This is a genomic window from Bradyrhizobium sp. P5_C12 (genome assembly GCF_054049735.1).
Map to the genome: position 1 here is coordinate 1 of NZ_JBFULU010000055.1, position 43,199 is coordinate 43,199.

Here is a 43,199-nt window from a genome sequence, read left to right on the forward strand (position 1 = left end):
CCCTCACCCGGATTGCTGCGCAATCCGACCTCTCCCCGTAAGAACGGGGAGAGGTGAAAAAAAGCTAAGCCGCCTTGGCGAGTTGCGCCTTGGTCTCGGCAAAGGCCCAGTCGATCCACTGGGTCAGGAGCTCGACGTCTCTCGCCTCGACGGTGGCGCCGCACCAGATGCGCAGGCCGGCCGGCGCATCGCGGTAGTACGCGAAGTCGTAGCCGGCGCCTTCCTTCTCGACCAGCGCGACCAGCTTCTTGGAGAACTCGGCTTGCGCATCCTCGGAGAGGGAGGTGATCGCGGGATCGGTGAACTTCAGGCACACCGACGTGTTGGAGCGGATCGAGGCGTCCTTGGCCAGGAAGTCGATCCACGGCGTCTTCGCCTTCCAGTCGGCGAGCGCCTTGGTGTTGGCGTCGGCGCGCGCGATCAGCGCCTTGAGGCCGCCGATCGACTTGGCCCAGTTCAGCGCGTCGAGATAATCCTCGACGCAGAGCATCGACGGCGTGTTGATGGTCTCGCCGACGAAGATGCCCTCGTTGATCTTGCCGCCCTTGGTCATGCGGAAGATTTTTGGCAGCGGCCAGGCCGGCTTGTAGGTTTCGAGCCGTTCGACGGCGCGCGGCGACAGGATCAGCATGCCGTGCGCGGCTTCGCCGCCCAGCGCCTTCTGCCAGGAGAAGGTGACGACGTCGAGCTTGGCCCAGTCGAGGGGTTGCGCGAACGCTGCCGAGGTGGCGTCGCAGATGGTCAGGCCTTCGCGGGTCGCGCTGATCCAGTCGGCGTTCGGCACGCGCACGCCGGAGGTGGTGCCGTTCCAGGTGAAGACGACGTCGCTCTTGGGATCGACCTTGGAGAGATCGGGGATCTCGCCGTAAGCCGCGTTGAGCTTGGTGACGTCCTTGAGCTTCAATTCCTTGACGATGTCGCTGACCCAGCCCTCGCCGAAGGATTCCCAGGCGAGCGTGGTGACGGGCCGTGCGCCGAGCAGCGACCACAGCGCCATCTCGACCGCGCCGGTATCGGAGGCCGGAACGATGCCGATGCGGTAATCGGAGGGCACTTCAAGCACTTCGCGCGTCAGATCGATCGCGAGCTTGAGCTTGGTCTTGCCGACCTTCGCGCGATGCGAGCGGCCGAGGGCTGCGTCCTTGAGATTTTGGGCGTTCCAGCCGGGGCGCTTGGCGCAGGGGCCGGAGGAGAAATGCGGCACGGTCGGCCGCGAAGCGGGCTTCGCTACAGTCATAGTCTACCCTTCCAGATAGTAAGCCTCCCGTTGGGGGGAGGTGTCCCGCCGCGGCTGATACGGGAAACGGGAAGAGTCGTCAAGAAAGTTCAGGAGCCTCACGGGGGAGTGATGGTTCGTCCGGGGCGATATCAGGGGATTCAACCACGGCGAGCGCGTTCAGCAAGTCCGTGGCATCGCTGATCAATTGCGCCGCACGGCGGCGGCTGCCGACCTTCAAAATGCACTTGTCGTTGGCCTGCACAACGTAGTCGTTGCCGACCTTGATCATCGAATAGCTTGTCATCGAAATCCCCGAACCGACCGAGCCCGGTTTCAGACGCAGGCGTAGCACCGTTCGTTCCCGGCTCCACGTGAACGACGGCTGGGTAGTTTACCGGCTCTTAAGATGAACGAATGCGCGATCCGAATTTGCTGACCGCGCAACGGTCGCGCCGGGCTGCCTCAAAAGCGGACAGTCATGCCGACGTGACTCGCTGCGAATCCAAGCCGCTTGTAGAAGCGCTGCGCATCGACGCGGCTCGCATGCGTCAGCAGTTCGACCAGATTGCAGCCGCGCGCTTTCGCTTCCGCGACCGCCCATTGCACCAATTGTTCGCCGATGCCGCGGCTGCGACAATCGGAAGCAACGCGGACGTCCTCGAGCAGACCGCGGGAGCCGCCTTGCGAGCTGATGCCCGGCAGGATCGCCAGTTGCAGGCAACCCACCACCCTGCCCTCGCTCTCGGCGACCACGAGCTGGAGATTGGAATCGCGCTCGATCCGCTCGAACGCTTCGCCATAGGAGGCAGGCAGCGGTTCCTCCACCCGTTCGCGCGCGCGCCCGAGATGATCGTCGGCGAGCATTGCGACGATCGCGGCGACGTCGTCACGGCGCGCGCGACGGATCGAGACGGATTGGTCGTTCATGCTGGAAACTCCGGACTCAACGCGCAGGCGGCAGGCCGAGAAAGGCCTCGGCCTCGCCGATCCAGCGGCGGACGGCGGCAAAGCGGGCGAGATCGAAGCCGCCTTCATGTGCGACACGCGTATAGGCGAGCAGCGAGACGTCGGCGAGCGACATCACGTCGCCGGCGAGGAAGCGGCTTTGCGCAAGATGCTGCTCCATGCGGTCGAGCGCCGCATAGCCGCGCTTGACCTTCTCCGGATCGAGCTCGGAGGCGTCCTTGCCGAGATAGACCAGCTGGAAGCGGCACACGGCGATATAGGGCTCGTGGCTGTACTGCTCCCAGAACAGCCATTCGTCCATCTTGGCCGCAGCAAAAGCGTCGCGTGGGATCAGCGCGCTGTCGCGGGCGAGGTAGCGGATGATGGCATTGGACTGCGCCAGCGTGCGGCCGTCATCGAGCTCGACGGTCGGGACCTGGCCGGCGCCGTTCATCTTCAGGAATTGCGGGGTGCGCGTCTCGCCCTTGCGGGTGTCGATCTCGATCCAATGGTAGGGCAGCGCGAGCTTGTCGCAAACCCACTTCACCTTGAGACAATTGCCGGAATTGCTGTCGCCGTAGATCTGCATCGCTGCCGCCCCGCTTCGGGCGACAGAGCATCAGGATGACGCAATCCTGTCAACCGGCGGTTCGCGCGTCAGAACTTGTAGCCGAGGCCGGCGCGGACGGTGTTGATGTTGGTGTCGACCGCGGAGGTGAAGCGGATATATTCCCACTCGGCGCGCATGAAGAGACCGCCGGCCAGGTTGACGTCAACGCCGAGACCCGCGGTATAGCCGTAGATCATGTGATTGTGCACGGTATCCGTCGCGCTCAACGGCTGCAGGGTCGTGAATGGCCCGGTGATCGTGGTGCTGACCGCATCCTCGACGAGAACGTTGCGCGAGATGTCGGCCTTGCCGAGCGCGAAACCGCCAAACATGTAAGGCAGGAAGCAGCCCCAGGCATAGGCCGCACGGCCGCGGAAAGTCGCCATATCCGAGATTGAGATTTTCGCCGACGACGTCACCCTGACGTCGTGGAAGAAGCCGTCGGTCAGCGCGCTGCCGCTGACAAGCTCCTTGGACGCCTGTGACGCGCCACCGAATGAGCCGTGGAGATAGCTCACCTCGAGGCCGAGGACGACGTCCTCCCACTGGCTGTTATATCCGAAGAAGGCACCGTATCCGCTCGACCGGGTTGACTGTCCGCCGAGGCCGAGATTCCAGTTCGCAACATCCATTTGCTGGATGACGTTGTGGTCGAGCAGCGTGGACAGCATCGTCGTGTTGCTGCCGCTGAAATGTTCGTCGGAGGCGCCGTAGCCGCCCTGGCCGCCGACATAGAAGCCTTGCCAATTGACGTTGGACCGGCTCAGCCCGTCGGTGAAGCTGCCGCGCAGGATGGGCAGGTCCGGCAGATCGGCCGCGTGCGCGGCAGATACCGTCCCCAACATCGCCGCCGCCAACATCAGCCTACGCATTGCAACGCTCCATCGAACTCGAACTCTCTGTCGTGATCATGGCTCGTTAACCTTAACCAATGGTTGCGCCGGACGCTTTCGTCGCCATCGCGCCATGAAAAATACGCAAAGCAAAACGGCGCGGGATGATCCCGCGCCGTTAAGAGAGTTTAAGAAATGAGACCGGCGATCAGCCCTTGGTGACCAGCGGCGGCGGCGCGTAGACCGGCGGGCTGTTGAGATCCCAGCGCACGCCGAGCTTGATGTCGTGCGAGGTGAGCTCCTTGATCTTGATCGAGGTCGGACCCGAGGCACTGTTGTCGAACAGGCGGAAGTTGCCGGGCGCCGCGTCCCCGAGGTTCATGTAGCTGTAGGCCAGTTCGACGGTGAACCCGGGATTGACCTTGTAGGCGAGACCGGCGTGGGCGGCCCAGGCGAAGTTCCACTTTCCGTTGTCGGCGAAGTAGGCGACGCTGTTGTTGAGCGCCGGGCTGTAGGACACGCCGTCGTCGCGGAAGCCGCTGATCTTGTTGTACGAGCCGCCGACACCAGCGCCGATGAACGGCGTGATGCACCACCAGGTGCCGAGATCGACATAGGCGTTTGCCATGACGACCCACTCGGACTTGCTGCCGGTGTAATTGTTGACGCCGACGAAGCCGGGTCCAACGACGTTGTCGCTGCCGTGCAGATTGGCCTTGCCCCGGTACTGGCCGATCACGTCCGCACGAAACCAGTTGTTGAAGCGATAGCCGACACCGAGGTCGAACAGCGGGGACGAGTCGAAGCCCAGTCCCTCCGTCGTCTTCGTAAACCCGGGCGCTACGGCGCCCTCGATGCTCTTGGCGCGCTGGTTGGTCATTCCGATGTCGCCGCGGAGATACCAGCCGCCGAAATCGGCGGGCGGAGCCGGCGGCGCGTACATGGGGGGCGGCGCCGCGATCGGCATGTCGGCGGCGAACGCCATCGACGAGATCAGGGTTGCCGCACCCGCGGCAAGGAGAGACTTAACGCTACGCATTGGCTTCGTCCTTTTGGCCGGTGAGGCAAATACACAGGCCTCACGTTCTGGAAACTCACGGCCCGGACGATGCCAGCAAATGTTTAAGCGCCACTTAACCCTAATTTTTAAGGTTGATTTTTTCTGACTGTACACGCGCATGCGGCGCGAGCGTTGCAAAATTGCGGCACCCGCGCGGCTGCAATCGCTAACAATCCATGAACGTGCGGTGCGGGGAGAGAGAATGCGTTAACGGGTGTGCCGCGGCAGCTTGGGCAGGAACACGGCGAGCAGGCCGATCGCCGGCAGGTAGGCGCAGACCTGGTAGACGAACTCGATCGAGGTGTGGTCGGCGAGCTTGCCGAGCACGGCGGCGCCCAGGCCCCCGATGCCGAAGGCGACACCGAAGAACACGCCGGAGATCATGCCGAAGCGGTGCGGCACCAGTTCCTGCGCGAACACGATGATCGACGAGGTCGTCGAGGAGATGATCAGGCCGATGATCACCGACAGCACCGCGCTGCCGGCGAGCCCGGCATAGGGCAGCGCCAGCGTGAACGGCAGCGCGCCCAGGATCGAGATCCAGATCACGATCTTGCGGCCGAAGCGATCGCCCAGCGGTCCGCCGAGAAACGCGCCGACCGCGTTCGCCGCGAGGAAGATGAAGAGATACATCTGGGCGGCCTGGGTCGACACGCCGAAGCGGTCGATCAGGTAGAAGATGTAGTAGCTCGACAGGCTCGACACGTAGAGCTGTTTCGAGAACAGCAGCGCCACCAGCACGGCAAGCGCAACCGCGACGCGGCGCGAGCTCGGCCCGCCCGGCTGGGTGTGGACCGGCGCAACTTTCCTGGCCGTGATCTGCGGCGCATACCAGCGGCCGATGCGCCAGAGGATGACAATCGCGAGGAACGCGATCGAGGAGAACCAGGCGATGCTGCCCTGCCCGAACGGCACCACGATCAGCGCGGCGAGCACCGGCCCCATCGAGGTGCCGAAGCTGCCCCCGAGCTGGAACACCGACTGCGCAAAACCGTAGCGGCCGCCGGAGGCGAGCCGCGCGATGCGCGCGGATTCGGGATGAAACACCGCGGAGCCGAGGCCGACCAATGCGGCCGCGACGAGGATGACGAGATATTGGTGCGCGGCGCTGAGCAGCAGCAGGCCGAAGAAGGTCGAGGCCATGCCGATCGCCAGCGAGAAGGGCTGCGCCTTCTTGTCGGTGTAGTGCCCGACCACCGGCTGGAGCAGCGAGGCCGTGAACTGGAAGGCCAGCGTGATCATGCCGATCTGCGCGAAGTCGAGCGCGTAGGTGTCCTTCAGGATCGGATACACCGAGGCGATCAGCGACTGCATGGTGTCGTTGAGGAAGTGCGAGAAGCTGATGCCGGCGAGCACGACATAGGCCGGCCCGGCGGCGGCCTTGGCGGCGGCAGGCGCGACGTCGCTCACCACGACGGGCTCGGTCAGCGTTTCCGCAGGTACGACGACAGGCTTGTTCAATGGAGCATCCCGGCGCGGCGAACCGCCGCATCGGCTAGTTACGACGCAAGCGGCGCTGGAACCACCGCCAATCGTCGATGGCTGGGATGCGCGGGTGTCCCCCGCTCTCTCGCTCCCTCTCCCCGTCCTTCACGGGGAGAGGGTGGGGTGAGGGGCTGTCTCCGCACGTCCGCTCCGAAAGAGACGAGAGATTGCGTGCGCCTCGCTTGCGCGCCGGATGGACATTCAGTTGTGGCGACAGCGTGCCACGCCCCTCACCCGGATCGCATCGCGATGCGATCCGACCTCTCCCCGCGGAAGAGCGGGGAGAGGTTGAGCAAGATCAAGCCGCCGCCTGGCCCAGCGCGGAGACGATGGTGTCGACGACGTCCTCGACCAGGACGCGATCCTCGCCCTCGCCCATGACGCGGATCACGGGCTCGGTGCCGGACGAGCGGATCAAGAGCCGGCCGTGGCCGTTGAGACGCTGCTCGCCGTCGGAGATCGCCGACTTGACGTCGGAATCATCGAGCGGCTTGCCACCCTTGTGGCGGACGTTCTTCAGGATCTGCGGCAGCGGATCGAAGCGGTGGCAAACCTCCGACACCGGCCGGCGCGACTTCTGCACCACGGCCAGCACCTGCAAGGCGGCAACGAAACCGTCGCCGGTGGTGGCGTAGTCGGACAGGATGATGTGGCCGGATTGCTCGCCGCCGAGATTGTAGCCGCCGCTCAGCATCTGCTCGAGCACGTAGCGGTCGCCGACCGGCGTGCGCACGAGGTCGAGCCCCTGCGCTTTCAGGAAACGCTCGAGCCCGAGATTGGACATCACGGTCGCCACGATACCCGGCCGCGACAGCCGTCCGTCTTCCTTCCAGCTCTGCGCGATCACCGCGAGCAACTGGTCGCCGTCGACCAGATGGCCGCGCTCGTCGACCAGGATGACGCGATCGGCGTCGCCGTCGAGCGCAATGCCGATGTCGGCGCGCATCTCGCGCACCTTCTTGGCCAGCGCTTCCGGCGAGGTCGAGCCGCATTCCTTGTTGATGTTGAAGCCGTCCGGGTCCACGCCGATCGGCACCACGTCGGCGCCGAGCTCCCACAGCGCCTCCGGCACCACCTTGTAGGCGGCGCCGTTGGCGCAATCGACCACGACGCGCAGGCCGTCGAGCGACAGATCGCGCGGCAGCGTGCGCTTGGCGAATTCGATGTAGCGGTCGTGCACGCCGTCGATGCGGCGGGCGCGCCCCAGGCTCGCGCTCTGCGCCAGCCGCTTGTCCAGCGATTCGTCGAGCAGCAGCTCGATCTGCTTCTCGACGTCGTCGGACAGCTTGAAGCCCTGCGGGCCGAACAGCTTGATGCCGTTGTCCTCGAACAGATTGTGCGAGGCCGAGATCATCACGCCGAGATCGGCGCGCATCGACTTGGTCAGCATCGCGACCGCCGGCGTCGGCATCGGGCCGACCAGCAGCACGTCCATGCCGACGGAGGTGAAGCCCGCGACCATGGCATATTCGATCATGTAGCCGGACAGCCGGGTGTCCTTGCCGATCACGACCCGGTGGCGGTGGTCACCGCGCTGAAACGCAAGGCCTGCGGCCTGGCCGACCTTGAGCGCGAGCTCCGGCGTGATTAGTCCGTTGGCACGGCCCCGGATCCCGTCAGTCCCGAAATATTTGCGGCTCATATCGTCCCCCACGCAACAACCAGGAATCCCCTCTGCAACCACTGGGTGCCCGAACGGGCCCCGCATCCCTGATTTGCTGAGGTCTTATAAGGCCATTGGGGCTAACTTGGCTTCAAAAAATATGATGAATCGTTACGGAACCGGAGCCGACATGGCCCCGGTAACGTATTGTTAACACTATATTTCATGCCGGCCAAGCGGGACGACTCGGAACCCGCCTGCTAGTCGGTGCGCTTGACGTGGCCGTCCTGGCGGCTCGGCGCCGGCTGGGTGACATTGACGGGATCCGAGCCCGGGAAGGTCTCTTCCAGCCCCTCTTCCAGCGCTTCTTCGAGCTTGCGCTTCTCCTTGATCTCCTCCGGCGTCGGCTTGCTGTGCGGCCTGGTCATGACGCCCTCTCCACAAACGATTTCGCAAACGATTTGGCTGTGCATCCAACCATGCTAGATGACCCCTAAATCTTCCGATGCAAGCCGGGGCGCGGGGAACGGTCATGAAGTATATCACCTGTATCGACGATCTTCGTGCGCTGCATCAGCGCCGCGTGCCGAAGGCCTTTTTCGACTATTGCGACCGCGGCTCCTATGCCGAGGAAACGCTGCGCGCCAACCGCGACGACATGCAGGCGATCAAGTTTCGCCAGCGCATCCTGGTCGACGTCTCCAGCCGCGACACCTCGACCACGATTCTCGGCGAGCCCTCGACCATGCCGCTGGTGCTCGCGCCGGTGGGACTGCTGGGCATGCAGCATGGCGACGGCGAGATCCACGCCTGCCGCGCCGCGCAAGCCGCCGGCATCCCGTTCACGCAGTCGACGATGTCGATCTGCTCGATCGAGGACATCGCCGCCAATGTCGAGAAGCCGTTCTGGTTTCAGCTCTACGTCATGAAGGACCGCGGCTTCATCAAGGCGCTGATCGAGCGCGCGATCGCGGCAAAATGCTCGGCGCTGGTGCTGACCGTCGACCTCCAGGTGATCGGGCAGCGCCACCAGGACATCAAGAACGGCATGACGGTGCCGCCGGAATGGTCGCTGTCGAAGCTGATCGATTTCGCCACCAAGCCGGCCTGGGTGTCGGGCGTGCTGCAGGGCAAGCGCCGCACCTTCGGCAATCTCGCCGGGCACCTCAAGGTCAGCGACGACATCACGTCGCTGTCGACCTGGATCAACTCGCAGTTCGACACCTCGCTGAACTGGAAGGACGTCGACTGGGTCCGCAGCATCTGGCCGGGCAAGCTGATCATCAAGGGCATCCTCGACGTCGAGGACGCCGAGCTCGCCGCCAAGACCGGCGCGCAGGCGATCGTGGTCTCCAACCATGGCGGCCGGCAGCTCGACGGCGCGCCGTCCACGATCGAGGTGCTGCCCGAGATCGTCGACACCATTGGCTCGCAGATGGAGATCATGTTCGACGGCGGCATCCGCTCCGGCCAGGACGTGATGCGCGCGCTCGCGCTCGGCGCGAAGTCCTGCATGATCGGCCGCGCCTACGCCTATGGCCTGGGTGCCGGCGGCCAGGCCGGCGTCGCCAAGGCGATCGACATCATCCAGAAGGAGCTGCTCACGACCATGGGCCTGTGCGGCGTCAACAAGATCGCCGAGATCGACGATCACATCATTGCGGTGTGAGCTGTTGAGGCGCGGAGAACGCGCCTCAATCACCATCGTCGTCCCGGACAAGCGCAGTGCCGTAGGGTGGGCAAAGCGAAGCGTGCCCACCAACTTCGTGAAATGCAGGGAAGTGATGGGCACGGCGCGTTGCGCCTTTGCCCACCCTACAAGTTTTAGTTCGTCGTTCCGGGATGGTCCAAAGGACCAGACCTCAGGTGCGCAGTTGCGCACCGGGGAACCTCGAGATTCCGGGTTCGCGCTTCGCGCGCCCCAGAACGACACTTCGTGTCACATCGGCGGCGTAATCCCGTCCCTGCCGACATTGACGCGGTTGGCTTCGAGCGAGCCGTCGTCCATCTTCGCCGCGCCGAAGATGATCAGCTTGGCGCCCGGCTTGATCTCCGACCTGTCGCTGGCGACGAAGGTGACGATCGGCGTGTCCGGCGGCACCACCACTTTCTTCTCGCCGTCCTTGTACTTGACCAGAATGTTCTGGCCGTCGGTGCCCTTCACCGTCTGCGCCACGGTCGCGTTGGTCATGGTCGAGTTGGCGCGGGCATCCCAGGGCCGGAAGCCTTCGGCCGCGCCGCGCTGGTTCTCGGGGAAGATGTGCACCGCGATCGCCTTCTGAGTGCCGTCGGGCTCGGGCATGCCGGTGACGCCGATGTAAGAGCCGTCCTTGATCTCCGACAGCGAGGTTTTGACCACGGCGAAGACGGCGACGTTGTCGGTCATGCGCACCTTCACGTCGCTGCCCTCGCGCGTCTTGATGCCGAGCATGTTGCCGTCGACGCTTTCGATGGTGCCGCGGATGCGGACCGTCGGCGCCTGCTGCGCCGAGGCGGAGACGATCGAGACGACGGCAAACGCCGCCACGAGCACGCGTGGAATCCAGGTCAATTTCGACATGTTTGGATCCTCCGTCACATCGGCGGCGTCAGGCCGTCGAGGCCGACACTGACGCGGTTGGTTTCGAACGAGCCGTCCGGCAGCTGCTTCATGAAGGCGACGACTTTTGCGCCGGCCTTCAGCTCGGATTTGTCGCCGGGCACGAAGGTCACGACCGGCGTGTTGTCGGCGACGAACACCTTCTTCTCACCGTCCTTGTACTTCACCAGCAGCGTATGGCCGTCATTGCCGACCACGCTCTCCGACACCGTGGCGTTGGTCATGGTGGAGTTCGGCTTGAGGTCATAGGGCCGCGAGCCCTCGCCGGTGCCGCGCATGCTCTCCGGAAACACGTGCACCTCGACCGCGTTCTGGCCGCCGTCCGGACCCGGCACCGTGGTGGCGCCGACGAAGGAGCCGACCTTGATATCGGCGAGTGAAATCTTGGTAACGCCCGACACGTTCACGTCAGGGGCGATGTGAAGCTTGACGTCCTCGCCGCTGCGCGACTTGACCTGCAGGGTGTCGCCATTGACGCTCTCGATCGTGCCGCGTACGCGCGTCGGCACCGGCGCCTTCTGCGCGACGGCTGAGAGGGTGGAAGCGGCCACCATCGCGACGGCGATCAGCGGACGCGTAAAAGTTGCACGTTGAACAGGCATGACGGTCTCCGGATTGTCCCCACGGGGATAGAACTCCGGAGGTGGGGTGCTATTCGCCGTTATTCTTTCAAGTCTTTGTGAGATCGACCTCGACCAGCGCACGCAGCTCCGCCGTGACTTCGGGCCTTTGGCCGAACCACAGCTCGAAGCCGCGTACCGCCTGATGCAAGAGCATGCCGAGCCCGTCGGCGGTCTTCAGGCCGCGCGCCTTCGCAGCCGCCAGCAGCGGCGTGACAAGGGGGACATAGACGAGATCGGCGACGACGGAAGCTTCGGGCAGGCGCGCCACGTCAACATCGAGCGAGGGCTGGCCGTGCATCCCGAGCGACGTCGTGTTCACGAGAAGTTTTGTCCGCGGCAGGACGTCGTTGATCCCGTCCCACGTAACAGGCCGCACCTTCGGCCCGAACTCTCCTGCGAGCACCTCTGCCCTTGCCATGGTACGGTTGGCGAGATGGACGCGGCCGATTCCGCGTTCGAGCAGGCCGAACACGACCGCGCGCGACGACCCGCCCGCCCCCAGCACCAGCGCCTCGTCGGCGCTGTCCCAGCCCGGCGCGCTGGCATCGAGATTGTTGATGAAACCCTCGACGTCGGTGTTGGTCGAGCGCAGTTCACCATCGGCAAACCACAGCGTGTTGGCTGCACCCACGGCCGTTGCGCGCGCATCGGGCGTCGACAGCGCCAGCACGCCCTCCTTGTGCGGGATGGTGACGTTGGCGCCGACGAAGCCGCGCAGCGACAGCCGCAGCACGAAGTCGCGCAGATCGTCGGGCGGCACCGCCTCGATGACATAGCCGCCCTCGATGCCGAGCGTGCGCAGCCAGTAATGATGGATCAACGGCGAGCGCGAATGCGCCGCCGGCCATCCGATCAGACAGGCTGCGGGAGCCTTGGTCACGGTCATCCTTCCCTAAAGGAGTGTTGGAGGCGATCCATTTCGCGTCCGACCGGCTCTGTCAAGCGCGCGAGCGCCGCATCGCCGCGGCCACGACCGCCGCCAGCGCCAGCGCCGCCCCGGCGGCAAACCAGATCGCGGCGAGGTTGATCCAGGCATCTTGCTGAGGAGGCACCCCCACCCCAGCCCTCCCCCGCAAGCGGGAGAAGGGGCGCACCTCACCTGGTGGCGACAACGAAGCTTAATTCCATCGCGCCGCTAGCTTGCCGCGGCGTCATCGGCCGCGGGCGGCGCCGTCCCTGTCGCGCCCTTGATGTCGGCGACCGCGCGCGCGATGGTCTCGCGATAACGCGCGCGCGACCGCGTGACGCCATGGGTCAATAGCGCGCGGCGGACCGCGGGCGATGCCCCCGTGATGAACAGCCTGATGCCCTGGCGATGTGCCTTTGCGGCGACGCGTCCCAGCACGTTCGCCGCCGTCGAGTCCAGGAACGGGACCGCGGCAAAATCCACCACGAAAGCCTTGCGCTTGTCGGCGATTTCGTCGAGCACGCCTCCGATTGCGGAGGCGGCACCGAAGAAAAACGCGCCCGTGATGCGATAGACCAGCACGTCGCGATCGACCGCGAGGCCGGGATCGTAGGGCACGCGCTCGCCATTCCCGTCATCGGGGCGATCGGCCGCCACCAGCGGCGACCGCTCCTCGATGCCGGTCATCTCCGCCATGCGATGGATGAACAGCACCGCGCCGAGCGCGAAGCCGACCAAAATGCCTTCGGTCAGATCGCGGAAGATCGTGAGCAGGAAGGTGGCGAGCAGCACGACGGCATCACCCCAGGAGGAGCGCAACAGCGTCGCGAATTCCTGCTTCTCCGCCATGGTCCAGGCGACCACGACGAGCACGGCGGCGAGCGCGGCCAGCGGGATGTAGCTTGCCAGCGGCGCCGCGATCAGCATGAACAGCAGCAGGAAGACCGAATGCAGCATGCCGGCGAGCGGCCCGCGGGCGCCGGCGCGGATGTTGGTGGCGGTGCGCGCGATCAGGCCGGTGACGCAGATGCCGCCGAACAGCGCCGAGCCGACATTGGCCGCGCCTTGCGCCACCAGCTCGCAATTGGAGCGGTGGCGGCGTCCGGTCATGCCGTCGGCCACCACCGCCGACAGCAGCGATTCGATCGCGGCCAGCAGCGCGAACGCGATCGCGTCGGGCAGCACCGCTTTCGCCTTCTCCAGCGAAAACGCGGGCAGTGCCGGCGACGGCAATTCGCGCGGGATACCGCCGAAGCGCGATCCGATGGTTTCGACCGGCAGCGACAACACCGCACACACGATCGCCGCGAATACGACCGCGATCAGGATGCCGGGCCAGGACGGCCGCCAGATCCGCAAGGCAGCGATGATGGCAATGCTGACGATTGCGACCGCGACCGCGGACGGATTGATCGTGTGCAGGCCTCCGGCCAGCGCGACGAGCTTTGGCACGAATTCGCTGGGCTCCTTCGCGACAAGCGTGATCCCGCCGAGATCGCGGAGCTGGCTTGCGAAGATGATCACGGCGATGCCGGCGGTGAAGCCGACCGTCACCGGATAGGGGATGAACTTGATGTAGGTGCCGACGCGCAGGAAGCCGGCGGCGATCAGGAACAGCCCCGCCATCAGGGTGGCGAGGATGACGCCGTCGACGCCGTGACGCTCAGTGGTCGCCGCAACCAGCACAATGAAGGCGCCGGCTGGTCCGCCGATCTGGAACCGGCTGCCGCCGAGCAGCGAGGCGATGAAGCCGCCGACCACCGCTGTGTAGAGGCCGCGGTCCGGTGTCACGCCCGAGGCGATCGCGATCGCCATCGACAGCGGCAGCGCGACGATCGCAACGGTGAGGCCCGCGAACACATCGGCGCGGAAATCCGCCAGCCCATAGCCCTCGCGCCACACGGTGACGAGCTTTGGCAGATAGAGTTCGGTAAAGGTCGGTCGACGAAGCTCGTGCAGCTTGCCTGCGGGTTCGCCTGTGATGCTCATGTCAGCAAAGTGCTCCGCTGCCCCACAACGCTCCGATGCATCGTGCGGCCGCGGTCCCGGGCGCGACGGTGCGTTAGCTCAGCCCGCTTGCGAGCATGATCCTCGCGCGATCACGCTCCGATCCGACGCGGCGGCCCGGGCTCCCTCAGGCGAACGCCACGTCCTCCGCTGTCGCTGCGTGCCTGCTCGCCGATCAGCTCGACGCCGGCCCGATCAAAGGCTTCGACCACCTTCATCAAGGTCTCGACCACGCCGCGAACGTTGCCGGTGCTCGCCTCCATCCGCTGGATGGTCGGCAGAGATACGCCGGCAAGTTCGGCCAGGGTTTTCTGGTCAATGCCGAGCAGCGCGCGGGCCGCCCGCATCTGGAACGACGTGATCACCTTGGCCTCACGTATCAGAGCTTATAAATGATATCTGGCGCATGTACAATGATGTAAAATACATCATTGAGAGGCCAATGCAAGGGGCTGCCCGTCAGTCTCCTCCGTCATTGCGAGGAGCTCTTGCGACGAAGCAATCCAGACCGTCTCCGCAGAGACAGTCTGGATTGCTTCGCTACGCTCGCAATGACGGAGAGGAGGAGACTGCGTGAGTCCGGCTTTCGCCGTGCTCGCGGAGACGGCCCCTCACCCCACCCTCTCCCCGTAAGAACGGGGAGAGGGAGTGAGAGAGCGGTGCCTCCCTTACCGCGCGAACTACATCACGCCGCGTGCTGATGGGCGGCGATGATCTGGTCGGCGGCGCGCCCGGTCACTTCGGCCATGTGGTCGAACTGACGGGTGAAGCTGCCGCTGCCGGCCGTGGCCGAGCGCAGCTCGACGATGAGTTCGCCGATCTCCGCTTCCGGCATCATGGCGCGGACGCAGTCCCAGCCAGTCCAGCCGTCACGGGTGTCGAAGCCGAGGATCTGCCCGCGCCGCGCCGACAGGATCGCGTTGATCTTGGCGGTGGCATCGGTCGGGCAGACGATCTCGACCACATGGATCGGCTCCAGCAGCACCGGCTGGCATTGCGGCAGGCCTTCGTTGAGCCCGACCCGCGCCGCCGTGCGGAAGGCGAGGTCGGACGAGTCGACACTGTGATAGGAGCCGTCGGTCAGCGTCACCTGCAGATCGGTGACGGGGAAACCGAGCGGACCGCGCGTCAATCCGTCGACGACGCCCTCCTCCACCGCGCCGATGTAGTTGCGCGGCACCGCGCCGCCCACCACCTTCTCGGCGAACTTGAAGCCGTCGCCGCGCGGCAGCGGCCTGATGTCGAGCACGACATCGCCGAACTGGCCGTGACCGCCGGACTGCTTCTTGTGGCGGCCGCGCTGGGTGATCGGCTTGCGGATGGTCTCCTGATAGCCGATCGCGGGCGGATGCGACGTGACCTTGACGCCGAAGCGGTCGCGCAGCCGCTCGCTGGCCACGCGCAGATGCATCTCGCCCTGTCCCCACAACACGGTGTCGTGGGTCCGCGCGTTCTGCACCATCATCAGCGATGGATCTTCCTCGTGCAGGCGCGCCAGCGCCTGGCCGAGCTTGACGTCGTCCTTGCGGTCGGGGGCCGCGATCGAGATCGCGAGCACCGGCGGCGTCGGTTCCGGGGCGGCGAGTGCGGCCGGCTGGGTCTTGCCGCTCGAGACGGTGTCGCCGGTCCTGATCGGGTCGAGCTTGCCGAGCGCCACGGTGTCGCCAGCGTCCGCCGCGGCACGCTTGGTGTCGTAGGCGCCGTTGACGGCGAGGATGCCGGAGACGCGACTGGTTCCGCCGGAGGATGACTGCAGCGTCGCACCGTCATCGAGATGACCGGCAAGCAGCCGCGTCAGCGACAGCTTGCCGCCGTGCTGCGAATGCAGCGTCTTGAAGACGAAGCCGAGCGCGTCCTTGCCGTCCGGCACACCGAGGCGTTTTGCGGTCTCGGCAATGCCGGGAGCCTCGTGACGCAGCGCCTTCATCAGACGCAGCACGCCGTTCTCGCGCGCGGCCGCGCCCAGCAGCACGGGGCAGATCTGGCCTTCGCGCAATTCGCGGGCGAGGTCGTCGAACACGGCATCGCGCGGCGGCTGGATGTCTTCGAGCAACTGCTCCATCAGCGCGTCGTCGTGGTCGGCGAGCTTCTCCAGCATCGAGAAGCGGGCCTCCTTCTCGCGATCGAGATTGCCGCCTTCGAGCGCGACCACCTCGGAGGCCTTGTGCTCGCGATAGATGAAGGCGCGCTCCAGCGCGAGATCGACGAAGCCTTCGATCAGCTCGCCGTTCCAGATCGGGATCTGGCGCAGCACCAGCGGCACGCGCGAGGCCGGCTGAAGCGTAGCGAGCGTCTCGCGGATGCGCTTGCTGGCGCGATCGATCTTGTTGAGGAACAGGAAACGCGGGATCTTCAGTTCCTCCAGCTCGCGCAGGATGATCTGAAGCTGCGGCAGCTTCCTCTCGTCCGCCTCGCAAACCACCACCGCGGCATCGACCGCGGGCAACGCGGCGCGCATGTCGTGGGCGAATTCGACGGAACCGGGACAATCGAGGAAGGTGTAGCTGTCGCCCATGAAACTCGTGGTGGCGGCAGTGAGCCCGACGGTCATCTTGTGATGGCGGGCTTCTGGCGTGGCGTCGCCGATGGAGGTTCCGGCGTCGACGCTGCCGGCGCGCGGGATTGCGCCCGTTCGCGCCATGATTGCTTCAAGAAGTGTGGTTTTACCGCTTTGGAAAGGGCCCACCAGTGCAATGCACCGTGGACCTCGGGGACTTCTGACGTCTTGTCCCATTCGCCGCCTCCTTCATCTGGAGCTCGGCCCATGATTGGGTCGGCAGCGATGGATGCTCTGCCGGTCCTCCTCGTTTGGCAAGCGCGAAACGTCGCTGCGCTGCGACGTTGCCGTGATCGCGCCGATCAAGCGGCGCGATCCTCACGCACGAAATTGTTAACGGCCCGGACGGAGTTCCAGGCTCTCCAGGCCCGCGGCGACATTGAGGCCGACCTGGCCCTGCACGCTGAGCGGCTGGAGCGCGATCGAATTGTTGGAGCCGCCGACCAGCACGTTGCCGCCAAGGCCGACACCGATCGACGCACTGCCCTGCGCGCCGGCATAGGTGCCCGAGAGATCGCCGGGGCCGAGCCGGTCGACCGGCGCGAACACGCCCCAGGCCAGCGTCGTCTCCTGGGTGATGCCGATGTCGAGACCGACTTTGCGGATGGTCGCAACATAGCGATCCTCCGGCAAGCCATCGGCGCGCAGCACGCAGCCGAGATTGGTCACCGATCCCACGATGAAGCCAACGCTGGCACCGCCGCGGCATTCGAGCACGCCGACCCGGACCATCCGCTGCTGCTGAGCGCTGCCGCCCACGACGGAGGCAACCAGGCTGGCGGCGGCGAGCCCGACGACGATGAACGAACGGCGCATGAAATATCTCCGGCTATGTGTGATGCGAGCAGAGAGAGCACCCCACCCGTGTTGCGCGATGGTCTATGCCACAAGAGCCATGGTGGTGCCAGATCGCGTGCGACGATAAGCGTGCAAACAAAAAAAGGCCCGCCTCTGGCGGGCCTTTTCGCAGTCCGTCGCGACAGCCTTAGCGCAGATTGCCGCAGAAGCGCTGGATGCGCTTGCAGGCGTCTTCGAGATCCGAGGTCTTGGTCGCATAGGAGATGCGGAAGGCCGGGCCGAGGCCGAAGGCCGAACCCTGCACCACGGCGACGCCTTCGCTTTCCAGCAGCTCGGTGACGAACTCCTCGTCATTGCTGATCACCTTGCCCGACGGCGCGGTCTTGCCGATCGTGCCGGCGCAGGACGGGTAGACGTAGAACGCACCCTCCGGACGCGGGCACTCGATGCCCTTGGCCTGGTTGAGCATGGAGACGACGAGGTCGCGGCGCTCCTTGAACACCTTGTTGTTGGCGGGGATGAAGTCCTGCGGACCGTTCAGCGCCTCAACCGCCGCCCACTGCGCGATCGAGCTCGGGTTCGAGGTCGACTGCGACTGGATCGTCGCCATCGCCTTGATGAGCTGCGCCGGGCCGCCGGCATAGCCGATGCGCCAGCCGGTCATGCAATAGGCCTTGGAGACGCCGTTCACGGTCAGCGTGCGGTCATAGAGTTTCGGCTCGACCTGCGCGACGGTGGTGAACTGGAAGTCGTCATAGACGAGGTGCTCGTACATGTCGTCGGTCATGACCCAGACATGCGGATGCCTGACCAGCACGTCGGTGAGCGCCTTCAGTTCGCTCCTGGTGTAGGCCGCACCGGTCGGGTTCGACGGCGAGCACAGGATCACCCATTTGGTCTTCGGCGTGATCGCGCGCTCGAGCGCCTCGGCCTGGAGCTTGAAGCCGGCCGCGGCGGTGCAGACCACCGGCACCGGCTCGCCGCCGGCGAGCGCCACCATCTCGGGATAGCTGACCCAATAGGGCGCCGGGATGATCACCTCGTCGCCCGGATTGATGGTCGCCATCAGCGCGTTGTAGAGCACCTGCTTGCCGCCGGTGCCGACGATGATCTGGTTCGGCTTGTAGACGACGCCGTTCTCGCGCTGAAACTTCCCGATGATCGCTTCCTTCAGCTCGGGAATACCGTCGACCGCGGTGTACTTGGTCTTGCCGGCTTCGATGGCGTGGATCGCCGCCAGCTTGATGTTGGCGGGCGTGTCGAAGTCCGGCTCGCCGGCACCCAGGCCAATGACGTTGCGGCCCGCCGCTTTCAGCGCGCGTGCTTTATCCGTGACCGCGATGGTCGCGGACGGCTTCACACGGTCGAGCGCAGCAGCAAGGAAGGACATCATCATCTCCTGGCGAGCGTCGTGAACCCTTGAGGCCTTCACGACTCTGATTGTGGGAATGAGGCACCCTAAAACGTGCGCCGCTGCATCGCAAGAAACTTCGGCCCGATCCCGAAAAAGTTTACGAATCCGGGCGTTTCGAGGCGCGATTCCGCGCAATATTCCGCAACTTTGCCGGCGGAAGCGCTCATATCCGGCAAGGCCTGTCCTCGGAGCAATTTTGCGTGTTGGCCGTCCTGAAATCAGACCGTCGTCATGCCCGGGCATAGCCGTCCGAAGGACGGCGTCGCTTTCGCTCGCCTATGTCCTGGGCATCCACGTTCTTTGGGCCGCGTGGCGAGGCGTGGATGGCCGGGACAAGCCCGGCCATGACGATGTGGAAACATGGTGCCCTGAACCGATCGTCCCTCTCGCGGAGCAACGCGCTGGCACGTTGACGCAAGCGTGATCTGATTTGCATCGTCGTGTGGAAATGATCTTCCGCGGCGCTGCAGTGCGGTAGGGTTTTCGAGTTTTTCTATGGCGCGGGCCTTGCGGCGGATTCGCAACGGCATCATTGTTTAGCCGCGTTGCGGGGCAACAAGCTCCGCCCTTCCCGTTCTCGGAATCGATCCTCAGGAATGTACAAGCTCTATTCGATGCAGCGCTCGGGCAACAGCTACAAGGTCCGCCTTGCGCTTGCGCTCTTGAACCTACCCTACCAGGCGATCGAGGTCGACATTCTGCGCGGCGAGAGTCGCACGCCGGACTTCCTGGCGAAGAACCCATCCGGCCAGGTGCCGCTGCTCGAGGTCGGCGAGGACCGCCACCTCGCGGAGTCCAACGCCATCCTCTGGTATGTCGCCGTCGGCACGCCGCTGGCGCCGGAGAACCGCATCGACCGCGCCGAGGCGCTGCAATGGATGTTCTTCGAGCAGCACGCGCTCGAGCCGAACATCGGCGCGGCCTATTTCTGGCTGTCGCTGGTCAGGGGCGGCCGCGACCTCCAGGTCCATGCGCTGGAGGACTGGATGGAGCGCGGCTATGGCGCGCTCCAGGTGATGGAAAATCACCTCAAGACCAACGCGTATTTTGCCGCGCGCCAGCTCACGGTCGCCGACATCGCGCTCTACGGCTACACCCACCTCGCCGACCGCTGCGACTTCGACCTCTCGACCTTCCCGGCGATCCGGGACTGGCTGAAGCGCGTCGAAGCGGCGCCCGGATACGTGGCGATGGATTGGCGGCCGGCCGACGTCGACGACCCCGCCAGCATCGCCGCGGGCGCCTGACCGGCAACGCTGCCCTGGTGAATAGCGGGCATAGCACCGGGCTTTGCCGCAATCCCGCCATTTTCGTTGCTGCAGCCGCCGCAATATTGCCGGTTGAAACTGGGAAATTGTGGAACGTCGCGGGTGATTCGCTCGCACGTTGAAGGATTTAGACCATGATTCGGGCGTCCGGCACGGCAGGCTTTCACGGCCGACCCGCCACCGTCGCGTCTTCCCGGTTGACCAGCGCGGTGGCGGCATCGCTCGCCGTCGCGGCGCTGTCGCTGTGCCTGATCGTCACCCTCACGGTGCTGTCGACCAAGGCGACCATGGCGATGGGCCTGCCGGTCTGATCCCCGTTTCATCCTCGACCAGCCTTCAAGGCGCCGCGTGGCTCGCGCCGACCGGCATCGCGACAGGACGTCGATGAAATCACCTGTGGTAGTCGTTGCAATCACCCTGACTGCGGCCATCCTGGTCGCGGCATCGCTGTTGATTTTCACCGGCATGCGCAAGAGCTCGGGGACGTCGACGCTGAACGCGCCTGCGCTGCAGCAACGCCTCAGGCACGCGCATTTGGTCTAAAATCATCCGAAAGCTTTGCGCGCCTGCGCAAGCTCCCCTTAAGCCCACCACACGAAATCGCATTGCGCTGGCGCAACCATGGGTCAGTCTGAGGGCCTTACTCGTTCGGGAGGAGCGAGACAGGCCCATGCGGTTGGGATGGCGTGCGATCTCCGGTCCGGCGCTGACGGCAGCGATTGCGCTGCTGGCGGTCATGCTCGGCCACCACGTATCCGTCCCCTCGCCCGCGCCGCTCTTCGTCTGCATCGTGGCCGTTGCAGGCTCGCTGTCGGGCTTCGCCTCCGCCATGGCCAGCGCGGCCGTCGCGATGATCGGCGCGGCGCTGTACGTCCTCAGCCATCGCATCGGGCCCGGCTACGCCGCGGCCGATCTGGTCCCGCTCGGGCTCCTGGCGATCACGGCCGCCGCCACCGCCGCCATCACCGGACTGATGCGCGAGCGCCTGCTCGCCGCGTTCGCCTCCGAGCGCCGCAATCATGCCACCGCCGCGCGGCTGTCGGCCGCGCTCGACCAGGTCGATATCGGCATCGTGCTGCTCGATGCCGAGACCCGCGCCGAATTCATCAACCGCGCGTTCCGCGATTACTTTGCGCTGCCGGACGAAGTCGCCGACGGCAAGCCGCCCTTCATCGCGCTGATGTATCACGGCCGCGACACCGGCGCGTTCGAGCTGCCCGAGGACGAGCTCGGCGCCTTCATCGCACAGCGCATGGAGATGGTCAGAACCGGCGATGCCACGCCGATCAACATCAACTTGCGCAATGGCGAGGTGCTGCGCTTCGTCTGCGCGGCGCTGCCCGACGGCGGACGCATGCTGAGCTATACGCCGGTCACCGATCTCGTGCGCCACACCGATGCGCCCTCGCGCGCCGACTACTACCGCTCGCTGCGCGATCCCACCGGCCGCAGGCTGATCCGGTATCTGCGCGTCGCGGAGTAGTGTCGCGGCACCGTGCGCTTACAATCCGAACCAACGCTCGCGGCAGCAGCCCCTCACCCCACCCTCTCAGCGCGAGCGAAGCTCGTCGCGTCCCCGTAAGAACGGGGCGAGGGAGTGACAGAGCGGTGCATCCCTCACATAAAAGGCCCGACTAAAACTTCTGCCGTTACTGCGAGCCCTAACCTCTCCCCGGTCTTCTGCGGGGAGAGGCATAGACCGCCTTCGGCGGTCGTCCCGAAGAACGCCGAAGTGAAACTTCGGCTATGTCGCGCCAGCGATCCGGGTGAGGGGCATGGCACTCCGTTGCCACAGCTGAATGTCCATCCGAGTCGTAAGACAATTGATCGGCACGCCCCTCATCACGTATGAAGCTCTCTTCATCGATCGCGGAATTTTCACATGTCACTCACCATTCGCACCGTCACCCGACAGGACTACGATCAATGGCTGCCGCTGTGGGACGGCTACAATGCGTTCTACGGCCGCTCGGGCCCGACCGCGCTCGCGCCCGAGATCACGCGCATGACGTGGCAGCGCTTCTTCGATGCCTACGAGCCGGTGCACGCGCTGGTCGCCGAGAGCGACGGCCGCCTGCTCGGGCTGACGCACTATTTGTTCCACCGCAGCACCACCGCGATCGAGCCGTCCTGCTATTTGCAGGACCTGTTCACGCTTCAAGCAGCGCGCGGCAAGGGCGTCGCCTCTGCGCTGATCCACGGCGTCTACGAGCGGGCGAAGCTCGCGGGATCGCCGCGGGTCTACTGGCAGACGCATGAAACCAACGTCACGGCGCAGAGCCTGTATGACAAGGTCGCGGAACGCTCCGGCTTCATCGTCTATCGCAAGATCTTCTGATCCCCGCGGACGCGGAGCCTGTGGATAACTCGGCCTGTCACCCGCGCGTAACACTCCGGGATTAAGTTGCAGCTGCGTCTGATCAGGCCCCCCGTCACCGATCAAGCGCCCCAAAGCGGTCCCCGTCAGTCGCCGCGTCTGACTGGGGCCGCATTTTTTTGCCCGCTTGTCGGCATGGCAGCAACGCGGGCGGCGCCTTGCTGCTGCGGCGCAGCGCGGTCACAATGCGCGGCTGCTTTTTGTTTGACAGGGTCTCCCATGGAAATTCGTAATCTCGGCGCCTCCGGCCTTCGCGTCTCTGCGGTCGGGCTCGGCTGCAACAATTTCGGCCAGCGCACGGATCTGGAGACGTCGCGCAAGGTCATCCATCGCGCGCTCGATCTCGGCATCACGCTGTTCGACACCGCCGACATCTACGCGGGCATGGGCGGCTCGGAGACGGTGCTCGGCACCGTGCTCGGCGACCGCCGCAAGGACATCGTGCTCGCCACCAAATATTCCAAGCCGATGGCGACCGACGGCACCAAGCAGGGCGCCTCGCGCCGCTACATCATGAACGCGGTCGAGGCCAGCCTGACGCGGCTCAAGACCGACTACATCGATCTCTACCAGCAGCATGATTACGACCCGCTGACGCCGATGGAAGAGACGCTGCGCGCGCTCGACGATCTCGTCCGCCAGGGCAAGGTGCGCTATATCGGCAATTCCAACTTCCCGGCCTGGCGCATCGCCGAGGCCGAGTTCACCGCGCGCGCGATGAATGTCAGCCGCTTCGTCTCGGCCCAGGACGAATACAGCCTCGTGGTGCGCGACATCGAGAAGGACCTGCTGCCGGCAGCAACGGAATACAAGCTCGGCCTGCTGCCGTTCTTTCCGCTCGCAAGCGGCCTGCTCACCGGCAAGTACCAGCGCGGCGCCACAGCGCCGGCCGACACGCGCTTTGCCAAGGCGCCGGCGCTGCGCGACCGCTACGTCACGCCGCGCAACGAGGACATGGTCGAGAAGCTCCAGGCCTTTGCCAAGGCGCGCGGCCATTCGATGCTGGAGCTCGCCTTCTCCTGGCTCGCCGCGCGCCCGCAGGTCTCGAGCGTGATCGCAGGCGCCACCCGCGTCGAGCAGGTCGAGGAGAACGTCAAGGCGATCAACTGGCAGCTCAGCGCGGATGATCTCGCCGAGATCGACAAGATCACCAAGGGCTAGAGCATGATCCGGAAAAGTGTGCAGCGGTTTTCCGAAAAGATCATGCTCAAACAATAACCGGCGCGGCGCTATTTCGCGCCGCGTCCCACCGTCTGCATCACCTCAAAGCCCTCGAACTGGGGATGGCCGAGATAGAGCGGCTTGTTGTCGCCGGCGCGCTGATGCGCGGCACGGAAAGCCTCCGACTTGGTCCACGCCTCGAACGCGGCATGGTTCGCCCACACCGTGTGCGAAGCATACAGCGTGTGGTCCTCGAGCTCGGGGCCCCTGAGCAGATGGAATTCGACGAAGCCCGGCACCTTGTCCAGATGCGTGTCGCGCGACAACCAGACCTGCTCGAAGGCAGCTTCAGAGCCCTTGGCGACGCGAAAGCGGTTCATGGCGATGTACATGGGCATGGTCTCCTGAAGTGAGGGAGGCACCGCCCTCTCACTCCCTGGCCCCGTTCTTACGGGGAGAGGGTGGGGTGAGGGGCCGCCTCCGCGAGTTCGGTTTGAATTGTAGTCGATGCGCGTGGTGCGCGCACGGTCGTTGTGCGAGTCGGATGGACCGCCATTTGAGCAACAGAGTGCCCTGCCCCTCACCCGGATCGCACCGGACGATGCTTCGCATCGCCGGGGCAATCCGACCTCTCCCCGCAAAGAGCGGGGAGAGGTTAAGACGCGCCGCACATACTTGGCGATCATTCGATTGGTTCTGCCCCTGTGAGGGACGCACCGCCCTCTCGCTCCCTCGCCCCGTTCTTACGGGGAGAGGGTGGGGTGAGGGGCCGCCTCCGCGAGTTCGGTCTGAATTACGGTGAGAACACCTTCGATATTCCCAAGGACGTCGTTGTTCCAGAAACGAAGCACCTTGTAACCCTTTTCCCCCAGGCGTTCATCACGAATAGCATCTGCAACGGATTCATTGTGCTGCCCGCCGTCGACTTCAATGACGATCCGCTTCTCGCGACACACGAAATCGCAGATGTAGCCGATGATCGGTTCCTGCCTGACGAACTTGTTGCCATCGATGCGTCGATTGCGGATTCGATTCCAGAGCACCGTCTCTGCATCTGTTTGATCCACGCGCAGTCGTCGTGCACGTCGGATGGACTTCTCATCGTGGCCACGCATTGCCTTGCCCCTCACCCGGATCGCTGCGCGATCCGACCTCTCCCCGCAGAAGGGCGGGGAGAGGTTAAGTGCATCTCGATAGGTCTTCCAACTAAACCCCGCTGTAAGGGACGCACCGCTCTCTCACTCCCTCGCCCCGTTCTTACGGGGAGAGGGTGGGGTGAGGGGCTGCCTCCGCGTACTCGGTTGAATTTTAGCTGGAAGGCGTCCGATCGCAATCGTCTTGCGAGTCGGAGGGATTTTGGTTGTGGCAACAGAGTGCCCTGCCCCTCACCCGGATCGCACCGGACGATGCTTCGCATCGCCGGGGCAATCCGACCTCTCCCCGCAAAGAGCGGGGAGAGGTTAAGTCACCAGCCCCTTCATCGGTCTCGCGCTCGCGCTGTCCGGGAACACCGTCTCCGCCAGCACGCGATCGGACAGGCCGAACTGTCCCTGCAGCACGCCCTTGATCACGGAGCGCAAGTCCGTGGTCGGCTTGAGGTCGCGCCCCTCGTAGAGATTGGCGAGCTTGAGGCCGGGCCAGTCGGCGATGACGCGGCCGCCCTTCACCGCGCCGCCGGCGAGCAGCGCGATCGTTCCGGTGCCGTGATCGGTGCCGTCGGTGCCGTTGATGCGCGCGGTGCGGCCGAACTCGGTGGCGACGACGACCACGGTGTCGCGCCAGCGCTCACTGAGCCCGCTCTCGAATTCGGCCAGCGCGCCGTCGAGCCCGCCGAGCAGGAACGCCAGACGCCCCACAGGCCCGCCTTCATTGGCATGCGTATCCCAGCCGTCGAAGGCGAGTGCCGCGATGCGCGGGCCGTCGTCGGCCGCCATCAGTTTTGCCGCGCCGCGCGCCACCTGCCGCATCTGCGCGACCTGGTTGCCACCCTTCGGCTTCATGTCGTCGCCGCTCGCGACCTTGTCGAGTTGAAGGCCCTGCGACAGGGCTGACGCCAGCACGGGGTCGCGGTGACGATAGAGATCGACCAGCCGCATCGCCGTGTCGTCGTCGGCCTGCGGCAGCGCGACCGGCGCCCAGCCGACGGTCGGCGCATTGCCGCGCAGCACCAGCGGCGTGGTGGGACCGACCGCGAGACCTGAGGACACCCGCTCGCCGCGCGGCAGCGCTTCGAGCGCGCGATTGAGCCAGCCCGACTGGACGCGGCCGGGGCCGGCATATCCGCTCTCGAGCACGTCCTGGCCGTCGAAATGCGAACGGTCGCGATAGGGCGTCGCAACCGCGTGGATCACCGCCGCGTGCCTGTCGCGGTACATGCGTGCGAATTCCGGCATCGCCGGATGCAGCGCGAAAAACGAGTCGAGCATGATCGCGGGATGCGCGCCATCCGCCGTGAGCGCGATCGATCCATGCAGGCCGGCATAGTCGGGATCGCCGACCGGCGCGACGGTCGAGAGCCCGTCGAGTGCGCCGCGCAGGATCACCACGATCAGCCGGGGATCGCGTCCGTCGGCCGCGCGCGCGAATTTCGGCAGATAGGCCCAGGCCGCGAAGGAGGCGCCGCCGAGCAGCAGGCCGCGGCGCGAGGTGAGGAGCCGGTTCTCGACGCAGTCGATCATCATCATCTCCTCTGCATTTCCGGCGACATCAACAGCAGCGCCAGCGCCTGCTGGCGCGACTCCGCGCGCTCGATGGTCCGCCGCGTCTCGACCGAGGCCGCATCCGCTGCCGCGAATTCCAGCAGGTCGAGCGGATCGATGTTGGGCCCAAGCCGCGCACCCATTTGTGCGGCGATATCGAGCCGGAGCTTGATGCCTTCCGGCGCAGCCCACGCCGCGTTGGTGTCGGGAAAACCGTTGGGGCCTGCGGGGGTCCACAGCGGCTGGCCGAGCAGGTTCAGATTGTTGAGATAGCCGCCCGGATCCTCCGGCACGCGCGCGAGCAGACGGCCGCTCGCGACCAGGAAATCGTATGGGCTGCGCATCTTGGTCAGCGGCGCCTTCCAGGCTTCGTCGGAATCGACCAGCGCGGTTGCCAGCGCCTTGAGATCGCCGTCGGTCTTGACGAAGACGTCGCGCAATCGCGCCACCAGGACCTGCGGCGGATCGTCGGCGACGAAATGACGGACGAATTTAGTGGCGATGAAATTCGCGGTCGACGGATGGCGGGCGATGTCGGCGAGCGCGGCCTCGCCCTGCGCAAGGCCGGTCGCCTCATAGCTCTTGCCGAGCAGGACTTGCGGCCCCGGCTGGTGCGCATTGGCGTTGAACACGAACGAGCCGGGCGCACCGAGCTGGCCCTGCCGGCCGGCAAAGGTCCAGCCGGTGATGATGCGCGCCAGCGAGGTGACGTCGTCCTGGGTGTAGCCGCCGCCGACACCGAGCGTATGCAGCTCCATGATCTCGCGCGAGAGATTCTCGTTCAGCCCGCGCTTGCGATTCTGCCCCGCGCGTGACTCCGGCCCGAGCGATTGCTGGTTATCGAGAAAGAACAGCATCGCCGGGTGCTGCTCGGCGGACCTGAGCATGTCGGCGAAACGCCCGAGCACATGCGGGCGGATCGCCTCGCGCTCGAACGCACCGGCCCAGATCCGCGCCAGTTCGCCCTTGCTCGCGGAGATGCAGAAATGGTTGGACCAGAACGTCACCAGCCGCTCGGTGAAACCGCACTCGACCAGTGTCGCGCGCTGCAGGCGCGCCAGCGCCTCCGCGCGAAACGTCTTCTGGATCACGTTGAGCGGCTGCGGTGCGGGCTTTGCGGCGGGCGGTGCGGCGGCACTGGGCTGCATGCTGTCGGGCTTGATGCTGTCGTTCCTGGCGGCATTGTCCGCCGGTTTTGCTTCCGTCATCTGGCCGGCGATCTCGGTCGCCACGGTGTTCAGCGAGAGATTGCGGCGCAGCCCGGGCTTCTGATCGGCCGGCGCCGGCGGCGCCTCGGTCGTCGCGCCGGCTTTCGCCGCCGCCTCGCGCGCCTGCTTGACCTGGTCCTGATAGGCGAACACGGCCTGGCCCAGCTGCGGCGTCGATTGCAGGCCCGGGGCCTCCAGCAGCACGCCGTTGGGGCGGGCGAGCTCCGCCTTGACGAAACCGCGCGGGTCGGACGCCGCGTTGATGAGATCGCCGGACGCCCCGCCGCGGGCACCGAAGCCGAAGCGGTTGAGCGCAACGAGGGCGGCTTGCGAATCGCGGGCCATCAATTTGTCCTGAGCGCTTTGCGAGCGTGCGCGCGGCGCGTAATATACCGCAGCGGGAGATGAACCCGACATGAAAATGACGGCCAAGCTTTTGCGCAAATCATGACAATTCCGAAAGAATCCTCAACGCAGGAACCGGCACCGCGCCGCCTCGCCTGCTCCCGCTGCGGCACCGAGTTTGGCTGCGACCTCTCGGGCACCTGCTGGTGCGCGGAGGAGACCGCGCGCCTGCCGATGCCGGTCAAGGGCGAGGATTGCCTGTGCCGGTCATGTTTGCGGGAGGCGGCGGCGAGCGCGGCGAAGTAGTCCGCGACTGTGCGCGTGAGACGCGAGTACGCGCCCACCTCCGCTGTCGTCCTGGCGAAAGCCAGGACCCATTACCCCAGGGAGATGTTTGGCGACGACTCGTCGTTCGGTACTGCGACCGACCGCACGCGATAGATCACGCGGTATGGGTCCTGGCTTTCGCCAGGACGACCTCGGGGAGAGAGTGAGCGCGGCAGCTACACCGCATGCCCCGGCGGCTTCCGCGCGATCGGATATTTCCTGCCCGATGTCGTCACGAGCATCATCATGTCAGTCTCGACGCCGTTGCCGAGCAGCGGCGTGACATTTCAGGGACAGCCCATCGGCCGGCCCCCTGCTACTGAGCTACCTGAGATTTCATCGGTTAGGGGTTTCCATGGCACGAATTTGCTTCTCACGAGTCGCGCTCTTCGCGGCCATCGGAGGAATGGCGTCCGTCTCCGCGGCGGCGGCAGCTGACGTGCAGGCCCCGGTCTACAAGGCCTTGCCGGCGGTCGCGCCGTTCAGCTGGACGGGATTTTACGTTGGCGGAACCGCTGGCGCGAGCTGGACCAACGCCGATACGAGTCTCAGCGCTGTCAACGGAGCGATTCCGCTCTACTTCCCCGCCGACATTCCCGGACTGAACGCCATCGGTTCGCCGGGCCTATCGGGAACCAGTGCGATCGTCGGCGGCAAGGCCGGTTACAATCGGCAATGGGGCAGTTTCGTCGCCGGTGTCGAAGGCGACATTTCGTGGCGCCACTTCGACAAGATGGTCGCGACGGCCGGCAGTCCGTTCCTGACCTTCCCCCTTGGCACCGCGGCGTTCACAACAACCGTCTCGACCAACTGGCTCGCGACCATTCGCCCCCGCATCGGTTATGCGGTCGACAAGGCACTGTTCTACGCCACCGGCGGTGTCGCCATCGGCGACGTCAAATATTCGAACACCTATGTGGGCTTCTCGCCGCTCGGATTCGGCTTGGAATTCGAGACGGCCGCGGCCAGCCAGACCCGGGTCGGCTGGACTGTCGGCGCCGGCATCGACTATGCGATCACGCCACATTGGGTGGTGAGCGGGGAATATCTGCACGTGGACCTCGGTTCGGTCTCCACCTCCGGCTTGGTCACAACCGGCAACACGCCCACTGCGACGTTCAACGTCTCGACCAAGCTGCGCAGCGACATCGGCCGCTTCGGCATCGCCTACAAGTTCTGACGCAAGTCGGGCTCGCGCCTTCGGCCGAGCCCGCCCTCCGATCTGCTACACCGCGTGCCCCGGCGAGGTCCGCGCCATGCCGTCGAACGCATCGAGCAGCTTGTCGCGCCACGCATAGATCGGGTCGTCCGCCTCCAGCAGCTTGAACGGGCTGACCACGCGCGCCCATTGGAAGCCGCCGAACACGATGTAGTCGGCGTAGTTCGGCGCATCGCCGCCGAGATAGGCCTGCTTCTTCAAGGTCTGCCGCATCACCTCGAGCGACTTGCGGAACGCGATCACGCCGGCATCGCGGCTCGCCATGATCTCCTCCAGCGTCTTGCCGCCAAATCGCGCCTCGCGCGATTGCCGGAAATAAGCGGCATCGACGTCAGCCAGATTCGTCGGAATGTCGGCGACGATCAGCGGAAAGATGCCGCCGACGATGGCGATGTCGCCCCAGGCGTTGATCATGCGCGCCATGGCCCGGCCGCCCTCACCGCCGAACAGCGACGGGCTATCGGGAAAATTGTCTTCGAGATAATTCGCGATTGCCCAGGAATCGACCACCGGCCTGTCGTGATGCAACAGCACCGGGACCTTCTCGGAGCCGTGCGGCGCGATCGCGCTTTTCTCGGTGAAGCGCCAGGGAAGCGATTCCGCCGACAACCCCTTGTGCGCCAGCGCGAGGCGCGTGCGCCAGCAATACGGGCTGAACGGGCGCGAGGTGTCGGTGCCGACGAGTTCGTAGAGTTTGAGTGACATGACTGGCGGGCTCCACATGCTCCGTCATTGCGAGGAGCTCTTGCGACGAAGCAATCCAGACTGCCGCCGCAGGGACATTCTGGATTGCTTCGCTTGCGCTCGCAATGACGATGTGGAGAGAGGTGCCGCGCTGCTTCTTCTCCCTCTCCCCGTTCTTACGGGGAGAGGGTTGGGGTGAGGGGCTGTCTCCGCAATCACGGTAAGAGACGGACTCGCGGAGACTCCCCCTCACCCGGAATTTGCTGCGCAAATTCCGGCCTCTCCCCGCAAGCGGGGAGAGGCGAAGAAGTCACCGCCCGTGCGTTCGCAACAACCGCTCGCCATCCTCCGTCACCGCGATGACCAGCCCGACACCCGCAAGCGTCTCGCGCGCGACGTAGCCGCGGTCGGCGGCGTCTTCCCAGATGGTGAGGCGCGGGCACGAGGTCTTCCAGGTCGCGACCACCTCGGCATAGGCGCGCGGCTCGCGCGCGACCCATTCGACGAAGTCCAGCACCAGCGGATCGGCGGTCTCGCTCATTGCAAACCTCCCTTGTCGAAGGCCGCCAGCACCGGGGTCCGAACCAGGAGCCAGCCGCCATAGGCGATGTAGTAACAGGCGATGGTGTTGATCAGGCGCAGCGACCAGACCACGAATTGCTGGTCGGTCATGGCTTCGAGGATGCGCCGCGCCAGCGTGGTGCCGAGCATCGAGGCGAGAATCGCGACGCCGGCGAGCACGGGATCGAGGCTCGCGGCCTGGTCGATGATGCCGCCGAAATAGATCAGCTTGGTGAAATGGCTGACGAGCTGGCACATCGCCTTGGTCGCCACCTTCTCGCGCCGGCCGAACTCGCCGCCGAGGAAGAAGGTGTCGAGCAGCGGACCCGACACGCCGGTCATCAGCATCAAGCCCATGCAGATCGTGCCATAGACCGTACCCTGCCAGAGACGGTCGGGATCCGGCTTGATGTTTGACGGCAGCAGCCGCGCCATGAACGGGGTGATGCCGAGCAGCAGCAGCGCCATCGGCTTGTCCGGCACGTAGCGGGTGAGCGACCATGCGGCGAGCGCAATGGTCGCGCCGACCATGTAGTTCGCGACCGGCCGCCAGCGGATATGCGCCCGCCACAGGAACGCGCGCCAGCCGTTCGAGGCCATCTGCGTGATCGCATGCAGCACCATCGCGGTCGGCAGCGGCATCAGGGCGAGCAGCACGCCGATCAGGATCAGTCCGCCCGCCATGCCGAACAGCCCCGACAGGAACGCGGTAGCCACCATCAGCAATCCAAGGGCAGCGATCATGATGGGCGTCACGGGGGGTCTCCTGTAGCGAGTGAGGGACGCAAACTGTGCGCTCTCCCTCGCCCCGCTTGCGGGGAGAGGGTGGGGTGAGGGGGAGTCTCCGCGAGGGGAGGTAGCAGTTGGACTCGCGGAGGCTCCCCCTCACCCGGAATCCAAGCTGCGCTTGGCTTCCGGCCTCTCCCCGCACGCGGGGAGAGGCGAAGGGCCGCGGCGCCTCTTACAAATCAACGTGAACTGCGCTGATATTTCTGCCCCGCTTGCCCCGCTCGCGCAAACTGAGTTATCTTGCCCTGGCATCAGCTTTTCTGAGGGTCGAGGCATTTGCGGCGGCTGCTGTTTCTCAACGGCATCAAGGCATTCGAGGCGGCGGCGCGGACCGGCAGCTTTGCCGCGGCCGGCGTCGAGCTGAACGTGTCGGCGGCCGCCGTCAGCCGCATGGTGCATCTGTTGGAAGAGCGGCTCGGCGTCGCGCTGTTCGAGCGCAAGGCCAACAAGCTCGTGCTGACGCCAGCAGGCCGCGCCTATCAGAGCGGGCTGACGCCGATCTTCGATGCGCTGGCGAGCCTCACCGCGCAGGTGACGGCGCCCTCCGGCGTCCGCGTGCTCACCATCGGCGTCGGCCACACCTTCGCGATGCGCTGGCTGATCCCGCGGCTGTCGGAGTTTCGCAACGAGGAGCCCGACATCGAGGTGCGCTTCACCACCGGCGGCGCGTCGGTGCCGTTCGGCGAGGACTGGAGCTGCGGCATCAAGCTCGGCACCGGCGACTGGCCCGGGCTGGTGGCCGAGCCGCTATTTGCCGGCGACCTCACGCCGGTCTGCGTGCCCAGGCTCGCCGCGACCCTGAAGCGGCCGGCCGATCTGAAGGGCCCGAGCCTGATCCGCGTCGCGCATTCGCCGGAGGATTGGCCGATCTGGCTCAAGGCCGCCGGCCTCACCAGGATCAATGCGCGCGGCCCCGAGTTCCAGTTCTACGGCCAGGCCCTCCAGGCCGCCGCCGACGGGCTCGGCATCGCCATGGGCATCCGGCCCTATATCGACGACGATCTCGCTGCCGGACGCCTGGTGGCGCCGTTCGACCTCTCGGTGCCCAAGGGCATGCGCTGGTACCTGCTCTATCGCAGCTTCCAGACCGAGCAGCGCGACTTTGCCGCGTTCCGCCGCTGGATCATGCGCGCGGCGGCCGGGCCCGCGGCCCGGCCGGTCAGGCGGATCGGCCGTACTGCGGCGCGGAACTGACGCCCTCAACGCGTCCCTGGGGCAAAAAAGCCCGCGGCTTGTGAACGGCTTCACATACGCAAGGCCGGAAACATGGTCCCCTGACCCTCCAACAACACAGTTTCAAGACACTTGAACGAGACATTTGGGGACTACAATGACGACCATTTACGACGGCTTTGACATCGAATCCTTCGAAGCTGGCCAGGGGCTGTGGCACGCCCGGATCCGGCGCGCCGATTTCAGCCCGGTTGCCATCGACGGCGTGCTGTTTCCGGCCATGGAGGTCGGCTTCGCCTGGCCCGATCCCGACGCCGCGATTGCCGATGCCAAGCACCACATCGATCGCTTCCGCCGGCGCGCCGACGACAGCGACGGCGAGTAGGCCAGCGGAATTTCAATCGACCAGAGAGACAGCGCGGCGCAAGAGGGGGTACCGTTCATGTCAATCATCGAAATCGACACAGCGCGCCCGCGGATCTACGCCCGCGACGTGCAATCGAAATGTCCGGAATGCGACGGCGATCTCACGGTGCTCCGTGTGATCGGCGGCCGCGCCGGATGCGAGTACTGGACCATGCGCTGCACCGATTGCGGCGGGATCCATCTCGACATCCTCGAGCCGTATCAGGCGGCCGAGGGCGACGAGGGACCGCAGCCGGCGGCGTGACGGCGCTCCGAAACCCGGGCCGCTAAAATCGGACTTGCACAGCTGGCCTGCCGGGGAGGAGAGGTTCTCTGATCTCCCGAGGCAAGGGCCCGGCTGCGACCGAGCCGGAAGTCCAACAACCGCGGATTTTTTGCACTACCTTTGATTGAATTAGGCTACGCGATGTGGCAGCCTGTTCCGGGGGGTGCCAGGCTGATGACGACGATCGGCAAATGTCTCGCATTCGGCTTGCTCGCGTGGTTCGGCGCGATGCTGCTGCTCGTGCTCATTCGCGTGCTGCGCGATGACATCGCATCAAGCGGCATGCTCGTCAGCGACCCCTCCAGAGATGACAGCGTCGATCCCGAACGGGTGGCCGCGGCCGCCATCGTTCCCGCCGTGCTGGCCGCCTATACGATCCACGCGCTCAACACCGGGATCGTCACGACGCCAACCGGATCGATGTCGATGCCCGATTTGCCGGAAAACCTCGTGACGCTGCTGACCGGCGGCAACGGACTCTACCTGGCCGGGAAGATCGCGCGAAGGAGTATACGAAACTAGTTTTTTTTAAGAGGGGGATTTCATGACTGCACAATGGATTTCGTGGTGGGGCTTTGTCGTCATTTCGATCATTCTGCTGGGATTTGCCGCGCTGGTCCTCTGGAAGCTGTTCAGCGATTCCGAGGCGCTGACGGGACTCCTGTCCGAGCCGCAAGCACCTAACGAGACATCGCCGCCGAAGGCGAGCCTCTCGCGCTTCCAGTTCCTGATCTTCACGTTCGTCATTGCCGGACTCTATCTGTTGCTGTGCATCGAGGCCGGAACGCTGATCGAAATTCCCGGCAATGTGCTGGCATTGCTCGGCATCAGCGGCGGCACCTATGTCGTGTCCAAAACCGTGAGCTCGTCGGAGCGCAAGCAGGAGCAGACCGCGGCTCCCGCCGCAAGCAAACCGGCACGGGGCCGCAGGTCCACGACCACGCCGCCCGGCGCGAATGGTTGAGGCCGGAGGCGAGCCATGTGGAAATTCTCGCGTCTGTGCTGGCTCACCTGCCTCGGACTGACCCTGTGTCAGCCGGTCCGGGCCGAGGTTTGCGAAACGCCTCCGGCAGAGCCGGTGAACGATCCCGACAATTGCCGTCCGCTCTGGGAAAAGATCGGCCTGCCGACCGGTGGCGACGATCTCGACGCCACCCCCGTCTGTCACACCCGCTACGTGCTCCTGCACAACAACGAGGACAAGACGCCGTTCTGGGTGATCGAGGCGCTGAACAAGAAGCAGGTCAGCGGCAAGTTCAAGCGTCCGGAGAGCAAGAAGTTCAAGCCGGAGGAAGGCGTCTGCGATTCGGCGCAGGCCAAGGACGCCGACTATACCGGCAGCAAGCTCGATCGCGGGCACCAGGCCGCCTCCGCCGACTTCAACTCCAACCCCGACTGGATGGACGAGAGCTTCATTTTGTCGAATGCCGTTCCACAGCAGGGCCTCGGGTTCAACCGCGGCATCTGGAAGGAATTCGAACAACTGGTTCGCACCCTCACGAAGGATCGCGGCGAGCTCTACGTCATCACCGGGCCGGTCTATGCCGACGACGAAGATGCTCTTCCCGAGGTGACGAAGAAGAACAATGCCTGCAAGATCGAGATCAAGTTCGAGGCGCCAAAGAGACCGGCGATCTGCGGCTCGAAGAAGAAGTGCGACGCCGGTGTCGGGGTTCCGATCGCGCTGTTCAAGATCCTCTACGATCCCATCAACAAGCGTGCCAACGCCTATGTCATGCCGAACATCGATCACCGGAAGTTCGAGGACAAGGACGCGCTCGAATACCTCAAGGGCTTCCGAACCACGGTGAAGGTGGTCGAACGTCTCACCGGATTTCAGTTCCTGACCGATATCCCGGGACGGAAGGCCCAGATCGAGGAATGCGTCGCGACGATGCTGCATTGAAATCGCTCGCTCCGCCTTGCTGACAACTGTTGCCAGGCGGAGCGTGCCCCCTTTCCCGCGGGGCGGACTCGTCCCATATTCGGGGCATGGCGAAGAAACCTGCACCCTCCGAAAAATCCGGCAAATCCCCCAAATCCAAGGCGCCGAACTCGAAAGCACACCGCCCCGACGTGCAGCCGATCGGGCCGGCGCTGGCCGAATTGCTCAATCCCGCGATCAATCGCGGCGATGCCGGGCTTGGATCGGGCACCGGCCTGCAGCCGCCGCCGGACAATTCGCGCGACCGCCGCTCCGGCGGCGAGGCCGCCGCGCATCGCGCGCGCGCCTCGACGCCGAAAGAGTTTTTGCAGGATGCGCGGCCGATCGCAGGGGGCGCGACCCGTGGCTCGCCCCCCTCCCCGGGGGGAGGGAGCGGAGAGGCTGGTGCGTTTGAAGAGGCGCCGCAGGCCAATTACGGAACTGCCGCCACCATACCGACGCTCGATCCGGAACTGGCGCGTCAGCTTGGCCTCCCAACCGAGGAGGACGACGCGGAAGCGCTGGCGCGTCCGCCGCGCAACAAGATGGAGGCGCTCGGCGTCAAGGCCACCGCCGAGGCGCTGGAGAACCTGATCCGCGACGGCCGGCCGGAGTTCAAGGGCGATGGCGGCGAGACCAAGATCTGGACCCCGCACCGGCCGCCCCGCCCGGAGAAATCCGAAGGCGGCGTGCCCTTTGTCATCAAGTCCGAATACGAACCGAAGGGCGACCAGCCAACCGCGATCAAGGAATTGGTCGAGGGCATCAACCGCAACGACCGCACCCAGGTGCTGCTCGGCGTCACCGGCTCGGGCAAGACCTACACCATGGCCAAGGTGATCGAGGCGACGCAGCGCCCGGCCATCATCCTGGCACCGAACAAGACGCTGGCGGCCCAGCTCTATGGCGAGTTCAGGAATTTTTTCCCGGACAACGCGGTCGAGTATTTCGTCAGCTATTACGACTACTACCAGCCCGAAGCCTATGTGCCGCGCACCGACACGTACATCGAAAAGGATTCCTCGATCAACGAGCAGATCGACCGCATGCGGCACTCGGCGACGCGGGCACTGCTCGAGCGCGACGACGTCATCATCGTCGCCTCGGTGTCCTGCATCTACGGTATCGGCTCGGTCGAGACCTATACGGCGATGACGTTTGCGCTGAAGAAGGGCGAGCGCATCGACCAGCGCCAGCTCATCGCCGATCTCGTCGCCCTGCAATACAAGCGCACCCAGGCCGATTTCACCCGCGGCACCTTCCGGGTGCGCGGCGACGTCATCGACATCTTCCCGGCGCACTATGAAGACCGGGCCTGGCGCGTGAACCTGTTCGGCGACACCGTGGACAATATCGAGGAGTTCGATCCGCTCACCGGCCACAAGCAGGACGAGCTCGAATTCATCAAGATCTACGCCAATTCGCACTATGTGACGCCGCGCCCGACGCTGGTGCAGGCGATCAAGTCGATCAAGTCCGAACTGAAGCAGCGGCTCGACCAGCTCCACGACCAGGGCCGCCTGCTGGAAGCGCAGCGGCTGGAGCAGCGCACCACCTTCGACCTCGAGATGATGGAGGCGACCGGAAGCTGCGCCGGCATCGAGAACTATTCGCGCTATCTCACCGGGCGCCGCCCCGGCGAGCCGCCGCCGACGCTGTTCGAATACGTCCCCGACAACGCGCTGGTGTTCGCCGACGAAAGCCATGTCACCGTGCCGCAGATCGGCGGCATGTTCCGCGGCGACTTCCGCCGCAAGGCGACCTTGGCCGAATACGGCTTCCGCCTGCCCTCCTGCATGGACAACCGCCCGCTCCGCTTCGAGGAATGGGACATGATGCGCCCGCAATCGGTCGCGGTGTCGGCGACGCCGAGCGGCTGGGAGCTGAACGAGAGCGGCGGCGTGTTCGTCGAGCAGGTGATCCGCCCGACGGGACTCATTGATCCGCCCGTCAACATCCGACCTGCCCGCACCCAGGTCGACGATCTCGTCGGCGAGGTCCGCGCCACGGCCCAAGCCGGTTATCGCAGCCTGATCACTGTGCTCACAAAACGCATGGCCGAGGACCTCACCGAATATCTGCATGAGCAGGGCATCCGCGTCCGCTACATGCACAGCGATATCGACACCATCGAGCGCATCGAGATCATCCGCGATCTGCGCTTAGGGGCGTTCGACGCGCTGGTCGGCATCAACCTGTTGCGCGAGGGCCTCGACATTCCCGAATGCGCGCTGGTCGCGATCCTCGACGCCGACAAGGAAGGTTTTTTGCGCAGCGAGACCTCGCTGATTCAGACCATCGGCCGCGCCGCGCGCAACGTCGACGGCAAGGTGATCCTCTATGCCGACCAGATGACGGGCTCGATGGAGCGCGCCATCGCGGAAACCAACCGGCGCCGCGAAAAACAGGTCGAGTACAACACCGCCAACGGCATCACGCCGGAGAGCGTGAAGAAGCAGATCGGCGACATCCTCAACTCCGTCTACGAGCGCGACCACGTGCTGGTCGAGGTCGGCGGCCACGACATGACCGACGACATCATCTCGATCGGCCACAATTTTGAGGCCGTGCTCGGCGATCTCGAAACGCGGATGCGCGAAGCGGCCGCGGACCTGAACTTCGAGGAAGCCGCCCGCCTGCGCGACGAGGTCAAGCGCCTGCGCGCCACCGAGCTCGCGGTGGTCGACGATCCCACCGCAAAACAGCGCACGGTGCAGGGCAAGGCCGGCGCCTATGCCGGCACCAAGAAATACGGCGACGCCGCCAATCTGCCGGTCAGCGCCATGAAGAAAAAGACCGTGAGCTCCGCGCTCAAGGCCAGCGGCGGAGGCGGCGGCTCGAAGGTGCACAAGCCGCATCTCGACGAAATGCACGGCCCGGAATCGCTGCCCTACCGCGAGAACCAGAGCCTGCCGGCAAAGCCGTTCGGCAGCACGAGCCGGATCATCCAGCCGACGGATTCACGGCAGTCGGGGCCGGAGTTCGGGCCGGCGCCGAAGTCGACGGGCGGGCAGCCGGGGCACAGGGGTGGGTGGAGGAAGAGGTAGGCAGCGCAGTATCATCTGCGCCAGTCGTGGCTATGGATTCCGGCTCGCCGCTTTGCGGCGCCCCGGAATGACGGGCGGAGAGATCACCCCACGCTCGCCGTCACCACGGCCATCACCGACAGCAGCAGCACGATGGTCACGAGTTGCAGCGAGGCGACCGGCTGGGTGCGCCAGGCGGTGATCTTCTCGGTGAGCGACAAATGGGCCTCGAAGAACTTTGGTTCGTAGACGGTCTTGAAGAAGCCGGGGAAGCTCGGGCCGAAGGTCACCGCGAGCAGCGCGTGGGCGAGCGAGGCGATGGCGACGAAGATGGCGACGCCGGGGTCGCCGACGAGGTCGCGGTTGCCGAACAGCTTGAGCAGCATCGCGGCGGTGGCGAAGGTCGGGAAGCTCTGCAGGGTCGCGGTCAGCGCGAGGCCTTCGAGCGCGTTGCGCAGGCGGGACTTCCTCGCGGCGATCGTGGCGGCCATGGCACGTCTCCCAGATGACATGCGGATGAATTTAGCCGCGGCGGGGGAGGCGTGATGTGAGATGGGTCACGCGGTCCGGCGGCGATTTCACCTCGCCCCGCTTGCGGGGAGAGGTCGATCGCGAAGCGATCGGGTGAGGGGGAGTCTCCGCGAGTCCATCTCTCACCGTCCCCGGGGAGGCTCCCCCTCACCCCAACCCTCTCAGGGCGAGCGAAGCTCGTCGCGCCCCCGCAAGCGGGGCGAGGGAGTGGACCGGTCGCTGCGCGTGGCGTTGCGCGATCGGCCATGCGCGTGGCGCGCCACGCAGTCGAATCCGGCATGAATTCGTGCAGGCGCGCGGTCGCTCAACCCGCAATTGCAGCCATGAACCTGGCATCGCGCTCGCGCGTCATATCGTCTGCAACATCCCTGCGATTTTGCGGATTGCCGCTGCACGGGGCCGCGCGCTAGCGTCGCGCAACGCCACGGGGCCAATGAGGACGGGCGGAATGACAGTCGAGAAGCTCAATCGCCAGCGCGTGCTGCATCTGCTCGACATGTTCGCGCAGAACGATCTCGAGGGCGCTCTCGCCTGCTGCACCGACGACGTCGACTTCCTCACCCACGCCCCGATCGACGTGCTGCCGCACATGGGCCCGTGCCATGGCAAGGCCGAGCTGCGCGAGCTCTGGCGTACGGTGCAGGCGCGCTACGCCGAGACCCGCCACCAGGTGCTGCAGATCGTCGCCGAAGGCGATGGGGTCGCGGCCTATCTGCGCGTGTTCCTCAGGAAGCGCAGCAACGACCGCATCATCCAGGTCGACATGGCCGTGTTCTACAGCCTCCGCGACGGGCAGATCGCGCAGATCCGCGAGATCATCGATTCCTACGATCTGGTGCAGCAGGTGCTGGAACGCGAGATCGGCCCGCTGATCGTGGGCGCGCCGGTGGACGGTGTGTAGCTCTCTCCGGCGTCGTCCTGGCGAAAGCCAGGACCCATTACCCCGAATGCCGGTGTGGCGGTACGCAGCCAACCACCAGCCTGCCCATTGCAGAAGCCGGTGGTTATGGGCCTTCGCCAGGACGACACCGAATGTGAGGCGGGCGCAGTGGAACCGCTCCGCGCGCCGGAACCGGTAAAATACGGGGTTCTATTGCAAATCTCACAAAGCGCGCTCAATTGTGCATTGCAAAAACGTGATTTGCGTTTTGGCCGAAATCGCCTATCTGTTCGTACACTAATGAATTGAACAACCCCGCGGCGCGTACTGTGCATGGGGTTGTTTTTCGTTTTTTTGCAAGCCAGTTTCAGGACGCCCCCAAAATGACAGAGCACAGCCTCTGGCGTTTCTCGCGTGCGTTGCACCGCGCGATCAACGACCGGCAGTTCGAGGATATCGAGGCCCTGATCGACGAGGACGTCGAATGGGCGATCTACGGCCCGATCGACATGTTCCCGTTCCTCGGCGCGCGCCAGGGCAAGGCGGCGGTGCTCGACGTCATCCGCCAGCTCGCCGACAATTTCCATGTTCGCCGCTTCGAGCGCGAGAGCATCATGCTGGGCGTCGATTCCGCCGCCTCGATGCTGCGCTATTCGCTGACCGCGCTGGATTCCGACAAGCCGATTAGCTTGCGGGTCGCGCAGTTCGCCCAGTTCAAGGCCGGCAAGCTCCTCACCATGCGCGTGCTGATCGACACATTCGATCTGGTCGAACAGGCACTCGGCCGCGCCATTCATCTGCCGAAGATGACCGGCGTCGGCTGAGGGGGACACCAACGGGCCCCGCAATTCGGGACCGATGGCTGATGCTCCCGCGACACGCGTTCTGGCCGCCAGCCCCGCCGGGTGCCGTCGTGGAGAAGCTCGTCATCGGGCGCGCGCGTTGCGCGCGGCCCGTTGGTTCATTTTCGAAATAAGGCCAGGCGCCACAATTTCGCAACGATGGTTCCGCATCCTGGGCGCGAACTGGGCTTGCGGGCAGGACGATGGAATTCTCGACAGGTTTTGGCTGGACCAGGCTGCCGGTGCTGGCGGCCGCGTTCATTTTCGGCTCGGTGCTGACCGCCTCGGCGCAGATCATTCCGCCGGCGGCGGCGGTGCCTGACGAAGAGGCCGAGGCGGCGGAGGCGCCCGACGTCAACGATCCCGACGTGCTCAAGGGGATCGACGTCGACAAGCTCGACTGGGGCCAGCTCGCGATCGACGCCGGCACGCTCAACGACATCGTCGCCGCCAAGAAGCGCGCGCAGGCCGCCGCCAAGGACGGCCTGAACTGGTCGTCGAACGCCAATTCGAACGGCTCGGCCGCGGTGGCGGTGAAGCAGTCGGTCTTCTCGTTCTGGGACACGCGGATCGGCGCCGACATGACGGTGGCGAGCGAGCCGCGGACGATGTCCGAGCTGTTGGCGCAGAAGGCCGCCAATGGCGGCAACCTGCCGCAATCCTCCGGCAGCGCCTGGGCGGCCGCGACCGCGCCGGGCGCCGGCTCGATCTGGGACAAGACCGCGGTGGAAGCCCGCGTCGATCCCGGCGCCGAGCAGAGCAAGGTCGGCGCCTCGCTCACCAAGTCGGTGCCGCTGTCGAACGACACTTCGCTGACACTCCAGAACGGCTACAGCGTCAACCAGCAGGGCACCACCGCGCTGCCCGGCGTCGGCGGTCACATCACGCGCAACTACGAGACCGAGCAGTCCGCCAAGGTCACCCTCACCGACACCGGCACCAGCATCACCGCGGGCCAGACGCTGTCGACCACCGACGACAAATGGCTGCGCAAGTTCGGCGCCGAGCAGAAGCTGTTCGACAACGTCACCGTATCCGGCTCGGTCGGCGAGACCTCGCAAGGCGCGATCAACAAGAGCCTGACGGCGGGCTTCAAGAAGAGCTGGTGAATGTCTTTCGCCTCTCCCCGCAAGCGGGGAGAGGCCGGAATTTGCGACAGCAAATTCCGGGTGAGGGGGAGCCTCCGCGAGTCCAACTCTCACCGTCCCCGCGGAGACTCCCCCTCACCCCACCCTCTCCCCGCAAGCGGGGCGAGGGAGACGAACACCGACCGTGCCGCAATCATTCGCCGCGACGGCGTTCACACTCTCCTAACCATACGCCACGGCAAAGCCCCCGAATCGTCCGCCCTTGCCGTATCTCGGCCAAGTTGCGGTCAAAATCCGACGCCCTAGTCGGGTTGCCGAATTCGTCGTGCGGGGGACACTCGCGCTGCGCTCAACGCGAACAGGGGAACACCGATGAACGCCATTCGTCCGGAAAAGGTTGAAGCAACCGAGACCGAAACCGTCGACAACAACCTCGCCGCAGTGACCGAGGTTGAAGCCGGCATCCGCGATTTCGTGCGCAACGACATCGCCTATCTGCGCCGTCCGGCGTCGGGCGCCGCCGAGCCGGCGCTCGATCCGAGCGCGGAAGCCACCGTCACCAACGTCAATTCGCTGATTCAGCGCGTCGCCGGCACCTCGCTCGCCGAGATCGAGAATCTGATCTCGGAGCTCGAGAGCCTGCGCGACCTGCTGCATGCCGAAGGCCAGCGCGTCCAGCGCGAGATCTCCGGCTATGCCCAGCTCAGCCAGGCCGCGATGAAGTCGACCCGCATGATCGCCGACAACGTCGCGCAGTGGAAGCGCGCCGCCGACGGCCTGCGCAACAGCTGATCGCAAGTCCTACGCATCACCGGCCGCCGCGTTCCCGGAAGGGAGCGCGGCGGTTTTGATTTCGGAGGTGCGAGGGTGTGCACGCAGGCTCCTCAATACAGGTGTCATCACCCGCGGGCGGGTGATCCAGTATTCCGAGACGGTAGATTGAATCGATAGGCCGCGGCGTGCTGGATGCCCCGCCTTCGCGGGGCATGACGGCGGAGGGGGCGGCTTGCGGCCCGCAAGTATGTCGGCCGGCATACACCGCTTTGAACCCTCCGCCCCTTCCCGGCGACCAATGCCAAGCGCCCGTGCCGCCTACGGCCGGGCCCGGGGACATGTCATATGGAAAGCATTCGGCCCGACAACACGGACCCCATACCGCTGCGGCCTGCGCCGAACCAGTTCGGCACGATCATGCTGCGCTTCGTCGGATTGTTGGCTGTCGCGATCGCGGTGCTGGCGCTGGTCTATAGCCGCTGAGCGGAGGCCGGGACGCCGGCCCGAAGGGTTAACGCACTCTTAACGGCTCGCGTCGACCGTCGAGGCTTCCAGGGTGTAGGCGCCGTCGGCATAGCCCTTCACCACCATGCCGGCGACCAGCATCACTGCCAGCGTCGCGGTAGCGAAGATAAATCCAACCAGCTTGAGTGCGCCGCGGTCTGCCATGGTCCTCGTCCCCTGTACTCTGCCCTATTGGTTCAAATAGACAGCGACAGGTTCATAATTGGTTAGCAACTCGGTGGTTCCGCCAACTGCTTCGCAGGGCCACCATCTCGCGGAGGCTTATGGCAGCCACCCGGAATCGCGTCCATAGCGCGCGGGCAACAGTTCCGCGGTTTCTCTTCTCCCTCTCCCCGTTCTTACGGGGCCGCGACGAGCTTCGCTCGCGCTGAGAGGGTTGGGGTGAGGGGCTTCTCTCCACGCGTGAGGTCCATCGAGGGACCTGTACCCCCTCACCCGTATTCGATC

Annotated in this window: 47 protein-coding genes; 21 read left to right on the forward strand and 26 right to left on the reverse strand. The window is 65.4% G+C overall.

What is annotated here, in order from left to right; all coding sequences use genetic code 11:
- Positions 1 to 64: 64 nt before the first annotated feature.
- From ACXJMY_RS32310 to ACXJMY_RS32350, 9 genes are all read right to left on the reverse strand, one after another.
- The gene (locus ACXJMY_RS32310; RefSeq protein WP_456623394.1) at positions 65 to 1,237 is read right to left on the reverse strand and encodes a phosphoserine transaminase; all 1,173 of its coding nucleotides are present in this window, start codon (positions 1,235 to 1,237) and stop codon (positions 65 to 67) included.
- A 79-nt stretch (positions 1,238 to 1,316) separates the two neighbouring features.
- On the reverse strand, positions 1,317 to 1,523 hold the full coding sequence (locus ACXJMY_RS32315; protein WP_456623395.1) for a hypothetical protein: 207 nt from the start codon (positions 1,521 to 1,523) through the stop codon (positions 1,317 to 1,319).
- A 158-nt stretch (positions 1,524 to 1,681) separates the two neighbouring features.
- A complete protein-coding gene (locus tag ACXJMY_RS32320; protein ID WP_456623396.1) occupies positions 1,682 to 2,146 on the reverse strand; it encodes a GNAT family N-acetyltransferase in 465 nt (154 codons plus the stop codon).
- Between the two features lie 16 nt (positions 2,147 to 2,162).
- Positions 2,163 to 2,753, reverse strand: a complete 591-nt coding sequence (locus tag ACXJMY_RS32325; RefSeq protein ID WP_456623397.1) for a glutathione S-transferase family protein — start codon at positions 2,751 to 2,753, stop codon at positions 2,163 to 2,165.
- Between the two features lie 68 nt (positions 2,754 to 2,821).
- Positions 2,822 to 3,646: an outer membrane protein gene (locus tag ACXJMY_RS32330; RefSeq protein ID WP_456623398.1), complete on the reverse strand. Its 825-nt coding sequence runs from the start codon at positions 3,644 to 3,646 to the stop codon at positions 2,822 to 2,824.
- 169 nt (positions 3,647 to 3,815) lie between these two features.
- The gene (locus tag ACXJMY_RS32335; protein WP_456623399.1) at positions 3,816 to 4,646 is read right to left on the reverse strand and encodes an outer membrane protein; all 831 of its coding nucleotides are present in this window, start codon (positions 4,644 to 4,646) and stop codon (positions 3,816 to 3,818) included.
- A 228-nt stretch (positions 4,647 to 4,874) separates the two neighbouring features.
- Positions 4,875 to 6,128 (reverse strand): MFS transporter, encoded by a 1,254-nt coding sequence (locus ACXJMY_RS32340; RefSeq protein ID WP_456623400.1) that lies wholly within the window; start codon positions 6,126 to 6,128, stop codon positions 4,875 to 4,877.
- A 322-nt stretch (positions 6,129 to 6,450) separates the two neighbouring features.
- Positions 6,451 to 7,794, reverse strand: coding sequence for a phosphoglucosamine mutase (glmM, locus tag ACXJMY_RS32345; protein ID WP_456623401.1), 1,344 nt, complete (start codon positions 7,792 to 7,794; stop codon positions 6,451 to 6,453).
- 221 nt (positions 7,795 to 8,015) lie between these two features.
- Positions 8,016 to 8,183 carry a hypothetical protein gene (locus ACXJMY_RS32350; RefSeq protein ID WP_456623402.1) on the reverse strand — a complete coding sequence of 56 codons (168 nt, stop codon included), beginning with the start codon at positions 8,181 to 8,183 and terminating at the stop codon, positions 8,016 to 8,018.
- A 104-nt stretch (positions 8,184 to 8,287) separates the two neighbouring features.
- Between ACXJMY_RS32350 and ACXJMY_RS32355 the strand changes: the two genes are divergently transcribed.
- A complete protein-coding gene (locus ACXJMY_RS32355; protein ID WP_456623403.1) occupies positions 8,288 to 9,424 on the forward strand; it encodes an alpha-hydroxy acid oxidase in 1,137 nt (378 codons plus the stop codon).
- A gap of 270 nt (positions 9,425 to 9,694) precedes the next feature.
- Here ACXJMY_RS32355 and ACXJMY_RS32360 read toward each other — a convergent pair whose 3' ends face one another.
- From ACXJMY_RS32360 to ACXJMY_RS32395, 8 genes are all read right to left on the reverse strand, one after another.
- Positions 9,695 to 10,315, reverse strand: coding sequence for a hypothetical protein (locus ACXJMY_RS32360; protein WP_456623404.1), 621 nt, complete (start codon positions 10,313 to 10,315; stop codon positions 9,695 to 9,697).
- A 14-nt stretch (positions 10,316 to 10,329) separates the two neighbouring features.
- Positions 10,330 to 10,956, reverse strand: a complete 627-nt coding sequence (locus ACXJMY_RS32365) for a hypothetical protein (RefSeq protein ID WP_456623405.1) — start codon at positions 10,954 to 10,956, stop codon at positions 10,330 to 10,332.
- A gap of 67 nt (positions 10,957 to 11,023) precedes the next feature.
- Positions 11,024 to 11,863: a shikimate dehydrogenase gene (locus ACXJMY_RS32370; RefSeq protein ID WP_456623406.1), complete on the reverse strand. Its 840-nt coding sequence runs from the start codon at positions 11,861 to 11,863 to the stop codon at positions 11,024 to 11,026.
- Between the two features lie 249 nt (positions 11,864 to 12,112).
- Entirely contained in the window at positions 12,113 to 13,873 is a 1,761-nt protein-coding gene (locus tag ACXJMY_RS32375) for a SulP family inorganic anion transporter (RefSeq protein WP_456623407.1), read from the reverse strand.
- A 110-nt stretch (positions 13,874 to 13,983) separates the two neighbouring features.
- Positions 13,984 to 14,256 carry a helix-turn-helix domain-containing protein gene (locus ACXJMY_RS32380; RefSeq protein ID WP_456623408.1) on the reverse strand — a complete coding sequence of 91 codons (273 nt, stop codon included), beginning with the start codon at positions 14,254 to 14,256 and terminating at the stop codon, positions 13,984 to 13,986.
- Between the two features lie 320 nt (positions 14,257 to 14,576).
- Complete coding sequence (locus tag ACXJMY_RS32385; protein WP_456623409.1) at positions 14,577 to 16,625, reverse strand: elongation factor G; 2,049 nt, start codon at positions 16,623 to 16,625, stop codon at positions 14,577 to 14,579.
- 156 nt (positions 16,626 to 16,781) lie between these two features.
- Positions 16,782 to 17,264, reverse strand: a complete 483-nt coding sequence (locus ACXJMY_RS32390; protein WP_456623410.1) for a DUF992 domain-containing protein — start codon at positions 17,262 to 17,264, stop codon at positions 16,782 to 16,784.
- Between the two features lie 169 nt (positions 17,265 to 17,433).
- Positions 17,434 to 18,636: a pyridoxal phosphate-dependent aminotransferase gene (locus ACXJMY_RS32395; RefSeq protein ID WP_456623411.1), complete on the reverse strand. Its 1,203-nt coding sequence runs from the start codon at positions 18,634 to 18,636 to the stop codon at positions 17,434 to 17,436.
- 620 nt (positions 18,637 to 19,256) lie between these two features.
- On the opposite strand from ACXJMY_RS32395, the gene ACXJMY_RS32400 reads away from it, so the two are divergent.
- The 6 genes from ACXJMY_RS32400 to ACXJMY_RS32425 all read left to right on the forward strand — a co-directional run bounded on the left by ACXJMY_RS32400 (position 19,257) and on the right by ACXJMY_RS32425 (position 23,466).
- Positions 19,257 to 19,907, forward strand: a complete 651-nt coding sequence (locus ACXJMY_RS32400; protein WP_456623412.1) for a glutathione S-transferase family protein — start codon at positions 19,257 to 19,259, stop codon at positions 19,905 to 19,907.
- 155 nt (positions 19,908 to 20,062) lie between these two features.
- Complete coding sequence (locus tag ACXJMY_RS32405) at positions 20,063 to 20,239, forward strand: hypothetical protein (protein WP_456623413.1); 177 nt, start codon at positions 20,063 to 20,065, stop codon at positions 20,237 to 20,239.
- An 85-nt stretch (positions 20,240 to 20,324) separates the two neighbouring features.
- Positions 20,325 to 20,471 (forward strand): hypothetical protein, encoded by a 147-nt coding sequence (locus ACXJMY_RS32410; protein ID WP_456623438.1) that lies wholly within the window; start codon positions 20,325 to 20,327, stop codon positions 20,469 to 20,471.
- 127 nt (positions 20,472 to 20,598) lie between these two features.
- Positions 20,599 to 21,411 (forward strand): PAS domain-containing protein, encoded by an 813-nt coding sequence (locus tag ACXJMY_RS32415; RefSeq protein WP_456623414.1) that lies wholly within the window; start codon positions 20,599 to 20,601, stop codon positions 21,409 to 21,411.
- Positions 21,412 to 21,810: 399 nt separating this feature from the next.
- Positions 21,811 to 22,266, forward strand: a complete 456-nt coding sequence (locus tag ACXJMY_RS32420; RefSeq protein WP_456623415.1) for an N-acetyltransferase family protein — start codon at positions 21,811 to 21,813, stop codon at positions 22,264 to 22,266.
- 258 nt (positions 22,267 to 22,524) lie between these two features.
- Positions 22,525 to 23,466 (forward strand): aldo/keto reductase, encoded by a 942-nt coding sequence (locus tag ACXJMY_RS32425; protein WP_456623416.1) that lies wholly within the window; start codon positions 22,525 to 22,527, stop codon positions 23,464 to 23,466.
- Positions 23,467 to 23,534: 68 nt separating this feature from the next.
- Here ACXJMY_RS32425 and ACXJMY_RS32430 read toward each other — a convergent pair whose 3' ends face one another.
- The 4 genes from ACXJMY_RS32430 to ACXJMY_RS32445 all read right to left on the reverse strand — a co-directional run bounded on the left by ACXJMY_RS32430 (position 23,535) and on the right by ACXJMY_RS32445 (position 27,718).
- Positions 23,535 to 23,858 carry an antibiotic biosynthesis monooxygenase family protein gene (locus ACXJMY_RS32430; RefSeq protein WP_456623417.1) on the reverse strand — a complete coding sequence of 108 codons (324 nt, stop codon included), beginning with the start codon at positions 23,856 to 23,858 and terminating at the stop codon, positions 23,535 to 23,537.
- 351 nt (positions 23,859 to 24,209) lie between these two features.
- Positions 24,210 to 24,581 carry an endonuclease domain-containing protein gene (locus tag ACXJMY_RS32435; RefSeq protein WP_456623418.1) on the reverse strand — a complete coding sequence of 124 codons (372 nt, stop codon included), beginning with the start codon at positions 24,579 to 24,581 and terminating at the stop codon, positions 24,210 to 24,212.
- Positions 24,582 to 24,926: 345 nt separating this feature from the next.
- On the reverse strand, positions 24,927 to 26,144 hold the full coding sequence (locus ACXJMY_RS32440; protein WP_456623419.1) for a DUF1501 domain-containing protein: 1,218 nt from the start codon (positions 26,142 to 26,144) through the stop codon (positions 24,927 to 24,929).
- Between the two features lie 2 nt (positions 26,145 to 26,146).
- Positions 26,147 to 27,718 (reverse strand): DUF1800 domain-containing protein, encoded by a 1,572-nt coding sequence (locus tag ACXJMY_RS32445; RefSeq protein ID WP_456623420.1) that lies wholly within the window; start codon positions 27,716 to 27,718, stop codon positions 26,147 to 26,149.
- A gap of 102 nt (positions 27,719 to 27,820) precedes the next feature.
- Here ACXJMY_RS32445 and ACXJMY_RS32450 point away from each other — a divergent pair, with 102 nt between their 5' ends.
- Entirely contained in the window at positions 27,821 to 28,024 is a 204-nt protein-coding gene (locus ACXJMY_RS32450; RefSeq protein ID WP_456623421.1) for a cysteine-rich CWC family protein, read from the forward strand.
- A gap of 427 nt (positions 28,025 to 28,451) precedes the next feature.
- On the forward strand, positions 28,452 to 29,225 hold the full coding sequence (locus tag ACXJMY_RS32455; protein WP_456623422.1) for an outer membrane protein: 774 nt from the start codon (positions 28,452 to 28,454) through the stop codon (positions 29,223 to 29,225).
- Positions 29,226 to 29,270: 45 nt separating this feature from the next.
- Here the strand turns inward: ACXJMY_RS32455 and ACXJMY_RS32460 are convergent, their stop codons facing one another.
- From ACXJMY_RS32460 to ACXJMY_RS32470, 3 genes are all read right to left on the reverse strand, one after another.
- Entirely contained in the window at positions 29,271 to 29,969 is a 699-nt protein-coding gene (locus ACXJMY_RS32460) for a glutathione S-transferase family protein (RefSeq protein WP_456623423.1), read from the reverse strand.
- A 289-nt stretch (positions 29,970 to 30,258) separates the two neighbouring features.
- On the reverse strand, positions 30,259 to 30,489 hold the full coding sequence (locus ACXJMY_RS32465; RefSeq protein ID WP_456623424.1) for a hypothetical protein: 231 nt from the start codon (positions 30,487 to 30,489) through the stop codon (positions 30,259 to 30,261).
- The gene (locus ACXJMY_RS32470) at positions 30,486 to 31,265 is read right to left on the reverse strand and encodes a TSUP family transporter (RefSeq protein WP_456623425.1); all 780 of its coding nucleotides are present in this window, start codon (positions 31,263 to 31,265) and stop codon (positions 30,486 to 30,488) included. Before ACXJMY_RS32470 ends, ACXJMY_RS32465 begins: the two co-directional genes overlap by 4 nt.
- A gap of 309 nt (positions 31,266 to 31,574) precedes the next feature.
- Here ACXJMY_RS32470 and ACXJMY_RS32475 point away from each other — a divergent pair, with 309 nt between their 5' ends.
- The 7 genes from ACXJMY_RS32475 (at position 31,575) to uvrB (ending at position 38,133) form a co-directional block, all read left to right on the forward strand.
- Complete coding sequence (locus tag ACXJMY_RS32475; protein WP_456623426.1) at positions 31,575 to 32,492, forward strand: LysR substrate-binding domain-containing protein; 918 nt, start codon at positions 31,575 to 31,577, stop codon at positions 32,490 to 32,492.
- A gap of 136 nt (positions 32,493 to 32,628) precedes the next feature.
- Positions 32,629 to 32,856, forward strand: coding sequence for a hypothetical protein (locus ACXJMY_RS32480; protein ID WP_456623427.1), 228 nt, complete (start codon positions 32,629 to 32,631; stop codon positions 32,854 to 32,856).
- A 57-nt stretch (positions 32,857 to 32,913) separates the two neighbouring features.
- The gene (locus tag ACXJMY_RS32485) at positions 32,914 to 33,141 is read left to right on the forward strand and encodes a hypothetical protein (RefSeq protein WP_456623428.1); all 228 of its coding nucleotides are present in this window, start codon (positions 32,914 to 32,916) and stop codon (positions 33,139 to 33,141) included.
- A gap of 195 nt (positions 33,142 to 33,336) precedes the next feature.
- A complete protein-coding gene (locus ACXJMY_RS32490; protein ID WP_456623429.1) occupies positions 33,337 to 33,684 on the forward strand; it encodes a hypothetical protein in 348 nt (115 codons plus the stop codon).
- A gap of 22 nt (positions 33,685 to 33,706) precedes the next feature.
- A complete protein-coding gene (locus ACXJMY_RS32495; protein ID WP_456623430.1) occupies positions 33,707 to 34,126 on the forward strand; it encodes a hypothetical protein in 420 nt (139 codons plus the stop codon).
- Between the two features lie 15 nt (positions 34,127 to 34,141).
- Complete coding sequence (locus tag ACXJMY_RS32500) at positions 34,142 to 35,068, forward strand: DNA/RNA non-specific endonuclease (RefSeq protein WP_456623431.1); 927 nt, start codon at positions 34,142 to 34,144, stop codon at positions 35,066 to 35,068.
- An 86-nt stretch (positions 35,069 to 35,154) separates the two neighbouring features.
- Positions 35,155 to 38,133 carry an excinuclease ABC subunit UvrB gene (uvrB, locus tag ACXJMY_RS32505; RefSeq protein ID WP_456623432.1) on the forward strand — a complete coding sequence of 993 codons (2,979 nt, stop codon included), beginning with the start codon at positions 35,155 to 35,157 and terminating at the stop codon, positions 38,131 to 38,133.
- A gap of 83 nt (positions 38,134 to 38,216) precedes the next feature.
- Here the strand turns inward: uvrB and ACXJMY_RS32510 are convergent, their stop codons facing one another.
- Positions 38,217 to 38,603, reverse strand: a complete 387-nt coding sequence (locus ACXJMY_RS32510; RefSeq protein ID WP_456623433.1) for a hypothetical protein — start codon at positions 38,601 to 38,603, stop codon at positions 38,217 to 38,219.
- A gap of 488 nt (positions 38,604 to 39,091) precedes the next feature.
- Between ACXJMY_RS32510 and ACXJMY_RS32515 the strand changes: the two genes are divergently transcribed.
- The 5 genes from ACXJMY_RS32515 (at position 39,092) to ACXJMY_RS32535 (ending at position 42,710) form a co-directional block, all read left to right on the forward strand.
- Entirely contained in the window at positions 39,092 to 39,544 is a 453-nt protein-coding gene (locus ACXJMY_RS32515) for a nuclear transport factor 2 family protein (RefSeq protein WP_456623434.1), read from the forward strand.
- A gap of 362 nt (positions 39,545 to 39,906) precedes the next feature.
- Positions 39,907 to 40,347, forward strand: coding sequence for a nuclear transport factor 2 family protein (locus ACXJMY_RS32520; RefSeq protein WP_456623435.1), 441 nt, complete (start codon positions 39,907 to 39,909; stop codon positions 40,345 to 40,347).
- Between the two features lie 221 nt (positions 40,348 to 40,568).
- A complete protein-coding gene (locus tag ACXJMY_RS32525) occupies positions 40,569 to 41,474 on the forward strand; it encodes a hypothetical protein (RefSeq protein WP_456623436.1) in 906 nt (301 codons plus the stop codon).
- Positions 41,475 to 41,825: 351 nt separating this feature from the next.
- The gene (locus ACXJMY_RS32530) at positions 41,826 to 42,245 is read left to right on the forward strand and encodes a hypothetical protein (RefSeq protein ID WP_456623437.1); all 420 of its coding nucleotides are present in this window, start codon (positions 41,826 to 41,828) and stop codon (positions 42,243 to 42,245) included.
- Between the two features lie 327 nt (positions 42,246 to 42,572).
- On the forward strand, positions 42,573 to 42,710 hold the full coding sequence (locus ACXJMY_RS32535) for a hypothetical protein (protein ID WP_247986264.1): 138 nt from the start codon (positions 42,573 to 42,575) through the stop codon (positions 42,708 to 42,710).
- 39 nt (positions 42,711 to 42,749) lie between these two features.
- On the opposite strand, the gene ACXJMY_RS32540 is transcribed toward ACXJMY_RS32535, so the two are convergent.
- Positions 42,750 to 42,896 carry a hypothetical protein gene (locus ACXJMY_RS32540; protein ID WP_164938884.1) on the reverse strand — a complete coding sequence of 49 codons (147 nt, stop codon included), beginning with the start codon at positions 42,894 to 42,896 and terminating at the stop codon, positions 42,750 to 42,752.
- Between the last annotated feature and the right edge of the window lie 303 nt (positions 42,897 to 43,199).

Bases quoted from the DNA above. Each gene is read 5' to 3' on its own strand.
- ACXJMY_RS32310 (WP_456623394.1), bottom strand. From the start codon at position 1,237: ATGACTGTAGCGAAGCCCGCTTCGCGGCCGACCGTGCCGCATTTCTCC.
- ACXJMY_RS32315 (WP_456623395.1), bottom strand. From the start codon at position 1,523: ATGACAAGCTATTCGATGATCAAGGTCGGCAACGACTACGTTGTGCAG.
- ACXJMY_RS32320 (WP_456623396.1), bottom strand. From the start codon at position 2,146: ATGAACGACCAATCCGTCTCGATCCGTCGCGCGCGCCGTGACGACGTC.
- ACXJMY_RS32325 (WP_456623397.1), bottom strand. From the start codon at position 2,753: ATGCAGATCTACGGCGACAGCAATTCCGGCAATTGTCTCAAGGTGAAG.
- ACXJMY_RS32330 (WP_456623398.1), bottom strand. From the start codon at position 3,646: ATGCGTAGGCTGATGTTGGCGGCGGCGATGTTGGGGACGGTATCTGCC.
- ACXJMY_RS32335 (WP_456623399.1), bottom strand. From the start codon at position 4,646: ATGCGTAGCGTTAAGTCTCTCCTTGCCGCGGGTGCGGCAACCCTGATC.
- glmM (WP_456623401.1), bottom strand. From the start codon at position 7,794: ATGAGCCGCAAATATTTCGGGACTGACGGGATCCGGGGCCGTGCCAAC.
- ACXJMY_RS32350 (WP_456623402.1), bottom strand. From the start codon at position 8,183: ATGACCAGGCCGCACAGCAAGCCGACGCCGGAGGAGATCAAGGAGAAG.
- ACXJMY_RS32355 (WP_456623403.1), top strand. From the start codon at position 8,288: ATGAAGTATATCACCTGTATCGACGATCTTCGTGCGCTGCATCAGCGC.
- ACXJMY_RS32360 (WP_456623404.1), bottom strand. From the start codon at position 10,315: ATGTCGAAATTGACCTGGATTCCACGCGTGCTCGTGGCGGCGTTTGCC.
- ACXJMY_RS32365 (WP_456623405.1), bottom strand. From the start codon at position 10,956: ATGCCTGTTCAACGTGCAACTTTTACGCGTCCGCTGATCGCCGTCGCG.
- ACXJMY_RS32370 (WP_456623406.1), bottom strand. From the start codon at position 11,863: ATGACCGTGACCAAGGCTCCCGCAGCCTGTCTGATCGGATGGCCGGCG.
- ACXJMY_RS32375 (WP_456623407.1), bottom strand. From the start codon at position 13,873: ATGAGCATCACAGGCGAACCCGCAGGCAAGCTGCACGAGCTTCGTCGA.
- ACXJMY_RS32385 (WP_456623409.1), bottom strand. From the start codon at position 16,625: ATGGGACAAGACGTCAGAAGTCCCCGAGGTCCACGGTGCATTGCACTG.
- ACXJMY_RS32390 (WP_456623410.1), bottom strand. From the start codon at position 17,264: ATGCGCCGTTCGTTCATCGTCGTCGGGCTCGCCGCCGCCAGCCTGGTT.
- ACXJMY_RS32395 (WP_456623411.1), bottom strand. From the start codon at position 18,636: ATGTCCTTCCTTGCTGCTGCGCTCGACCGTGTGAAGCCGTCCGCGACC.
- ACXJMY_RS32400 (WP_456623412.1), top strand. From the start codon at position 19,257: ATGTACAAGCTCTATTCGATGCAGCGCTCGGGCAACAGCTACAAGGTC.
- ACXJMY_RS32405 (WP_456623413.1), top strand. From the start codon at position 20,063: ATGATTCGGGCGTCCGGCACGGCAGGCTTTCACGGCCGACCCGCCACC.
- ACXJMY_RS32415 (WP_456623414.1), top strand. From the start codon at position 20,599: ATGCGGTTGGGATGGCGTGCGATCTCCGGTCCGGCGCTGACGGCAGCG.
- ACXJMY_RS32420 (WP_456623415.1), top strand. From the start codon at position 21,811: ATGTCACTCACCATTCGCACCGTCACCCGACAGGACTACGATCAATGG.
- ACXJMY_RS32425 (WP_456623416.1), top strand. From the start codon at position 22,525: ATGGAAATTCGTAATCTCGGCGCCTCCGGCCTTCGCGTCTCTGCGGTC.
- ACXJMY_RS32430 (WP_456623417.1), bottom strand. From the start codon at position 23,858: ATGTACATCGCCATGAACCGCTTTCGCGTCGCCAAGGGCTCTGAAGCT.
- ACXJMY_RS32435 (WP_456623418.1), bottom strand. From the start codon at position 24,581: ATGCGTGGCCACGATGAGAAGTCCATCCGACGTGCACGACGACTGCGC.
- ACXJMY_RS32440 (WP_456623419.1), bottom strand. From the start codon at position 26,144: ATGATCGACTGCGTCGAGAACCGGCTCCTCACCTCGCGCCGCGGCCTG.
- ACXJMY_RS32445 (WP_456623420.1), bottom strand. From the start codon at position 27,718: ATGGCCCGCGATTCGCAAGCCGCCCTCGTTGCGCTCAACCGCTTCGGC.
- ACXJMY_RS32450 (WP_456623421.1), top strand. From the start codon at position 27,821: ATGACAATTCCGAAAGAATCCTCAACGCAGGAACCGGCACCGCGCCGC.
- ACXJMY_RS32455 (WP_456623422.1), top strand. From the start codon at position 28,452: ATGGCGTCCGTCTCCGCGGCGGCGGCAGCTGACGTGCAGGCCCCGGTC.
- ACXJMY_RS32460 (WP_456623423.1), bottom strand. From the start codon at position 29,969: ATGTCACTCAAACTCTACGAACTCGTCGGCACCGACACCTCGCGCCCG.
- ACXJMY_RS32465 (WP_456623424.1), bottom strand. From the start codon at position 30,489: ATGAGCGAGACCGCCGATCCGCTGGTGCTGGACTTCGTCGAATGGGTC.
- ACXJMY_RS32480 (WP_456623427.1), top strand. From the start codon at position 32,629: ATGACGACCATTTACGACGGCTTTGACATCGAATCCTTCGAAGCTGGC.
- ACXJMY_RS32485 (WP_456623428.1), top strand. From the start codon at position 32,914: ATGTCAATCATCGAAATCGACACAGCGCGCCCGCGGATCTACGCCCGC.
- ACXJMY_RS32490 (WP_456623429.1), top strand. From the start codon at position 33,337: ATGACGACGATCGGCAAATGTCTCGCATTCGGCTTGCTCGCGTGGTTC.
- ACXJMY_RS32495 (WP_456623430.1), top strand. From the start codon at position 33,707: ATGACTGCACAATGGATTTCGTGGTGGGGCTTTGTCGTCATTTCGATC.
- ACXJMY_RS32500 (WP_456623431.1), top strand. From the start codon at position 34,142: ATGTGGAAATTCTCGCGTCTGTGCTGGCTCACCTGCCTCGGACTGACC.
- uvrB (WP_456623432.1), top strand. From the start codon at position 35,155: ATGGCGAAGAAACCTGCACCCTCCGAAAAATCCGGCAAATCCCCCAAA.
- ACXJMY_RS32510 (WP_456623433.1), bottom strand. From the start codon at position 38,603: ATGGCCGCCACGATCGCCGCGAGGAAGTCCCGCCTGCGCAACGCGCTC.
- ACXJMY_RS32515 (WP_456623434.1), top strand. From the start codon at position 39,092: ATGACAGTCGAGAAGCTCAATCGCCAGCGCGTGCTGCATCTGCTCGAC.
- ACXJMY_RS32520 (WP_456623435.1), top strand. From the start codon at position 39,907: ATGACAGAGCACAGCCTCTGGCGTTTCTCGCGTGCGTTGCACCGCGCG.
- ACXJMY_RS32525 (WP_456623436.1), top strand. From the start codon at position 40,569: ATGGAATTCTCGACAGGTTTTGGCTGGACCAGGCTGCCGGTGCTGGCG.
- ACXJMY_RS32530 (WP_456623437.1), top strand. From the start codon at position 41,826: ATGAACGCCATTCGTCCGGAAAAGGTTGAAGCAACCGAGACCGAAACC.
- ACXJMY_RS32535 (WP_247986264.1), top strand. From the start codon at position 42,573: ATGGAAAGCATTCGGCCCGACAACACGGACCCCATACCGCTGCGGCCT.
- ACXJMY_RS32540 (WP_164938884.1), bottom strand. From the start codon at position 42,896: ATGGCAGACCGCGGCGCACTCAAGCTGGTTGGATTTATCTTCGCTACC.